Source organism: Nodosilinea sp. E11 (genome assembly GCF_032813545.1).
Lineage (GTDB): Bacteria > Cyanobacteriota > Cyanobacteriia > Phormidesmidales > Phormidesmidaceae > Nodosilinea.
The window spans coordinates 1-57,671 of record NZ_CP136520.1 but is presented as its reverse complement, the minus strand read 5'-3'; the positions used below and the strand labels follow the sequence as shown (position 1 = coordinate 57,671).

The 57,671-nt window shown below is 59.1% G+C and carries 48 protein-coding genes and 2 pseudogenes (1 of these 50 running past the window's edge); 7 read left to right on the top strand and 43 right to left on the bottom strand.

From position 1 onward, the window contains the following. From rppB to RRF56_RS02930, 8 genes and pseudogenes are all read right to left on the bottom strand, one after another. Positions 1 to 765, bottom strand: the 5' portion of a protein-coding gene (gene rppB / locus RRF56_RS02955) for a two-component system sensor histidine kinase RppB (protein WP_317036141.1). The gene continues 639 nt to the left of window position 1, outside the view; the window shows 765 of its 1,404 coding nt (coding positions 1-765); its start codon is at positions 763 to 765; its stop codon lies off the left edge, out of view. Further along, a complete protein-coding gene (gene rppA, locus RRF56_RS02950; RefSeq protein WP_410510700.1) occupies positions 752 to 1,441 on the bottom strand; it encodes a two-component system response regulator RppA in 690 nt (229 codons plus the stop codon). The genes rppB and rppA overlap by 14 nt, the downstream gene beginning before the upstream one ends. 336 nt (positions 1,442 to 1,777) lie before the next feature. Then, positions 1,778 to 2,023: a CopG family transcriptional regulator gene (locus tag RRF56_RS02945; RefSeq protein WP_317036139.1), complete on the bottom strand. Its 246-nt coding sequence runs from the start codon at positions 2,021 to 2,023 to the stop codon at positions 1,778 to 1,780. Next, positions 2,020 to 2,448, bottom strand: a pseudogene (locus RRF56_RS26300) (putative toxin-antitoxin system toxin component, PIN family). Before RRF56_RS26300 ends, RRF56_RS02945 begins: the two are co-directional and overlap by 4 nt. 151 nt (positions 2,449 to 2,599) lie before the next feature. After that, positions 2,600 to 3,031: a GNAT family N-acetyltransferase gene (locus RRF56_RS02940; RefSeq protein ID WP_317036138.1), complete on the bottom strand. Its 432-nt coding sequence runs from the start codon at positions 3,029 to 3,031 to the stop codon at positions 2,600 to 2,602. A 299-nt stretch (positions 3,032 to 3,330) separates the two neighbouring features. Next, a complete protein-coding gene (locus RRF56_RS26295) occupies positions 3,331 to 3,612 on the bottom strand; it encodes a toll/interleukin-1 receptor domain-containing protein (RefSeq protein ID WP_410510524.1) in 282 nt (93 codons plus the stop codon). Then, complete coding sequence (locus RRF56_RS02935; RefSeq protein WP_317036137.1) at positions 3,609 to 4,160, bottom strand: hypothetical protein; 552 nt, start codon at positions 4,158 to 4,160, stop codon at positions 3,609 to 3,611. The genes RRF56_RS26295 and RRF56_RS02935 overlap by 4 nt, the downstream gene beginning before the upstream one ends. 239 nt (positions 4,161 to 4,399) lie before the next feature. Further along, a complete protein-coding gene (locus tag RRF56_RS02930) occupies positions 4,400 to 5,158 on the bottom strand; it encodes an abortive infection family protein (RefSeq protein ID WP_317036136.1) in 759 nt (252 codons plus the stop codon). 463 nt (positions 5,159 to 5,621) lie between these two features. Here RRF56_RS02930 and RRF56_RS02925 point away from each other — a divergent pair, with 463 nt between their 5' ends. Beyond that, the gene (locus RRF56_RS02925; RefSeq protein ID WP_317036135.1) at positions 5,622 to 6,584 is read left to right on the top strand and encodes an integron integrase; all 963 of its coding nucleotides are present in this window, start codon (positions 5,622 to 5,624) and stop codon (positions 6,582 to 6,584) included. A 21-nt stretch (positions 6,585 to 6,605) separates the two neighbouring features. On the opposite strand, the gene RRF56_RS02920 is transcribed toward RRF56_RS02925, so the two are convergent. From RRF56_RS02920 to RRF56_RS02870, 11 genes are all read right to left on the bottom strand, one after another. Then, positions 6,606 to 6,773: a hypothetical protein gene (locus tag RRF56_RS02920; RefSeq protein WP_317036134.1), complete on the bottom strand. Its 168-nt coding sequence runs from the start codon at positions 6,771 to 6,773 to the stop codon at positions 6,606 to 6,608. 13 nt (positions 6,774 to 6,786) lie between these two features. Next, entirely contained in the window at positions 6,787 to 8,490 is a 1,704-nt protein-coding gene (locus tag RRF56_RS02915; protein ID WP_317036133.1) for a protein adenylyltransferase SelO, read from the bottom strand. A 94-nt stretch (positions 8,491 to 8,584) separates the two neighbouring features. Continuing rightward, positions 8,585 to 10,099: a cysteine--tRNA ligase gene (cysS, locus tag RRF56_RS02910; protein WP_317036132.1), complete on the bottom strand. Its 1,515-nt coding sequence runs from the start codon at positions 10,097 to 10,099 to the stop codon at positions 8,585 to 8,587. 188 nt (positions 10,100 to 10,287) lie between these two features. Continuing rightward, on the bottom strand, positions 10,288 to 11,295 hold the full coding sequence (locus RRF56_RS02905) for a GTP-binding protein (RefSeq protein ID WP_317036131.1): 1,008 nt from the start codon (positions 11,293 to 11,295) through the stop codon (positions 10,288 to 10,290). Positions 11,296 to 11,435: 140 nt separating this feature from the next. Continuing rightward, positions 11,436 to 12,455 carry a GTP-binding protein gene (locus tag RRF56_RS02900; RefSeq protein WP_317036130.1) on the bottom strand — a complete coding sequence of 340 codons (1,020 nt, stop codon included), beginning with the start codon at positions 12,453 to 12,455 and terminating at the stop codon, positions 11,436 to 11,438. A gap of 162 nt (positions 12,456 to 12,617) precedes the next feature. Then, complete coding sequence (locus RRF56_RS02895; RefSeq protein WP_317036129.1) at positions 12,618 to 13,322, bottom strand: class I SAM-dependent methyltransferase; 705 nt, start codon at positions 13,320 to 13,322, stop codon at positions 12,618 to 12,620. Positions 13,323 to 13,522: 200 nt separating this feature from the next. Then, entirely contained in the window at positions 13,523 to 14,263 is a 741-nt protein-coding gene (locus RRF56_RS02890; RefSeq protein WP_317036128.1) for a hypothetical protein, read from the bottom strand. A 185-nt stretch (positions 14,264 to 14,448) separates the two neighbouring features. Next, positions 14,449 to 15,261: a metallophosphoesterase family protein gene (locus RRF56_RS02885; RefSeq protein WP_317036127.1), complete on the bottom strand. Its 813-nt coding sequence runs from the start codon at positions 15,259 to 15,261 to the stop codon at positions 14,449 to 14,451. Next, positions 15,258 to 16,028, bottom strand: coding sequence for a GTP-binding protein (locus tag RRF56_RS02880; protein ID WP_317036126.1), 771 nt, complete (start codon positions 16,026 to 16,028; stop codon positions 15,258 to 15,260). Before RRF56_RS02880 ends, RRF56_RS02885 begins: the two co-directional genes overlap by 4 nt. Positions 16,029 to 16,430: 402 nt before the next feature. Beyond that, the gene (folE, locus tag RRF56_RS02875; protein WP_410510523.1) at positions 16,431 to 17,081 is read right to left on the bottom strand and encodes a GTP cyclohydrolase I FolE; all 651 of its coding nucleotides are present in this window, start codon (positions 17,079 to 17,081) and stop codon (positions 16,431 to 16,433) included. 255 nt (positions 17,082 to 17,336) lie between these two features. Then, the gene (locus RRF56_RS02870; RefSeq protein ID WP_317036125.1) at positions 17,337 to 18,167 is read right to left on the bottom strand and encodes a metal ABC transporter permease; all 831 of its coding nucleotides are present in this window, start codon (positions 18,165 to 18,167) and stop codon (positions 17,337 to 17,339) included. A gap of 83 nt (positions 18,168 to 18,250) precedes the next feature. On the opposite strand from RRF56_RS02870, the gene RRF56_RS02865 reads away from it, so the two are divergent. Beyond that, positions 18,251 to 18,658, top strand: a complete 408-nt coding sequence (locus tag RRF56_RS02865) for a four helix bundle protein (protein ID WP_317036124.1) — start codon at positions 18,251 to 18,253, stop codon at positions 18,656 to 18,658. A gap of 296 nt (positions 18,659 to 18,954) precedes the next feature. Here RRF56_RS02865 and RRF56_RS02860 read toward each other — a convergent pair whose 3' ends face one another. The 3 genes from RRF56_RS02860 to hemB form a co-directional block, all read right to left on the bottom strand. Beyond that, positions 18,955 to 19,719 carry a metal ABC transporter ATP-binding protein gene (locus tag RRF56_RS02860; protein WP_317036123.1) on the bottom strand — a complete coding sequence of 255 codons (765 nt, stop codon included), beginning with the start codon at positions 19,717 to 19,719 and terminating at the stop codon, positions 18,955 to 18,957. A 10-nt stretch (positions 19,720 to 19,729) separates the two neighbouring features. Next, positions 19,730 to 20,866 (bottom strand): metal ABC transporter solute-binding protein, Zn/Mn family, encoded by a 1,137-nt coding sequence (locus tag RRF56_RS02855; protein WP_317036122.1) that lies wholly within the window; start codon positions 20,864 to 20,866, stop codon positions 19,730 to 19,732. Positions 20,867 to 21,162: 296 nt separating this feature from the next. Next, a complete protein-coding gene (gene hemB, locus RRF56_RS02850; RefSeq protein WP_317036121.1) occupies positions 21,163 to 22,236 on the bottom strand; it encodes a porphobilinogen synthase in 1,074 nt (357 codons plus the stop codon). Between the two features lie 54 nt (positions 22,237 to 22,290). On the opposite strand from hemB, the gene RRF56_RS02845 reads away from it, so the two are divergent. Next, the gene (locus RRF56_RS02845; RefSeq protein WP_317036120.1) at positions 22,291 to 22,722 is read left to right on the top strand and encodes a Fur family transcriptional regulator; all 432 of its coding nucleotides are present in this window, start codon (positions 22,291 to 22,293) and stop codon (positions 22,720 to 22,722) included. On the opposite strand, the gene RRF56_RS02840 is transcribed toward RRF56_RS02845, so the two are convergent. Continuing rightward, positions 22,633 to 23,268, bottom strand: coding sequence for an alpha/beta fold hydrolase (locus RRF56_RS02840; protein ID WP_317036119.1), 636 nt, complete (start codon positions 23,266 to 23,268; stop codon positions 22,633 to 22,635). The genes RRF56_RS02845 and RRF56_RS02840 overlap by 90 nt on opposite strands. Before the next feature lie 188 nt (positions 23,269 to 23,456). Between RRF56_RS02840 and RRF56_RS02835 the strand changes: the two genes are divergently transcribed. After that, positions 23,457 to 24,704 carry a SidA/IucD/PvdA family monooxygenase gene (locus RRF56_RS02835; RefSeq protein ID WP_317036118.1) on the top strand — a complete coding sequence of 416 codons (1,248 nt, stop codon included), beginning with the start codon at positions 23,457 to 23,459 and terminating at the stop codon, positions 24,702 to 24,704. Positions 24,705 to 24,927: 223 nt separating this feature from the next. On the opposite strand, the gene RRF56_RS02830 is transcribed toward RRF56_RS02835, so the two are convergent. The 20 genes from RRF56_RS02830 to RRF56_RS02735 all read right to left on the bottom strand — a co-directional run bounded on the left by RRF56_RS02830 (position 24,928) and on the right by RRF56_RS02735 (position 54,013). Continuing rightward, entirely contained in the window at positions 24,928 to 31,419 is a 6,492-nt protein-coding gene (locus tag RRF56_RS02830) for a hypothetical protein (protein ID WP_317036117.1), read from the bottom strand. A 2-nt stretch (positions 31,420 to 31,421) separates the two neighbouring features. Further along, positions 31,422 to 34,661, bottom strand: a complete 3,240-nt coding sequence (locus RRF56_RS02825) for a hypothetical protein (protein ID WP_317036116.1) — start codon at positions 34,659 to 34,661, stop codon at positions 31,422 to 31,424. Then, positions 34,658 to 36,259, bottom strand: coding sequence for a hypothetical protein (locus RRF56_RS02820; RefSeq protein ID WP_317036115.1), 1,602 nt, complete (start codon positions 36,257 to 36,259; stop codon positions 34,658 to 34,660). The genes RRF56_RS02825 and RRF56_RS02820 overlap by 4 nt, the downstream gene beginning before the upstream one ends. Next, positions 36,256 to 37,161: a hypothetical protein gene (locus tag RRF56_RS02815; RefSeq protein ID WP_317036114.1), complete on the bottom strand. Its 906-nt coding sequence runs from the start codon at positions 37,159 to 37,161 to the stop codon at positions 36,256 to 36,258. Before RRF56_RS02815 ends, RRF56_RS02820 begins: the two co-directional genes overlap by 4 nt. A gap of 5 nt (positions 37,162 to 37,166) precedes the next feature. Beyond that, entirely contained in the window at positions 37,167 to 38,897 is a 1,731-nt protein-coding gene (locus tag RRF56_RS02810) for a hypothetical protein (RefSeq protein WP_317036113.1), read from the bottom strand. Between the two features lie 3 nt (positions 38,898 to 38,900). Continuing rightward, on the bottom strand, positions 38,901 to 39,857 hold the full coding sequence (locus RRF56_RS02805; protein ID WP_317036112.1) for a hypothetical protein: 957 nt from the start codon (positions 39,855 to 39,857) through the stop codon (positions 38,901 to 38,903). A 104-nt stretch (positions 39,858 to 39,961) separates the two neighbouring features. Continuing rightward, a complete protein-coding gene (locus RRF56_RS02800) occupies positions 39,962 to 40,468 on the bottom strand; it encodes a hypothetical protein (RefSeq protein WP_317036111.1) in 507 nt (168 codons plus the stop codon). A gap of 19 nt (positions 40,469 to 40,487) precedes the next feature. Then, positions 40,488 to 41,819 carry a hypothetical protein gene (locus RRF56_RS02795; RefSeq protein WP_317036110.1) on the bottom strand — a complete coding sequence of 444 codons (1,332 nt, stop codon included), beginning with the start codon at positions 41,817 to 41,819 and terminating at the stop codon, positions 40,488 to 40,490. Then, entirely contained in the window at positions 41,819 to 43,555 is a 1,737-nt protein-coding gene (locus RRF56_RS02790; protein ID WP_317036109.1) for a baseplate J/gp47 family protein, read from the bottom strand. Before RRF56_RS02790 ends, RRF56_RS02795 begins: the two co-directional genes overlap by 1 nt. Further along, positions 43,552 to 44,019, bottom strand: a complete 468-nt coding sequence (locus RRF56_RS02785) for a hypothetical protein (protein WP_317036108.1) — start codon at positions 44,017 to 44,019, stop codon at positions 43,552 to 43,554. Before RRF56_RS02785 ends, RRF56_RS02790 begins: the two co-directional genes overlap by 4 nt. A 157-nt stretch (positions 44,020 to 44,176) precedes the next feature. Next, the gene (locus tag RRF56_RS02780) at positions 44,177 to 44,575 is read right to left on the bottom strand and encodes a PAAR domain-containing protein (protein ID WP_317036107.1); all 399 of its coding nucleotides are present in this window, start codon (positions 44,573 to 44,575) and stop codon (positions 44,177 to 44,179) included. Then, positions 44,575 to 45,240 (bottom strand): phage baseplate assembly protein V, encoded by a 666-nt coding sequence (locus tag RRF56_RS02775; RefSeq protein ID WP_317036106.1) that lies wholly within the window; start codon positions 45,238 to 45,240, stop codon positions 44,575 to 44,577. The genes RRF56_RS02780 and RRF56_RS02775 overlap by 1 nt, the downstream gene beginning before the upstream one ends. Then, a complete protein-coding gene (locus RRF56_RS02770; RefSeq protein ID WP_317036105.1) occupies positions 45,240 to 46,265 on the bottom strand; it encodes a contractile injection system protein, VgrG/Pvc8 family in 1,026 nt (341 codons plus the stop codon). Before RRF56_RS02770 ends, RRF56_RS02775 begins: the two co-directional genes overlap by 1 nt. Next, positions 46,262 to 46,927 carry a hypothetical protein gene (locus RRF56_RS02765; RefSeq protein ID WP_317036104.1) on the bottom strand — a complete coding sequence of 222 codons (666 nt, stop codon included), beginning with the start codon at positions 46,925 to 46,927 and terminating at the stop codon, positions 46,262 to 46,264. The genes RRF56_RS02770 and RRF56_RS02765 overlap by 4 nt, the downstream gene beginning before the upstream one ends. Then, positions 46,924 to 48,222, bottom strand: a complete 1,299-nt coding sequence (locus tag RRF56_RS02760) for a hypothetical protein (RefSeq protein WP_317036103.1) — start codon at positions 48,220 to 48,222, stop codon at positions 46,924 to 46,926. Before RRF56_RS02760 ends, RRF56_RS02765 begins: the two co-directional genes overlap by 4 nt. Beyond that, on the bottom strand, positions 48,222 to 48,605 hold the full coding sequence (locus tag RRF56_RS02755) for a hypothetical protein (RefSeq protein WP_317036102.1): 384 nt from the start codon (positions 48,603 to 48,605) through the stop codon (positions 48,222 to 48,224). The genes RRF56_RS02760 and RRF56_RS02755 overlap by 1 nt, the downstream gene beginning before the upstream one ends. A 48-nt stretch (positions 48,606 to 48,653) precedes the next feature. Next, complete coding sequence (locus RRF56_RS02750; RefSeq protein ID WP_317036101.1) at positions 48,654 to 50,348, bottom strand: phage tail sheath C-terminal domain-containing protein; 1,695 nt, start codon at positions 50,346 to 50,348, stop codon at positions 48,654 to 48,656. A 2,176-nt stretch (positions 50,349 to 52,524) separates the two neighbouring features. Then, positions 52,525 to 52,956 (bottom strand): IS630 family transposase, encoded by a 432-nt coding sequence (locus RRF56_RS02745; protein ID WP_317036098.1) that lies wholly within the window; start codon positions 52,954 to 52,956, stop codon positions 52,525 to 52,527. A 118-nt stretch (positions 52,957 to 53,074) separates the two neighbouring features. Beyond that, entirely contained in the window at positions 53,075 to 53,584 is a 510-nt protein-coding gene (locus RRF56_RS02740) for a winged helix-turn-helix domain-containing protein (RefSeq protein ID WP_317033461.1), read from the bottom strand. A gap of 222 nt (positions 53,585 to 53,806) precedes the next feature. Continuing rightward, positions 53,807 to 54,013: a hypothetical protein gene (locus RRF56_RS02735; protein ID WP_317036099.1), complete on the bottom strand. Its 207-nt coding sequence runs from the start codon at positions 54,011 to 54,013 to the stop codon at positions 53,807 to 53,809. A 954-nt stretch (positions 54,014 to 54,967) separates the two neighbouring features. Between RRF56_RS02735 and RRF56_RS02730 the strand changes: the two genes are divergently transcribed. The 3 genes and pseudogenes from RRF56_RS02730 to RRF56_RS02720 all read left to right on the top strand — a co-directional run. Then, a complete protein-coding gene (locus RRF56_RS02730; RefSeq protein ID WP_317033369.1) occupies positions 54,968 to 56,584 on the top strand; it encodes a Mu transposase C-terminal domain-containing protein in 1,617 nt (538 codons plus the stop codon). Between the two features lie 42 nt (positions 56,585 to 56,626). Further along, complete coding sequence (locus tag RRF56_RS02725) at positions 56,627 to 57,454, top strand: TniB family NTP-binding protein (RefSeq protein ID WP_317033368.1); 828 nt, start codon at positions 56,627 to 56,629, stop codon at positions 57,452 to 57,454. Further along, positions 57,454 to 57,671: pseudogene (locus RRF56_RS02720) on the top strand (hypothetical protein); the annotation flags it as partial. The gene RRF56_RS02725 and the pseudogene RRF56_RS02720, both read left to right, overlap by 1 nt.

The following is a 57,671-nucleotide window of genomic DNA, read 5'->3' as shown; positions in this document are numbered from 1 at the left end:
GTTGGCCGACTCGGCGGAGAGGCGAATTGCCGTTAAGGGAGTGCGCAGCTCGTGGGCCGCATCGGCGGTGAACTGCTGAATTTGCCGGTAAGCTCGGTAGGCGGGGCGAATGGCGAGGCCCGCCACCCACCAACTCACCGCCCACACTAGCCCCAGGGCCAGGGGTAGCCCCAGCAGCAAGGCCCACCGTACCCAGCTCAGGTGCTGGTCTAGAATTTCTAGGGAACTGCCCACTTGAAGGTAGCCCCAGGGTATGCCGGCAGCATTTTTAAGCGGCAGCGACATCTGGCGGTAGGTGACGCCATCGGCTTTGTGTAGCGTGTGGAGGCCCGCTTCGGTGGGGTGAATGACCCGGTCTGGAGGATCCCCGGCGATCGCCACCATCTCCCCCGACAAATTTAGCAGCCGCAGGTAGTAGCCCTGCTGGTGCAGCAAACCCATCACGTGGCGATCGGGTATAGCAGGGCAGTCTGTCATATCCGTACACAGGTCAGGCAAGATTTGCAAGACCAACGGCGTGAGCTGCCCAGGTTGATGGAGGGAGGGTTCGAGGCTGTCGTGGAGGGTGCTGGCGATGGTCTCCAGGCGGTGGTCGATCTCGCGGCGGTGGTCTTGGGCCACCGCCCAGTAAAAGCCGATAGCGGTGGCGGTCAAAATCACCCCCATGGTGCTGGCGTAGAGGGCGGTGAGCCGCCAGCGGGTGAGCCAGAAGGGACGGGCGTAGGGCTGGGTCTTTTGGGGGAACAGTGACTTAAAGGGCAGCATTGAACCGATAGCCCATACCGTAGACGGTCTCGATCAGCCCGTCGCAGCCGTGGTCGGCCAGCTTTTTGCGCAGCAGCCGGATCTGGGCCGCCACCACGTTGCTCATGGGGTCGGCTTGCAGCGACCATACCCGGTTCATCAACTGCTCCCGCGACAAAATTTGGTTGGGGTGTTGCATAAAGTATTCCAACAGCTGAAACTCTTTGGTGGTCAGGGGTAGGGGCTGCTGGGCCGAGTCGGCCACCGCCACGGTGGAAGTGCCGTAGTCGAGCCTCAGGCCCCCGATCTGGAGTTGGGTAGGCTGAAAGGCGGGCGATCGCCGCTGCAGCGCCCGCAGTCGAGCCAGCAGTTCTTCCAAGCCGAAGGGTTTGACCAAGTAGTCGTCGGCCCCGGCGTCTAACCCTTCTACCTTATCTTGCAGCCGATCTTTGGCGGTGAGCAGCAAAACCGGCAGGGGGGTGCCCTGCGATCGCAGCTTTCGGCACAACTCCACGCCGGTCAGCCCCGGCAGCAGCCAATCGAAAACGCCCAGGGTATAGCTTTGGGCCGCATCGCCCAGCAGGTGCCAGGCTTCATCGCCATTCTGCACCCAATCGACCACGTACTTCTCGCGCCTCAGGTCGCGCTGGATGGCGGCTCCCAGGTCAAGTTCGTCTTCAACTAGCAATATGCGCATGGCGGGGTCAGGGCTCTCGATTGGCATTTTATAATTGCCCTAGCCCCTTTGGGGCAGCGACCCCTATAGCTTTGCTGGCGGCACAAGCTGCTGAACAAAGTCGTAAGCGGCTAGGCACGCAAACTGCATGAGCGATAGCACTGAAAGTCTGATTGAAAGCGCTTTATAGAAATCGCTTTATAGAAATCGCCATATAATTTAGGCGCTGAACCGCTTAGCTAGGGGAAATTTGTTTGCCAGAAATTGCCTAAGTCACATAACGTTCCGCTTTACCCGCCGTAGATAACCTCTCGATCCAAGGGAATAACCTCGCGGCGGTCGGGTGCAAACGGGTTGTTATGCTGGCGGCAACTGGTCGTACAACTCTGGCTCAACATCAGCAACTTTGGCTAACACAGCCTCATATTTTGCTCGATCACCTCGGCTGGCGCGCTCCTGTAAATACCCTTCAGTCGTTAATGCTGAAATTTTCTCGGCAACTGCTAGGGCTATAAACTGGTCGAGCGAAACCCCGTCTTGTGCTGCAAGGCTCTGCAAGCTTTTATATAAGGAGTCAGGTAGCTGGATGCTTAACGTGCTCATGACAGTCCTCCAATGGACTTTAGGAAGTTTGCCGGGGTGACGGCACTAACCCCAAACCGCTCAATGCCTGCAAAGTCGCGGATGTTGTATGTCACTACGCTATCACACCCCGCTTTAACCGCTAGTTCTAGCACCATGTCATCCTTTGGATCGGGCAAGAAAGGTCGCTAGAGGAAGAAAATTTGGTGATGGGTAGCAACGGAACAGTGAAAATCCAGGAAATCTTGTACGTCTGAGGCATTAATGGCCAAATTTGGCAGTTCTCGCAATAAGACCTCTTCGTACTCCAGAACTAGGGGTACAGAAAGATTGATCTTGAACTGCTCGTTCCCAACCAACCCTAATAGACGAAAAGCGCTCCCGTTCCTAGATCGCAGCCCAGCAACAACGACATTGGTGTCGATCACAATTTGGGGGATGGGCATTGGCAGTAGCACCGGGGCGGTTATTAGTAACCCACTAATGTTACCGCCTACCCAGATCCTGGCCTAGGTAGTTTTTTATACCTAGAGCCATCTTTCTCGAATTGCCCCCACCACAGAGTAGTCGGCATAACGATGAGGTGAGCGATCGCGTTTAGCGGTCCGTCTCGACTGCCTTGTTAGCCAAATCACAACGGTAGCGGACATCTGTGACCTGCAAGTAATATCCACGAACCAAAGGGCTCACTTTTTCGGCACCGTCCAACCGAAAACCAACTGCTTCATAAAAGCTTCGAGCAGATGGCAAAGCCGTCCAAAGCGTTGCCTCACTAAAGCCTCGCTTCTCAAGCCCACGCAAGGCAGTGCCAATCAGCTTTCGGCCAATACCGACCCGCTGCTGATCGGGAGAAACGTAGAGTGCGTATATCTCTCCCGTAGCCTTTTGGAGCCCTTCATTATCATGTGTAGTACCCGCGCTCACAAAACCGACGACCTGTTTATCAAGCTCGGCGACAAAAACGTCGACTTCATCGCTTGCCAAAATCTTGCGCCACCTTTCCTGGCGTTCGGCATTTGCTTGAGGCATGGAAAGCTCCGACAAAATCGACGCTGGCACAAGCCCTCTGTACGCTGTCTGTTTTGAGGCGACGTGTACTGCAGAAATGACTTCAGCGTCTGACACCACGGCTTTTCTTATTAGAGCACTACCATTCATAAAAATTTCCAGTTGCCGCGAACATAAGGCTAACGTTTCGGGTCAGCGGTTGCCAGAGCATTTGCATCCCACCCAAGCGGCTTCTGTCAATCCGCTGCACCCGAATTGTTAGCCAGCGTATTGTTGATTAAAAATCTCTTCGTCTACAGCTCCATTCTTTGAAGAACAACTTAACACGCTTCAAGGGGTACGCGAATAACATGAATAGACTTGCACCATAATTGTGCTAGTAAGAGTTCAAATTGTACCCAACGGGATAACCAAGTGTGCGGAGAACTAACAACCAAAACTAAATTTGCCGCTCTAATTGCTGATGCTATCTGAGGTGCTAACGGCTCAGTCAAGTTTAAGTTTTGATAGTCTATCCACACCTGATGTCCCTGCTCACTTAATTGCCTAGCAATATGTCGTGCAAAAACTGAATCTGCCCAAGAATAGCTGATGAAGATCACACTTGTTCTAAACCTGCTGAATGATTGGAGTTATCCAAAAAATGACCAGACTTTTTATCTTCGCTATCTGTATCATCTTTAATAACTACATCCCCTGGAACAAAAGTTAAAGATTCAGCAATACTCCAAGTCTTATCAGGGTTTTGAATCTCACTGGTTACTTGAACAACACAACCTCCAGGAACTTTCATTGCTTTAGTACTTTTTATGAAAAAACGGCCTTTAGAAACTCCCTGCGCTTTGAATAAAAGTTGAAGCCTATCTGGTCTTCCTGCTGTCTCTACTTTATCTCCTAGATCGGCTGTTTTTTCTACAACATTGCTAGATGAGAGTTCTAGTACCCCAACTTTAAAGGAAGCTCCTTTTTTAAGCTGCTCTCGCAAAACATCAAGAAGTTCGATAACTTGCCTTCGGAAAAGCAAAAATATCAGTAGCCAGAAAATTGACCAAACCAAAGACTGAAAGAGAGGAACATAGTCTTTGAGCGTAGCCGAAGTGTTTTGTACGGAAGGTGTGACGCTAGGTGGTGTCGTAAGAATAGTCTGCATGAAAAGCTGGGTCGGTATTGCTCTGTTTGATACAGATTATATGTTGCTAAAGCTTGGACTCAACTTTTTTTGTACCATGCCTTTAAATAAAGTCCCAGTTTAAGCTCCTCCAAGCTTGAAATAGCCATCTATCCGAGATTTGGCGGGCTAACGGCTCGGGTCAGCGGTTGCCGACACGTTTGCAACTCGACAAGCGGCTTCGGTCAATCCGCTGCACCCAAATTGTTGGGCGGCTGCCGCTACACTACAAACTTTGAATCGAGATAATGTAGTAGTGAGCGTGTTACGTTGATTACTAGCATTGCTTCCTCCTTGTTTAACAAATCGTCATTTGGATGCGCTACACTCGCATTATTTCTTATTGGATTCAATGCATCCATGATATTTGCAGATGCTTGGAGAATACGTTCGATGTCTTGTGAACGTGTACCTAGATTTTGAAGAGCAGGGTGATGTTGGCGAAGCAATTTGAATAGCTTGGTCATACTGTCATCTTTAGCATACGTAATATTTTCAGCATCACAAGCAGCACGCAAATAGCCATGTAAGGCAGTATGAATTCGATCAACTCCGCTTACTGCATCACTAGATTGAATTAAGGCTTCTACATCCCCAATTGCACGTTCAACAATTACACTATTAATTCTTAAATCAGGACTTAGGACTGGTGATGAGGCTTCTAATCTCTTGCTGATCTCTAGCAACTCGTCATGCAGTTGTTTGGTTCTTGTGTCTGGGCAATTTTGTGTATCTAGTGGAAATCTTTCTAAAACACCGCGTACAATTTTTGCTTGCACTTGTGGTGATGCTTCACTCAAAATGGCAATAAATCTCTCCCGTGTAGTTCCCTCATATTTATAAGGATCTATATCCTCCTCACAATACTCCGGATAAAAGTCAGCATGGGTTCGATAGCTAAAATCACCAAGATAACCACCAGATACACCAATATATCGGTTAACAATTTTCATTATTTCTAAATTTGTTAAGCCAGCCATAAGTTAACTTTGAATCTGGAGAATTAGCTCTATATTGTAAAGCTATTTTTTAGCTAAGGATTTTCTGGCTACTGCCACAACCGGGATATAAAGCAGCCCAACTACTGCTTATACTGACTTTCCTTCCTAGATTCCGTCTAACACCCCATAGCAGAGTAGCTAGCCAGAATCAGAGTTGCATATCACCTCCTCTGGGGGGAGTTACACCGAAATCTGTCAGGCTATCTGCCCAAATTCGGGAGTTATACCGAAATCTGTCAGGCTATCTGCCCAAACTAGGGTGTTATGCCGAATCAAGTTGTGATAATTACCCTTATGGAGGTGTTTAGCCAGAATTTATTCTGCATAATAGGCTTACTGAGGGGGGATATGCCGATAGCTTCAGCAAATCTTCATGGTTAGCACGCAGGCCAAGGATGTAGCATTTGGTACATTAATACTACCAATATCTACCTTCCTCGCCATGGAATCCCGACCCAGAAAGCTACTTGACCAAGTTCGCGATGCAATTCGTCTAAAGCATTATTCCTATCGAACTGAGCAAAGCTATGTCGGATGGATTCGTAGGTACATTCTCTTCCATAACAAGCAGCATCCAAAAGATATGGGCGGGGCAGAGGTCGAAGCATTTTTGACCCATCTAGCTGTAGAAGGGCATGTATCGGCTTCAACTCAGAATCAGGCTTTCAGCGCCCTGTTGTTTTTGTATCGAAATGTACTTAATCAAGACCTGGGGGCATTGGACGCTGTACGGGCGAAACGCTCGAATTATCTGCCTACAGTGCTGACTAAAGGTGAAGTTCGCTCTGTTTTAAAGAACATTTCGGGGGTTCACGGGCTGGTGATCAGGGTTTTGTATGGCAGCGGTTTGAGGCTCAGTGAAGGGCTGAGTTTGCGAATCAAGGATATTGATTTTGCTCAGCGGCAGATTGTAGCCCGTGACACCAAGGGGAACGAAAGTCGGGTAACCATGCTGCCCGATAGTTTGATTGAGCCATTGCAAGAACACTTTCGTAAAGTAAAGCACTTACACGAGTTGGATCTAGGCCAGGGCTATGGCTCGGTCTATCTGCCCTTTGCCCTAGAGCGTAAACACCCCCATGCTGATCGCGCCTGGATATGGCAGTTTGTATTCCCTTCGACAGGACGTTCGCGTGACCCTCGCAGTGGCATCATTCGCCGTCACCATCTGCATGAGAGTGGAGTACAGAAAACACTAAAGCAAGCTGTCCGTGCGTCAGGCATTGCTAAGCGGATCGGGTGCCATACGTTTCGCCATAGTTTTGCCACCCACTTGCTCGAAGATGGCTACGATATCCGCACGGTGCAAGAGCTGCTGGGCCACAAAGATGTCAAAACCACGATGATCTATACCCATGTGCTCAATCGGGGCGGTCGGGGAGTGAGAAGCCCGTTGGATAGTTAAGTCGTTTGCTCTGTCAGTGATTTACTGTCGGTGCCAGTGCACGTCGCTATCCGGTTGATCAACCACCATGATGCCCACTGCCGCCGGGCGATCGCGAATCTGATCTGCTGTGGCAAAGTCCCGGTGTTGCCGGGCCACCTGGCGCTGTTGAATCAGGTCTGCGATGGTCAAAGACCGGCCTGCGGCCATCGCCGCGTAGTCATCAAGATGAACAGCTATAGTGCGACACGCCACCAACATCAGAAAACGCGCTAGGTCTTAGGCGATAGTATTTATCTTCTATTTCTTGTGATTGCTCATCATATGGAGAGCTAAATACTGCTTGCAACTCTTTAACTAACGTGTAGTTACCCTGCATGGCCTGTTGGTAAGCGGGGACGATCAACCACTCTCGCCATGTGTATTTCGGGTTAGTCTGTTTCATATTTGCTGATATCTCAGCCAAATTGCCATCGTTAATGACGAGGTCGCTCCAGCTTTTTAGCCAAGATTGCCATTGTTCATCGAGTTGTTGTGACGTTTTACCATAGAAGCTCTTTTTCAATGGTGAGATATCGCCTGGTATATGGGATAACTCGCGGAAGAAAATGGTGTAATCTACCTCTGAGGCAGTCATTAACTGCATTAATGTCTTAAATAGCTCTGGGTTAAATTCAGTCAGGCCAAGTTTGGCCGCCCACATTTTTTGGATTTGTTGTTGCATGGCTTCTGCAAAGCCACGGCCTACGTGGTCGAACTGTTCTAAAGCATCAGTATTTTCTGCCAGCAAAGGTCTCACAGCTTTCCAAAACATATAATAATTTGCTTCTGCTGCGATGGGCTGATTGAAGAATGCAAAATGTTCGCCGCCGCCCGTCCAGGGTTGAAACCGAGGGTCAAAAATTTCACAAAACCCAAAGGGTCCATAGTCGAGGGTAAAGCCACCAGCGGCGCAGTTATCACTATTAAAATTACCCTGACAGTAACCAACCCGTAGCCAATTGGCCACCAGGGTCGTAAGACGTTGGCGAAATAACTTAGCCAACTCAACCAATTGATCTGCAAAACCAAGGGTTTGATCAATATCGCTTTTGTATTCTCGCTCAATTAAATGCGCCACAATCATGCGCAACTCTTCTAATGCTTTTGGATGAGCATTACTGCGAGCGCGGCGGGCAAATAACTCTAGCTGACCAACGCGCAAAAAGGAGGGGGCAACGCGAGTTGAAATGGCCACAGGATTCTCCACCAAAACATCAGGTTCGGTGGAGCAGGAGTCTTGAGAATACCAAGGCCGGGTAACGGTCTCAGATTTAGAAACATACAGGGTCAAAGAGCGCGATGTTGGCACACCTAAAGCCTGCATATAGTCTTGCGCTAGAAACTCACGCACACTTGACCGGAGTACTGCGCGCCCGTCGGCACCACGGCAATAAGGCGTTGGGCCACCACCTTTCAATTGCATTTCCCAACGCTGGCCATTAATGATTCCTTCAAATACAGATATTGCCCTACCATCGCCATAACCATTGCCCGTGCCGAAGGGACAATTTTGGATATATTCGGTGCCATAAATCGACAGGGCATAACCCGTCGCCCAGCCAACCTGACGCATCGGCTCATGGGCCGCAGAGAGATCACCAGAAAATACATGGCAAAATTTTTCGTCAAGCGCTAGCTCATCGCTCAACCCAAGTTCCTTAAAAAAAGTGCTGCTATGGGCTACATATTCTGGTTCTGCCAGCGGCGTAGGTGTCACAGGTACGAAATGACCAGAGAAAACCTGGCGGGCACGGTGATCGTCGCCATCGACCGTGGCGTCAGGGTCGGCATTTAAGGTGTCCATCAGAGAATAATCTGCCAATCGCACAAATTCATCGAAGGTCGTTACGCAGTGCTCAGGAGATGGTTTAGATGGATATGACATTGTTGTTAGCGCCGGTATTGTCGGGAAAGATTCATGTTTAATTGGGGACTTTGCAGATGCTAACATATTAAATGTGGAGCGTTTCCTTGCAAACCTATGGGCAATAGTTCGGCTCACTATCGTTGATTTGCTGCCGATGCCAACGGACTTCTCCATCCAGTTGATCAACCACCGCAATCCCCATTGCCGCCAGGCGATCGCGAATCTGATCTGCCGTGGCAAAGTCCTGCTGTTGTCGGGCGACCTGGCGCTGTTGGATCAGCTCTGCAATCGCATCGTTATCTAAACCCACAGCTGTTGCGTCGGCATTGCCGTCTGTAGCGATCTCTAGCCCCAACACCTGGGCCAGGTGCACCAGGGTTTGCCACTGCTGCCAGAGCAGATCAAGGCTGGCTTGGGTCTGCCCCTCATGCACCAGACGATTTCCTTCCCGCTGTAACCCTTTGGCTAGCTCAAACAGCACCGCCAGAGCCCCCGGTGTATTCAGGTCATCATCCATGGCCGTTTGAAACCGTTCGACCCATGGGTCAGCCAGGCCGGGTTGTCGAGGGGCTGACTGGATGGCAGCGGCGGTCCAGCCCATCTGGGTACCGTGGCGATCGCCAAACAGGAGCCCAGCTTTCAAGGTTTGCCAGCTATTGATTAAGGCTGCGATCGCAGCCTTGGTAAAATCTAGCGGCTTGCGGTAGTGCCCTTGCAGCACAAACAGCCGCACCACCATCGGGTCTACCGGCTGCGGGTACTCCGCCCAGCCCCCATCCAGCAGGTCGCGAATCGTGGTGAAATTGCCCAGGGATTTCGACATCTTCTCCCCGTTCACCGTCACCATGCCGTTGTGCAGCCAGTAGTTGGCCAGGGGTTTGCCGCTGGCTGCCTGCGACTGGGCAATCTCATTCTCGTGGTGGGGAAACACCAGATCGCCGCCGCCGCCGTGGATATCGATGGTAGCCCCCAACCGCGCCCGAATCATCGCCGAGCACTCAATGTGCCAGCCCGGTCGCCCCGGCCCCCAGGGCGAGTCCCAGGCGGGTTCGCCGGGTTTGGCCCCCTTCCACAGGGCAAAGTCAGCTGGGTCGGCCTTGGCCGTAGCCGCCAGATCGCGACCGCTGGCCCCGGCCTGTAGGGCAGACTGCGATCGCCCCGAGAGCTGACCATAGTCGGCGAACTGCCCCACCCGATAATAGACATCCCCTTCGGCAGCGTAGGCATAGCCCTTCTCCTCTAGCTGGCCAATCAGCTCGTGAATCGCCCCAATGTGCTCCGTCACCCGGGGGTAGTCATCGGCATCGAGCACATTCAGCCGACGCATATCTTCGAAATAGCGCTGAATATAGCGCTCAGACACCGCTGCCATCGTCGTGCCCTCAGCCGTGGCCTGGTTGAGAATCTTGTCGTCAATATCAGTAAAGTTCTGCACGTAGCGAACGGTGTAACCTCGCCAGCTTAAGTATCGCCGCAGCACATCCCACCCCAGATAAGACCGAGCATGGCCCAGGTGGCAATCGTCGTAAACCGTCACCCCGCAGCAGTACATCGTCACCTGACCGGGGGTGATGGGGATAAAGGGTTGCTGACGCCGGGTGATGGTGTTGGTGAGGGTGAAGGGCATTGGGGGTAGGCGGGTGGATGGGTAGGCGGGTGGATGGGTGGATGGGTGGATGGGTAGGCGGGTGGATGGGTAGGCGGGTGGATGGGTGGATGGGTGGATGGGTAGGCGGGTGGATGGGTGGATGGGTAGGAGGCTTTACCTGCAACCTGACACCTAGCACCTGACACCTGACACCTGCTACCTGACTCCTACGCCCCCTCTGCTATACAGTCCTTCAGCTTTGCTTCCATCGCTTTGATATCAAGGCTGCGGCCAATGCAGACCAGCTGATTGCTGGGGGTACTCTGCCACTGGTCGTCTTGGAGCTGGTAGCGTCGGCCCGTGAGCTGAAAGAAGTGTCGGGCGGGGCTTTCTTTAAACCAGAGCACGCCTTTCATCCGAAAGAGTTCGGCGGGTAGTTGCAGGTCGAGAAGCTGCTGAAATTTCTTTAGGGAAAAGGGCTGTTCAGCACGAAAGGACATCGACACAAAACCGTCGTTATCGAGATGGTCGGAGTGGTGATGGTGGTGCTCGTGGTCATGGTCATGGTCATGGGCGGCTTTTTCGGCATCGGCCTGGGCCACTGCTTGGTATAGCCCCTGCTCTCCGGCTTTCACATCAATAATCAGCGGCAGGGGCACCTGACCATGTTGGCTACGGAGAATTTTGACATCCTCGCGTAGGGTGCGCAGGTGCTGTTCCACTGACTCTAGGCGTTCTGGCGCAACCAAGTCGGTCTTGTTGAGCAGCAGAATGTCGCCGTAGGCCACCTGACTCATAGCCGCTTGACTTTGGAACAGATCGGGTTCAAAGCTTTCGGCATCGATCATGGTCAGAATGGAATCGAGCCGGGTCAGATCCCGCAGTTCGGTGCCGAGGAAGGTCAGGGTGATGGGCAGGGGGTCGGCAACGCCAGTGGTTTCGACCACCAGGTAGTCGATCCGGTCTCGCTTCTCCAGCACCCGGTACACCGCCTGCATCAGGTCGTCGTTGATCGTGCAGCAGATACAGCCGTTGGTCAGCTCCACCATGTCTTGCTCAACGGTGACCAAAAACTGGCTGTCGATATTGATATCGCCAAATTCATTCACCAGCACCGCAACGCGGAAGGCATCGAAGTTTTGCAAAATGTGGTTCAGCAAGGTGGTTTTGCCGCTGCCCAAGAAGCCGGTGATGATGGTGACAGGGAGGCGGGTGTCGGGGGTGTTGGGTTGCATGGGATGTGGAGGGGTGAAGGGTGAAGGGTGAAGGGTGGAGGGTGGAGGGTAGAGGGGTGGAGGGTGGAGGGGTGGAGGGATAGGGGGGATGGGGGACGGTTAGCGGTAAACGGTGCAAGGCGCTAACCGCTAACCCTGTTTTACAGACAGAGAGAGCGACTGCCGGTTAGGCAGTTGATGAGCTGCTGGTGAATCTGGAGGGGGTTGAGCTGACGACCAATAAAGACCAACTGGTTTTGGGGTGTGCCAGTCCAGGGTTCGGGGCTGAGGTCAAACCGTTTGCCGCTGAGCTGAAAGATGTGTCGCAGGTCTTCGCCCTCAAACCAGAGGATGCCTTTGGCGCGAAACACCTCGGCGGGTAACTGGGCCATGAGAAAGTGCTCAAAGCGATCTACGTTAAAGGGGCGATCGCTCCTGAAGGGAATCGACATAAAGCCATCGGTGCCCAGGTGTCCGTTGGGTTGGGGCTCTGGGGTAGCGCTGACTATGGCGGGGGGCAGAGTTGGAGCTAGCCCTACATCTAGCAGGGCAGAAAGGGGCAGTTGGTCGGCCTGTTCGGTGAGCGAGCAGCGCAGCACCCGTGCCTGGTCTTTAAAGCCCTGAATGTAGGTCTCTAGCCAGGTCAGCTTGACCTCGGGGGTGAGGTCGGCCTTGTTGAGCAGAATAATGTCGCCGTAGGTGAGCTGGCTAGTGGCGGCGGCACTGTCGAAGTGGTCGTCGGTAAAGGTTTCGGCATCGACAACGGTGATGACAGAATCTAGGTGGGTGAGCCGTTTTAGCTCGGTGCCCACAAAGGTCAGCATGATCGGTAGGGGGTCGGCTAGGCCGGTGGTTTCGACCACCAGGTAATCGATGCGATCGGACAGCTCCAGCACCCGGTACACGGCGTCGATCAGGTCATCGTTGATGGTGCAGCAGATGCAGCCGTTGCTCAGCTCTACCATGGTCTCGTCGATGGAAACTAAAAGCTGGCTGTCGATATTGATATCGCCAAACTCGTTGACCAAGACCGCCACCTTGAGGTTTTGCCGGTTGGTCAGAATGTGGTTGAGCAGGGTGGTTTTGCCACTGCCCAAAAAGCCCGTGATCAGGGTCACGGGCAGACCCCGCTTAGGAATTACTGGGTCTGCCACCGATGAGGGCTGAGGAAGGTAGGGCATCGCCGTATCACTCATAGAATGATAATCGTTATCATGATAGTGCAAAATGGAGCTGCACCCCCCATAGCTGGCTGTTGGTCAGGTCAGTTGTCCTAATTCGCTTGAAAATAGTTTCCGAATGGTGGGCACTGCCCACCCCGCAACTCAACTGATTGGCAGCCTTCACTCAGGTCGTCGATGGGCATACCAAGCTCGAGCCAAAAGGCTTTGGTAAAACAAGACTGGCAGCTCAAAGCTGCCCTCCGTCATGATTGATGCAACGTTTTCTGGTGATAATAAAGCGACATCGCGACCGTAGGAGGCGCGGAATTTTTCAACTTCTGCTTCTGGCATGTCAGCATATCGCAGCATTCGCAGCCAAACTTCAAGCAGGCTTTGATACTCGGCAGTCGCCATATCAGCCGTCAAATCAGCACTCACTAAATACCCGCCAGGCTGAAGCCGGGTCGCAATTTGCTGGAAGAAGCGGCTGCGCTCATCGGATTGCATAAAGAAATGAGACACCAAAAGACAGGTTGCTGCCTGGAAAGGCTCTGTGGCAGGAAGTGAGTCAAGATAGCCCTGATGAAACGTACAGCGCGAAGCAATACCGATCGCTTCAGTTTTGTGGCGACAGATATCGAGCATTGGTGCGGCAGGCTCGACCGCAGTAAACCGCCATTGTGGAAAGGCTTGAGCAAGATAAATCAGTTCTGCCCCGGTGCCTACTCCTACACAGAGAATGTTGGCATCGGCGGGAAGTTCTGACAGGATGATGCGAATCTGTAGATGCAGGGCCTCGCGAATTGGCGCTAGGGCATCAAACTGTTGATCGTAGGATGAAGCGCGTTCTTGATCGAAAACAATGGCCGATTCTGGGCTTTTCATAATGAAATAAACTGGTAATTGTGTATTCTCTAACGTTCTAAAAGCCGATGCCTATTGAGGGTAGTCCGTAGTACAGTCTGGCGTTAATCAGCTCACCTTTCCTGAAACCTAGAACCTGAAACCCGGCACCTGCAACCCGAAGCAAATCAGCTAAATTTACACCGCAGCCTGTAGTCGCTGAGCGCCAAATTCAGCATTTTTCATTTTTTTGACCTAGCAGCACCAAACCCCCTGGCCGGGCTGGATTGAACCGATTTAAAGCTCACTTGGTCTGTGCCAGGGTTGTAGAGTACGTAGGACGGTGATCCCCCTGCCCGCCCCACGTTGCCCACCCCCACGACCCGGCGGGGCGACTTCTCTTGTTCCTGGGGGGCAGCGGTTTGGTCAAGGGTGGTCACCGTAGAGCGCAGAGCACCGGGTTCTACCCAGCCCTCAAAGGCTAGGCCCGATCGCCCGCAGAACAGCGTATTGGCATCGGCCCGAATCAGGCGATCGCACAGAGTAATCGGCGGTGTCTCTGGCGTCAGCTCATCGCCATAGCTCACGGTACTGCCATGAATGAGCAAACAGTCCAGCTCATGAAAGCCAAAGTCCAAATCCGCCAACCACAGCACTGTCTCCCGCGACACCGCCTCCCACAGGTCTTTCACCGCCCCCAAGCCATAGCGATCTACCAACTCTGGCGCATCGGGCAGGCCGCGAATGCCGTGCAGGCTAAAGCACTGCTCCTCCCACCAGCCTGTGCAGACTTGGGGCATGGGTTCTCCTGGCTGGGGCGATCGCACCCGCCGCACCAGCGCCTCGCTATCCCCCTGCAATCCCACCAGATCGCCCAAAATAAACAGATCCGTCACCGGCTGCCGCTGCCGCCGAATGTCTGCCAGCACTGCCTCATAGGCCGGTAGATTGCCTTCGATTCCGCTGAGAATGGCCCATTGCATGGTTGAACTCCTGGTTGTCGGGTGGTGAAGAGGTGGGGAGGTGTGGAGGTGAAGAGGTGAAGAGGTGAAGAGGTGGGGAGGTGAAGAGGTGGGGAATCAACCAAAACTACCTCATCACCCATCACCCATCACCCATCACCCATCACCCATCACCCATCACCCATCACCCATCACCCATCACCTCTTCACCTTTCACAAACGTGCCCCGCATCCTCTGCCCGCTCGGCGAACTCCATGCCGCGCGCTAGTCGCCAGGCAAAGATGGGTGGCAGGCCTTGCTCGATGATGGCGGCGCAGGTTTTTTGGTAGTCGTAGGGCACTTCGCGCAGGGTGACCTGGGTGCTGTCGGTGTCGTAGAGGACGTAGGTGGCGTTGGGTCTACCGTGGCGGGGTTCGCCGACGGACCCGGCGTTGATAATGCGCTTCAGGGGGGCGGTGAACTGGTGCTGGGTTTCGTCTTGTCCTGGTTGGTGTACCTTGACGGACAGGGTGCCGTTCTCCAGTTCCCGCAGGTAGGGGATGTGGGTGTGGCCGCAAAAGAGTACATCGGCTTCGGCGGTGAGGACTCGTTCTAGAGCAGCAAAGCCATCCATGGTGGGCAATAGGTACTCGTGCTGGCTGTTGGGGCTGCCGTGGACGAAGCAGAGATTATCCTGGCGCAGGGTCATGGGTAGGCTGGCCAGGTACTCGCGCACTTCGGGGTGAATCGCCTGATTGGTCCACTCGTGGGCCAGGTGGCCCCGTTTTTCGGCCAGTTGGGAGGGGTAGCTGCAATCGCAGGCGTTTAGTCCCTCAACGATGTCTTCATCCCAGCAGCCCTGGCAGGTGGGGATATCGAGCGATCGCACCAGCTCCACCACCGCATTGGGATGGGGGCCGTAGCCGACCAGATCGCCCAGGCAGTAGATCTGGTCGGCCTTGTGGGTATCAATATCCGAGAGCACTGCGTTTAGCGCCTCATAGTTGCCGTGGATGCAGGAGATAACAGCGAGTTTCATACAAAAAGCGCCTCCTCGGCGGGGTCTAATGCTTGGTAATGCTGGTGGTACTGGGCCAGGGCCGCATCTGACAGGCAACCGTCGAGCAGGGTTTGGGCGATCGCCTCTCGCTCCAGCCCCCAGCCCACCACTTCAATGCCGCTATAGCGACTGGGTCGCCCCTCCAGCCAGGGCGGAATGTTCAACTCGGTATATTCCATCCCCAACAGCCCCTCAACAAAATCGACGTGAAAAGCGCGACCATTGGGCAGTTCAAAAATGCCCTTCATGCGACACACCTGGCCGTAGGCTCCGCCCGTCAGCTCAATTAACAGCGCGTCCAGGCTGGGCGGGTCAAACACCTGCCCAGTCAGGGGCGTACACCAAATCTCGGGCAGCCGCCCATTGGCCGGAGCGGCCACGGCATTGCCCACTACAATGCGATCGGCCCAGGTGTGCCAGTCAGACTCAGCCAGGGCAGGGGGCAGCACCGCCACTCGCTCACAACCCAGCCCCGCCAAAAACGGCGATCCCAAATCGAGATGAAAGCCCCACTCAAAGTACACCGTGGCCTGCTCTGGCAAATCAGCCAGCACCGCCTTCAGTTGCGCCTCGCTCACCACCTGCACCCAGGGAAACCGATAGCCAACCTGCGCTAAATCCACCGAGATCTCCCCCAGCCCAGGACACACGTAGAACTGAGGCATGGACTGATCCGTGAAGAACTGGCTAATCCAGGTAGTCTTGCCGCTGCCAGAGGGGCCGGAGATGGCGATGAAGTGGGGCATGGGGGGAGGGGAGAAGGTGAAGAGGTGAAGAGGTGGGGAAGTGAAGAGTGAAGAGGTGGGGGAGTGATGAGGTGAAGAGGTGGGGGAGTGAAGAGTGAAGAGGTGGGGACGTGAAGAGTGAAGAGGTGGGGGAGTGATGAGGTAAAGAGGTGGGGAAGTGAAGAAGTGAAGAAGTGAAGAAGTGAAGAGGTGGGGGAGTGAAGAGGTGGGGAAGTGATGAGGCAACCAAAAATTACTCCTTCACCCTTTACCCCTTCACCCTTCACCCTTCACCCTTCACCCTTCACCCTTCACCCTTCACCCTTCACCCTTCACCCTTCACCCTTCACCCTTCACCCTTCACCCTTCACCCTTCACCCTTCACCCTTCACCCTTCACCCTTCACCCTTCACCCTTCACCCCCTAGTGAAACGCCGGACTGTGCCGAATCAGGCTCATAAACTCCTGACGGGTGCGGGCGTCGTCGGCAAAGACGCCTTTCATGGCGCTGGTCACCGTCCAGGAGCCGGGTTTTTGCACGCCGCGCATGACCATGCACATGTGGGTGGCTTCGACCACGACCGCGACACCCTGGGGTTGTAGTAGGCCCTGGAGGGCGTCAGCGATCTGGGCGGTGAGGCGTTCTTGCACTTGCAGGCGGCGGGCGTACATTTCACAGATGCGGGCGACTTTGGAGAGGCCGATCACCTTACCGTTGGGGATGTAGGCGACGTGGGCACGGCCCAAAATCGGCAGAATGTGGTGCTCGCAGGAGCTAAACAGATCGATGTCGCGCACCAGCACCATTTCGTTGGTGTTTTCGTGGAAGATGGCTCCGTTCAGCAGCTCGTCGAGGGATTGGTTGTAGCCGGAGGTGAGGAATTTGAGCGCTTTAACCACCCGTTTGGGGGTGTCGAGTAACCCTTCGCGATCGGGGTCTTCGCCTAGGCCGATCAGCAGCGTGCGTACGGCCTGACGCATTTCGGCATCAGAAACGCGAGGTTGAGCTTGGGTGGACAGGGCAGCGATCGCCTGGTCGGCGGAGATATTCTTGGAAGGAAGTTGGGCGGTCATAGTTTTAACTGCGGCAATAAACAACAAAGAAGAGCAAGGTTTCAGGTGCAAGGTTTCAGGTGCAAGGTGCAAGGTTTTAGGTTGGTCTTAGACCATGAGCCCTGCACCAGGAACCCTGTTGCTCGCACCTCGGAAAATAGTTCGATCGGATAGTTGATCGGTCATTTTAGAAATGTCCTTTAAGGGATTAATGGACTGGGCAATGGAGAGGTTTCGGGTTTCGGTTTTTTTGGCACCTAACACCCAACACCCTCCCTAAACCGCCGACAATTTAGTTCTCGGCAACACAATCGCTACCAGGAAAATCGCTAGCTGCGCTGTCACGATCGCAGGCCCCGACGGCAGATTAAACCCTGCTGAAAACACCATGCCCAGCACAGCCCCGAGCGCCCCCAGCATTGCCGACAAAATGACGTAGCCGGTGAAGGTGCGGCTGAGCAGGCGGGCGGCACAGGCCGGAATCACCACAAAGGCGCTGATCAGCAGTACGCCGATCGCCTTGATCGAGGTGCCTACCACCAGGGCCAGCAGCACAATAAACGCCGAGCGATGGGCCGAGGCCGAGATGCCCCGAGCGATCGCCAGCGGTTCGTGCAGGGTGAGCAGGATCTGCGATCGCAACGTCAGCCCCACAAACACTACGCACACCAGCAGCAGCCCCGCACTCACCCACAAGTCACCCTGCCGCACCGCCAAAATATCGCCAAACAAAATGCTGTTTATGCCCCCCTTGTACTGCCCCACAAAGGTCAACAAAATCACCCCAATCGCCAGCGACGACGAGTAGACAATATTCAGCAGCGCATCGGTCCACAGCCGGGTGTGCTCTAGCAGGTAGGTCACCCCCAGAGCAAACAGCACCGCAAAGGGCAGCAGCACCGACGATGGACTCATCCCCAACAGCAGGCCCAGACTGATACCCAGCAGCGCCGAGTGACCCAGGGCATCGCTAAAAAACGACAGCTGCCGCAGAATCGTAAAACTGCCCAACAGCCCCCCCATCAGGCCCATCAGAATGCCGCCCATCAGCGCCCGCTGCATGAAGGGGAGTTGGAAGAGTTCGAGTGTGGGGGTGAGGGAGGGCATGGGAGTGAAGGGTAAAGGGTGAAGAGTGAAGGAATGGAGGGGTGGGTATTTTAGGGGGATGTTATGTCAGGGGGGCTTGGGTTATGGGTAGAGGGTTGGTGAGAAATCATGAGGATTGGGAGGTTTATCAAATTGCTTTTGAGGCAGCGATGGAAATTTTTGAGTTGACGAAGCAGTTTCCTAAGGAAGAACGTTATTCTTTGACTGATCAAATGCGAAGGTCATCGCGATCCGTATGTGCAAATTTGGCGGAGGCATGGCGCAAACGTTTATATAAGGCAGCTTTTATTGCCAAACTCAGTGACTCTGCTGCCGAAGCCGCAGAAACTCAAACATGGCTAGCCTTTTCCAAACGCTGCCATTATCTCGATCAAGCAACAGAACAAAGAATGAAACAAACATATGATCAAGTCCTTGGGCGATTAGTAAGTCTGATTAATAATGCGGACAGGTGGGTAGTGAAGGGTGGAGGAGTAAAGGGTGAAGGGTGAAGGAGTAAAGGAGTAAAGGGTGAAGGGTGAAGGAGTAAAGGGTGAAGGGTGATGGAGTAAAGGGTAAAGGGTGGAGGAGTAAAGGGTGAAGGGTGGAGGAGTAAAGGGTGGAGGAGTAAGGGGTGAAGGGTGGAGGAGTAAGGGGTGAAGGGTGGAGGAGTAAAGGGTGAAGGGTGAAGGGTGATTTTTTGGTTGCTTCTTCACTCCTCACTCCTCACTCCTCACTCTTCACCCTTCACCTCCCCACCTCTTCACTCTTCACCTCTTCACCCTTCACCTCCCCACCTCTTCACCCCTCAGTGCTGATGTCGATACCGCACAAACTCCGACCCATACACCGAAACCAAGTTGTCGGGTGACAGCGCATAGCCTGGGGTGCCCTGGCAGCGGAGGGAGCGGTTGAGGCAGAGGACGCGATCGCAGTGTTTTCTGACCATGTCGAGGTCGTGGGAGATTTGCAGAATGGCCCAGCCCTGCTCTTGTTTGAGCTGGTAGAGGAGTTGGTAAAACTCGGATTCGCCGAGGACGTCTAGACCGGCGGGGGCTTCGTCGAGGATCAGCAGGCGGCGGGGGCGCACCAGGCAGTAGGCGAGTAAGGCTCGCTTTATTTCGCCGCCGGAGAGGCGGGCGATGGGCTGGGGGCCGAGGTGCAGGGCATCGACTTCGGCCAGGGCGCGGTCAACCGCCAGGCGGCGCGGTTGGCGGTTGGCCCAGGGCAGCTGTGGCCCCAGGGTGTCCCAGCCGAGGGCGACCAGTTCATTGACGGTGATCGGGATACGGCGGTCGAACAGAAAATTTTGGGGTAGGTAGGCGATCTGCTGACGCACCTTTCCGGGCAACACACCTCTGGGGCTGAGGGCGTGGCCCATGAGCCCAACCTCTCCCGATTGCCGGGGCAGAACACCTAAGATGGCCTGAATTAGCGTGCTCTTCCCCGCCCCGTTGGGGCCAACGATGGCGGTGTCGGTGCCTGCTTCGAGGGTAAAGGAGACATCCTGCACGGCGGCGTAGGTGTCGCGGTACACCGTCAGCCCCTCAACGGCCAAAACTGCTGTGCTCAAAGTGTTCCTCCTAAAACCGCAGGCCCACGGCTTGGGGCACGGCTACAGCCAGCGGGTTTGACCACAGCGGTAGCCAAGACTGTTGAGTAGATGCCTCAAAGGATGCCGCTAGGTTGGCGGCATTTTGGCGCATGGTAGTGAGGTAGTAGTCGGGCATCACCGACTCAGGACCGCCCACTTCAATGGGGTTAAACATCCCCACTTGAACGCCCATATCTTTGGCGATCGCCGCAAAGGCATCTTCCCCAGCCGAGGGTTCCGTCAGAATCGTTTTTAGGTTTGACGCCTCGACGGTATCCATTACCCGCTTCACATCTTCAGGGGCCGGGCTGACTGTAGGCACATCCACCAAGAACTCGGCATCTAGGTCATAGCTCTCGGCAAAGTAGGGGGCAAAGTCGTGAAACGCCACAAAGGTCTGTCCCGCAAAGGGTGCCAGCTTGTCAGAAATCTCCGCATCTAGCGCCTCTAGCTCCGCAATAAAGGCCGCTGCATTGGCGGTGTAAATTCCCTTGCCCTCGGGGTCAACGGCAATCATGCCGTCACGAATGTTTTCCACCTGCTGAATGGCCCGCTTGGGGTCAAGCCAGATGTGGGGATTGTATTCGCCGTGGTGGTGATGCCCGGCATGGTCGTGGCCGTGGCCGTGGCTGTGGTCATGGTCATGGTCATGGTCGTGGTCATGGTCGTGGCTGTGGTCATGGTCATCAGCCTTACCTTGACTGTGGCCCTCCACCGCTTCATTCGACAGCACCGCGATCCCCTCGCTAGAGTCGATCATTACCAGGTCTGGGTTCTCCGCATTGGCGATCAGGTCATCCAAAAAGAACTCCATCTCCAGGCCGTTTTTCACCAGCACATCGGCATTCACTAACGCTTGCACATCGGCAGGGCTCGCCTGAAAATCGTGGGGGTCCATATGGGTCGGCATCAAGGGGATCACCTCGGCGCGATCGCCCACCACCGCATTCGTAAACTGCGTAATCGGCAAAATCGTCGTCATCACCGTCAAGTCCGTTGCGATCGCACCATCAGGCGATTCGGTGCCAGCCGTGTCTGTCGGTTCTGGCGCACAACCACCCAGGACAACGGCCACAGAAGACGCCAGCAGTAAGGCCGTTCGGCGGAAGGGGAAGAGTAGGGGCATGGAGGATCTCCTTGCTTGTGAAGAGTGAAGGGTGAAGGGTGAAGAGGTGGGGGAGTGAAGGGTGAAGAGGTGGGGGAGTGAAGGGTGAAGGCGTGAAGGGTGAAGAGGTGGGGGAGTGATGAGGTGAAGAGGTGGGGAAGTGAAGAGGTGGGGAGTGAAGAGTGAAGAGGTGGGGAGTGAAGGCGTGAAGAGGTGGGGAGTGATGAGCATGAAGAATCACCCCTTCACCCCTTCACGCCTTCACGCCTTCACGCCTTCACGCCTTCACGCCTTCACCCCTTCACCCCTTCACCCCTTCACCCCTTCACCCCTTCACTCCCCAAAACCCTCGCCACATCCTTAGCGAAGTAGGTCAAAATCACATCCGCTCCGGCTCGCTTAATGCTGGTCAGGGTTTCGAGCATCACGGCCTGTTCATCGATCCAGCCCTGGGCGGCGGCGGCTTTGACCATGGCGTATTCGCCGCTGACGTTGTAGGCGGCGACGGGTAGGTTCGTGTGCTGCTTGATGCGGTGGATCACATCCAGGTAGGCCAGGGCGGGTTTGACCATGACAATGTCGGCCCCTTCGGTGATGTCGAGATCGACTTCTTTCAGGGCTTCGGCGGTGTTGGCGGGGTCCATTTGGTAGGTCTTTTTGTCGCCAAATTTGGGGGCGCTTTCTAGGGCATCGCGGAAGGGGCCGTAGTAGGCAGAGGCGTACTTGGCGGAGTAGGCGAGAATGCCGACGTTGATCCAGCCCTCGGCGTCGAGGGCCTGACGAATGGCTCCGATGCGGCCATCCATCATGTCGGAGGGGGCAACCATGTCGGCTCCAGCTTCGGCGTGGGCCAGGGCTTGCTTGACCAGCACCGCCACGGTTTCGTCGTTGAGAATTTCGCCATTTTCTACAATGCCGTCGTGGCCCATACTGCTGTAGGGGTCGAGGGCGACGTCGGTAATCACCAGCAGTTGGGGAAAGGCCTGCTTGATGGCGCGCACAGCTTGGGGAATTAGCCCGGTGGGGTTGTAGCTTTCGGTGCCCGCGTTGTCTTTTTGGTGGTCAGGAATTAACGGGAAAAGGGCGATCGCCCCAATCCCCAGCCCCACAACCTCCTGAAGTTCCTCCAGCAGTAGATCGAGGGAATAGCGAAAGCAGCCCGGCATCGAGGCCACCTCTTGCCGCTGGCCGCTGCCCTCCATCACAAACAGGGGATAGATCAAGTCATCAACCGTCAAACGAGTTTCGCGCACCATGCGGCGTAGCCCCTCGGTGCGGCGCAGACGACGGGGGCGATGCACCAGAGGCAATTCCGGTACGTTGATCGCAGGTTGGTCGGTGGCCACATCAGGGTTGTTCACCGCAGGCGCGGGCGAGGGAGACAGAACCATGGTTTTGCAATATGATAATGATTATCATTCCTGAGTATCCTATCTCATCTTGCTATGGATCGCGACCCCTCCGCCGAAAAAATCTGTGCAGCGGTCTCAGCGGTGACCCATACTTCTCCCCTAACCGCTGGTCAGCAGGCCGTCTTGGCGGCCCTGCGCCAGCAGCCCCAACCGCTCTCGGCCCAGGCGCTCCACGGGGCCATGTGCACCCAGCGTCCGATTGGTCTGGCTACGGTCTATCGGGCGCTGGATGCGCTGAAATTGCTCGGGCTGGTGCAGCATCGGGTAACGCTGACCGGAGAAACCCTCTACAGCGCTGTGGAGCATGACCACCACTACCTCACCTGCTTGCAGTGCGGCGTTTCGGTGCCGGTCGAAACCTGTCCGGTGCAGGGGTTAGCGGCGCAGCTCCAGGGAACCAGCTCGTTTCGGATTTACTACCACACGCTGGAATTTTTTGGGGTCTGCGGGAGTTGTGAGGGGTGAGAAGGCGGGGTGGGTATTGAGAGCATAGAGCCCCTGGCCCAGCAGCGGCGTCCACACCAGCCAGCGCAGCAGGGTGTAAATCCGTCGCCGTTCGCCCATGGCCGTGGGTAACGGGCCGCGCCAGGTGGGGGCGACCAGCGCGATCGCCTTCAACCCCACCACATCCCCTTGTGCCGCCAGCTCCAGGGCATAACCCGCACTGTGGCCACAGGCTACCACCCCCGCCGCCTCCGGCACCACATCCCGCACAAAATCGTTGAGCATAGCCTGGTAGATCGCCGGTCGACTGCAACCAGCCGGTCGCGCCGACTCGCCAAACCCCACCCAGTCGAGGGTGATCACCCGGTAGCGTTGGGCCAACCCCTGCGCCAACCCATCCAACTCCGCCCGCGTCGAAATACTGCTAAAGGCGGGCAGCAGCAGCAGGGTTTGCCCTTCACCCTGCACATCGTAGGCGAGCGCCACCTCCCGCCCTTGCCATCGCCAGGGGTAATACCGAGTCTCCGACCCAACACCAGTCGATAGTTCTCTCTGCACCTCAGCCATAGCCAGTTTCACCCCCGAACGACCATCATGTCCACAAACTATTGATAATGATTATCATTGTAAACTGAGCATCAGTATTTAAATGCTAGACACCTGATTAAACCCACCCCTACCCCTGCTAAGAGGGGATGATCCAATACTCCATAACCCTTCACCCTACCCATCCACTCATCCACCCATCCATCCCCATGCCCCCCTCCACCGACATTGCCATTATCGGCACTGGCCCCCAGGCGCTTACCCTAGTCACCCACTTGCTTCAGAAAAAAGCTACTATGCGCGATCGCGTTGTGGTGATCGACCCAGCCGGGGAGTGGCTGCACCAGTGGCACCATCAGTTTGCGGCCTTTGAAATTCCTCATCTGCGATCGCCCGCCGTTCACCACCCCGACCCCCATCCTTCGGCGCTGCGCACCTTTGCCGAAGGGCGGCCCGACGAGCTGTTTCCACCCTATGCTCTGCCCAGTACGGCCCTGTTTGGCGACTTTTGTCAGTCGGTGATTCAGCGGTGGGATCTGGCCCATCGCGTCATGGCCGGGACGGTGCAGCACCTGGAGCTGTGTCAGGTGTTGGGGCGGCAGCGGTTTCGGCTGGGGTTGGCGGATGGACGGCAGCTTTTGGCCCGGCGGGTGGTGCTGGCGATCGCGGGCGGCACACCTCAAATTCCAGCCTGGGCGAGGCAGATACCCCAAAACTATCCGAGCGAGCGCTTGCGCCACTCCAGCCAAATTGACCTGCGAGGGCTCTCACTGGCGGGCGATCGCATTTTGATTGTGGGCAGCGGCTTGACCAGTGGCCACCTGGCCCTGGGAGCAGCCAATCGTGGTGCCCAGGTGATCATGATGGCGCGGCGGCAGTTCTACGCCAAGCTGTTTGATGCCGAACCGGGCTGGCTCGGCCCAAAATATCTCAAAGGCTTTCACGCCGAACCCAGTTGGCCACAGCGCTGGCAGATGATCCAGCAGGCTCGCAACGGCGGCTCTGTCACTCCAGCTATGCTGCTGAAACTGCGGCGGCTGGAACGCCAGGGCAAAATCACCTTCTACGAACAGTGCGAGGTGCAGCAGGCCGAGTGGAAAGGACAAGCTTGGCGGGTGCACTGTAGCACCGGGGCCGAGCACGACTGCCTCACCCACCTGCCCATCGACCGCATTTGGCTGGCCACCGGCAGCCAGCTCAATGTCGAGCACTGGCCCCTGCTGGCGGATGTGCAGGCTACTCATCCAATTGAAGTGGTCAACGGCCTGCCGGTACTGGATGAGCACCTGCGCTGGCCGGGGTGCAACCTGTTTGTAATGGGTGGAGCTGCTGCTCTGCGACTGGGGCCAGTGGCACGAAACTTGTTTGGCGGCAGGTTAGCGAGCGATCGCATCGTTCCGGCCCTGGTTAAACCAAGCCTTGGGCGATCGAGAGCCGCCGTTTCGCTAACGGCATAGCCAAGGGAAACTGGGTGTCATACTATAGCCATAGTCACTTGGGTTAGGACATCTAGAAATCTTGAAAACGTTCGAACGTTCTTAGAGAAATTGTCTTAGCCAGACTGGCTATAGCTATACTTGGCATTTGATAGAGGCAGGTGCTTTCGAGGCTGCCGCACAGGATTGCCATTGCCGTGAAAGGCACTTGACCTCTTGGGCGTAAGAGAGTTTCGGATTGGTTCTAGGCCGTCACTTCGATTGTGCGGCGGGCTTTGCGGTTGGGGTTTGTGGCATCGGTGACGATGATCTGACGGGTGCCTAGGGGGGCCGTAGGCGCGATCGCCAGGGTGACCGTAGCCCCCGCGACGGTGGGCGTGATGCCATTGTCATTGGGTAAAAGGGTAACGGTTGCCGCTGCATTGACAGGGCCGCCGCCGATCGCCTCGCAGGTGAGGGCCAGGCTGGCTCCCCGGGCGACTTGATAGCCCGTGGCATTCATCAAGCGGAAGTGGGGTTCGAGGGTGAGGCTGGTGGTGAGGGTGGCGGTGGTGCCGTCTCGCCCGACCTGCACAGTAAAGGGCAGTTGGGCGGTCTCTTCGGGCGGGCCATCGGCTGATAGGCTCACCTTAAAAATGCCGCCATCGGCGATGAAGCCCTGCAAGGGGGCAGGCACCGTCTCGGCGGTGATGGTGGGGGTAGGATGGGTCACCGACGGGGGAGCGCCGCCGGGATAGCTGACTGTACCCAGGGTCAGCGGCGTGAGGATGGCGGTGGGCACCAGCACAAACACCTCATCGCCAGGATGGCGGTTGGTGGTGACGGTGCTGCTAGCCGCCAGGTCAATGGCGCTGCGAATGGGGAGAGTATTGGTGACGGCGATCGCAAATCGCCGGACAGAAATCAACAAATCGCTGGGCAGGTGAACCCCGTGGTGATTCAATCCACCGGCGTCAAAGCGGGTGCTGTCGGTGTCAAACCGATACACCCGCGCTACATCCACTAATTCATCCGCCGTTGTGTTTTGGGCCTGCGCCACGATGACGTCATCGCCGTCAAGCCGGAGGTTGGCCCCGGTGGTGGGGCTGATCAGCAGGGGGGTATAGCGGCGATCGCTATTGGGGGTAGTGACGACCGTGGCTCGCTGGGTTTGCACCAGGGTAATCGGGTCGGGTCCGTTCTCCACAACGACCTGACCGGCCACCTCGACGGTGACATCGGCCACGGTGCGGTTATAGAACAGTGTTTGTTTGTCTTCATCCTGGGCGGCGCGGGCATCCTCGGCCCCTGGAATGTTGGGTGGCGTTGCCGTATTTTCTTGGACGGTGATGCGGTGGTCGCCGGGGCGGGTAAAGGCGACGTACATGCCCTGGCAGCGCTCTAGCAGGGGCGTGGTCGGAATCCAGCCGCGATCGCCCGGAGCGATGCTGCGATCGGGGTCGGCCACACCGGGCGACACGTTTGTCGGGTCGGCATTGTCTTTGCGGTAAAACCCATCGGCCACTGCATTGCCCGGCTGAGTCGTCGTTGCATCGCCGGCGATCGCCCCTCGGTTGGGGTTATCGGTGGTGGTTTCGGCGGTGACAAAGGGCATCAGCCGCACCCGATCCTGCATCGCGATGCCGGGTATATCCTGGCGATTGCCTTGTAGCACGGTGCCTTCACGGTTCACGATGAAGTACCAGTAGCGGGCAATATCGCCCACAAAGGCGACCTCGCCGCGCAGGCGGCCCAGGGGGCTGTAGAGGTCGCCGCTCTCCTGGGATGACTCCTGCTCCATCATCGAAAGGTGGCCATTGCCGTTTTGGTTAAAGGCGTTGTCCCACCAAAAATAGCCGGGCACCAGGGGCGACCAGGCTTTGGTGCCAAACAGGTATTTGCCAATGCGCCCCAGCACGTCTAAGAAGGAGCCGCGCTCGGGGCGAGTGCGGAAGTAGAGTTGACCGTAGGGGTCAAAGATCCACCGCATCCAGTCCATCCCGGCTTCGCGGATCAGCACGCTGTCGGTGTTGCCCATCGGGTCATCTTCGCCCACCTTGGCAATGCGAAACTCCCGGTCTTCACCCAGGTCAAACAGCACGGTGTCTTGTAGTTCGACGGTGCCGTCCGCATTCACCGCTGTGACTACCGTGCGTTTGGAGATGTTGCGCGTGGTGACCGTTACCCGATCGAGGGTCTGGAGCGATAGAGATGACCCATTGACCGCCTCAATGCGAATGGCGGCGGGTCGGGCCGGGTCGGGCACCGTGGCCGGGTAGTAGTCGTGCCAATCCCAGGCGGAGTCGGGCGTGTGGGTCGAATAGGGGGCCACCTGCACGGTGCCGGTATAGGGAATGGGCGATCGCAGGGTCAGAGTATTGCTCTCCACCCGTTCCACGGCGCGCACCACAGACCCATTCTCGGCCTGGACGATGACTCGCGAGGCCGGGCGTACCGCGTTTCCCCCCGCATCGGTGGTGAGCCGCAGGGTCAACCCATCGGGGTCGGCGGTGGCGGGGAACACATCGCCTCGCCCGCCGATGGTGCGCCCCAGGGCGTAAAACAGTTTGCCGACGCCCAGCAAAATGCCCGAATAGGTGCTGCCCACAAAAAAGTTGAGCAGGCCCCCGTGGGTGAGAAACAGCAGCGCATCGAGGGGCCAATCGACCACGCTCTGCGAGCGGCGCACATTGACGGCTCCGTTGGGCAGCTCGGCCCGGCTGCGGGTAATGCGAAACCGCTGGCCATCGCGATCGCCCAGCTTGAGCGTGACGGGGCGGCTGCCGTTGGTGATTTGGACGTCGTCGTCTTTGGCAAAGGCAATGCCGCGAAAGTCAGGAATGTGCAGGTAGCGGTTGTCGCCCTCTTCCACAATCTCGCCCGGCACGTAGGCCGAAAAGTCTGGCAGCGCCACACCGGAGGCCAGGTCGTAGATCAGCTCCACGGCCCAGACCGGAAAATAGCCCAGCAGCAGCGGCCCCCACAGCGCACTCTGGAGCGTGTGGTTGAGTTCGTGATCGACCAGGCTTTGGTGGCGATCGACCTCCCAGTTTTCAGGGTCTTGGGGAATGCGGACGGTACCGGGGCTGAGCTGCCCCGCTGCGGTGCGATCGCCCTCGGTAGCGCGGCGAAAGGGCACCACCAGCACCAGCTCATTGCCCGTGGGCAGCGCATCCACCGTATCTTGAGTATTGATGCCGCCAAACTCGCGGGCCACCAGGCTGGCCGCGCCATCTTGGGTAAAGGTGGTGGCATAGCGGGTGTGCGTCACCACCGGAATCTGGACGCTGATCGGGCCTGCCATTGTTGGTGCCGTGGCCAGAGCCAGCTCTAGAATGCGATTCCCATTCCCGTCGATGCGCAGGGGCCACACCGTCTCGCCATCGACTAGGGCAAAATTATTGCCAGCCGTAAGCACATCCGGTTGCCAGACCTGAAATTTGAACTGGTTCGTGGTGACAGTACCGCCGCTGACGGTGCCAATGGGTTCTCCACGAATGCCCAGGTGGGCGTTGCCGGATAGGGCCGCTGCTCCTCCGGGCTGCACCGCAGCGGTAGGGGCCAGCCGCTGCACCGTCAGCCCCGGAATCACCCCTGTGGGGGGAATGTCGGGCGGTGGCGGTGGAGTCGTCGCGGTGGGGGTAGGAGTTTGTAGGTCTAAGTCTCCGGTCAGCGTCAGGGTGGTGCCTTCGACGGCGCTGATGCGATATTGCCGGGGCCGAACGGCTCCCGTCCAGGCGATCTGCACCAGTTCCCCGGCGCGAAAGACGGGCATGTGAACCCGCTTGTCTTCAACCCGGGGCGGCGTAACCGACGTATCGGTGACCGTGACACGGGGCTGAACGGCCACCGTCAACGCAGACTGACGGTTGGCTTGATAGGCAGCACTGTCGGCGATCAGGGGCACGATGCGCAGGGCCGGGTTGCCCGCCGGGTCGCGCACCGTGAGGGGGCGATCGCAGGTCACCGTCAGCATCACCTGGCGCACCAGCCCCCACTCTCGGCTGGCGCCGTTGACCAGCAGCACGGGCTGAGCCGGGCGAGGCTGGTTGGGCAGGGCGGCGGCGGTGGGCGTGACGACGAGGCTCAAGGTGGAGCCAGCGACGGCCATGCCGTTGATTGGCGTGCCCGTGGTGGCGACCGCCCCAATGGCTGTGGCCGCAACCCGCTGAATCATTAGCGCTTCGCCGTTGAGGGGGCGGGGCGGGGTGAGGGCGATCGCCACCTCCCGGTCGATGGAGAGCACGGTCAGGGCTGCGCCGCCAAAGGTAAAGCGCTGCACCTGGTAGGGGTTGGCCGGGTTGCCGGGCAGGTTGCCATCCAGCACCAGGCCATCGTAGACCCGGCTGGCGACGGCGCGCACCGCCGGATTGGCGGCATTGTCTTCAACCCAGAGAAAGCCGGTGGCGGGAGCGGTGCGCACGGCCTGGGGTTGGTAGGTCAAGGTTGTGCCCGCCTCTGGGGCGGCGGTGCGTTGGCCCAGTGCTGCGCCGCGCACCAGGGGTTGCCAGGTGACACTGCTGCCAAGGCCCAAACGGGTGAGGTCGCGATCGACCTGGCGTACGGTGCCCCCAGGGTTGGCGGTGACGCGCACCGCCAGGGTATTGCCGGAGCCGGTCACGGCGATCGCATCTCCGACATTGGGGGGCGTGACGCTGGCAAAATCGAGGCTCTGGGCTGCGGTGAGGTTGGCCGCCTGGGCGGTGCCGCTGAGCTGGGCGATCGCCACGGTCAGGGGTGGGGCAAAGGTGGCGGGCAAGGCGGCATCCAGCGTGACCTGGGCCTCTAAGCGGTCAATCACCAGCGCTGCCTCATCGGTGGTTTGGGTAATGCGCAGCGGGTCGCCAGCGGCGTAGGCGGCGGTCGTGCCCACCGCATTCAAAAGGGTCGGGGAGACGCTGCCCACGCCAGTATCGGTGGCCTGGGGCGCGCCCAACCGCCGCAGGGTGACGGGGTTCACCAGGGTGGGACTGTCGCGATCGAGGCGGAGGCGGGTTTGCCCCGAGGCTTCGGTCACGGCGATCGCCTCCACAATTTGCCGCTCGGTGCCGCTGTCTTGCAGCAGCCCAAACTCGTTGATCACAAAGCCCAGCCCGGTGCCATTCAGCAGCGCCACGATGCGAGTGTCGCTGGTGCCGACCCCCAGCCCGTCTGACACCTCCAGTTCGCGCACGGTGCCGGCCTGGGGGCCGCTGAGAGTCTCGCGAACCCGGTTAAAGTGCAGCCCCCCGCGCGGAAAGTGGGGCACCAGGGAGCCGGGAACCACGGCCTCAGCGGTGCCGCCCGATCGCGACCAGTTGAGCAGGCGCATGTCGGTGTTGGCCCTGCCACTGATGGTTTCTGGGGGAATATTGCCCGGTAGGGCGGTGCCTCGCAGCAGAAAAGACGACCCATTGCTGGGTTCCACCTTCAACAGGGTGCCGTAGAGGGTGGGGCGAAAGTCGGTGTCGGGGGCAAAGACGCGCACCCGCGTCAGCGGTTCAAAGGCCAGGCGGCGGTTGGCCCAGATGATGTGCTGAAACGTCCAGGCGCGCTCGCCCCCTTGCTGAAAGGTGCCAACAAACCCGTCGCGACGCACCCCAAACGACCCCAGGCGATCGCTGCTGCCCAGCCCGTCGGAGTCGATAAACCGGCTGCCCCAGTCGGTGACCAAGGGCGGCACAATCAGCCCCACCGACATGATGAAATTCAGCCAAAAGTCCATCCCCAGCCAGCTCACCAGGTTGTTTTGCAGCGACCAGGTGAGGTCACTCAAAATCAGCGGAATCGAGATTTCTCCGGTGGGGTCGGCCCGCCCGATCGGGTCGTGCTGACAGAGGGTGTAGGGGCCACTGGCCACCGCCTCGACGGTGAGGGGGCCAGTATATCCGTCGGCGCGGCGGGGGTCGGTGGGGCGACCATGCCAGGGGTCGGGGGCGGTGAAGCACCCAGTCAGGGGGTCAAGGCTGCGCGATCGCAAGTACACCCTGCCCTGCCAGACACCGCCGCCATAGAGCCCCGGCACCCCGGCATGGTGCAGCAAATTTTCGCCAAAGGCGTCGCGGGGGATGGCGGTGACGCGATCGCGCCGAATTTCGCGCACGGGGGTGCCCGAGGGGTCGAGGGAAAAGGCGGCGCTGAGCGGCTCGCCCGGTGGGCCATCGATGCGCCCCAGACAGGCAAAGCCATTCCAGAGGTAGGTGGTCTGAACGCGCCCCTGGGGGTCTTTGACCACCCAGAGTCGACCCAGGTGGTCGCGGTGCCAGTGGGTGGGTGGGGGCGTGGTACCGATGCGATCGCCCCCGCCGTCGTAGGCCAGGGTTTGCACCGCATCGGCCTGCCGCAGGCGCACCGGGCGACCCTGGGCATCGTAGGTCAGGTGCCGCGTCCCCGCTGGGCTGGCGATCGCCACCAGCTGGTCGCTGGCGTAGGCATAGAACCAGTTGCCCTGGTCGCTGAGGCAGGCGGTGACCCGCTGCTGCCCATCGCGCCGCACCTCGACGCCGTCGATCCACACCGGGCGTCCGGCCTCGTCCCAGCGGTAGGTCTCCGTCCAGCGCTGGTGGGCGGTCTGCCCGTGGCGCAGCAGCCCGCTGGGCAGCATCACCTCAGAGAATGTGACTAGCCCATCACCTAGTATGCGGCGATCGCCCGCCTGCTCTAGGTAGGGGGTGCCGTTGCAGTGCAGGCGCAGCAGCTGCCCGGTTTCCCCATCGCGCTCATAGACCAGCAGCCCATCGCTACCGGGAATCGGAAAGGTCTGGATGTCGCGGGTCATGGCTACACCTCCACGGTTACAGATGCGCTGGCGCTACCGCTGGCATAGCGCAGCGCCGCCAACAGGTTGATCAGCTCCCGGCGAATGGCTTCGACCGCTTCCTCAAAGGATTCCACCAGGCGTGGCCCCAGCGCTTCGACGGCATCGAGCAGCGCCGTGGGGTTGAGGGCATTGAGGCGATCGCCGATCGCCGTCAGCGAGGCCCCCACGCCCGCCAGAGCCTGGGTGGGCAGAGCGGCCTCCAGCTGGTCGAGAATGTCGTCTAAAAAGGAGAGATCCCCCAGCAGGGCGGCGGGGTTGAGCGATCGCACCGAGGCAATCACGCTATCCAGCACCGCCTTCAGCTCCTGGGCAAAGATGGCGGGGTCGTAGGCGGCGAGGGTAGCGCGCAGGGCGGCGTGAACTTCTCCCAGCTCCGCCACCAGCCGACGGGGGTTCAGCACATCCAGCTCGTCGCGCAGCACCGACACCACCGCTAGAAAGCGCTGCGCCTGGGCACCGGGGTTGATGGTTTCAATCAGCGATTGAATGCGCTGCACCAGCCGGGGCAGCTCGGCATTGAGGGTGGGCAAAACCTGGGAGGCTCGCCGCAGGGCGGAGGCCACCAGGTCATCCATCTCCAGGGCGATCGGCTCCGGGTCGAGGGCGGCCAGCAGGCTGTCGAGACTGCCGCCTAGGCTGGTCAGGCGGCAGCGTTCCAGAGCGGTGGCGGCGGTTTCTATCGATGCTCCCAGCGACCCTCCGGCGATCGCCGCCAGGCTGCCCACCTGCCCTTTGGTTTGCTGCACCTCGGCGGCGAGGGCGCTGCGCAAGGCCCCTGGCCCCACCTGGGCGATCGCCCCCAGCGCCCCTTCGACGTTAAAACTGCCGCCCGCCAGGTTGGCCTGCACCGCCAGCTGAGCCCGCAACTGGGCGGGGCCAACGGGAATCAGCAGATCATCCAGGCCGCGCTGTAGACTGGCCTCCAGATCCCACAGGCGGGCCTGAAGCTGGCGCAGGTCGCGGGCCAGCCCGCCGCTGAGGCCATCGATTTGGCGCAGCACCTCCCCCGCCGGGCCTGCTGTCAGAGCCGTTAGCGCCTCCCGCAATTTGTTGGGCAGGTAGCCAAACATGCGCACCACATCCCCTGCCCGCAGGTCTTCGGGCAGGTCTGGGGCGGGGGGAGTAGCGGCGGGGTTAACCGGGGGCGCATCGAGGGAGACGCTGCCCTCGGGAGCCAGCTGTTGAATCGGGCTTACCACCGTGCGCGACAGGGTTTCGCCCACGTTGCCGATGGCGTCGCTGGTGCTCTGCACCACGGTTTCGGGAGAGGGCAGCGATAGGTTGCCCAGCAGATCGTCGTAGGCCTGCACCACCGGCTGAAGCAACATTCCCGGCTCCACGGCATCGATCGCATCCAGCACCGCCTGGAAGGGCTGACGGATGTCAGCGATGACTGGGGTGGGGTCGAGGTCTTCTAGAAACGAAACCGCCTCATCCAGATAGCCCGTCACGCCCGCCAGCAAGCTAGACGGGTCAAAGCTGCGAATTTGCTCAAAGGCAGCCTGGATCTCGGCTTCGATGGACTCGATCAGATTGGCGGGAATCAGGTTGGCGATCGCATCTCGCGCCGCCTGCAAGCCCTCTGAAATGCCGTTGCGCACCTCATCGGGCAGGTTGAACTGACCCACCGCATCGCGCACGGGTTGAAACACCACCTCAAAGTCGATGCCTTCGAGAAACTCGATCAGCTGCTGTACGACGGCGCGCAGGGGCTCCGGCAGCGCCGCCCCGCTCAGCAGCTCCTCCGCGCTCTCGCGCAGCTCGACAATGCTGGTGATAATTTGGTCGGTGGCCGCCTCGATGTCTAACCCGTTGATGGCGGCGGTCACCTGGTCGATCACCGCTTTAAACTGGGTCAGGGCATCGGCCACCCGCTGCAAAATGGCCTGGGCGTCTGCCGCCAGGCTGTTGACGGCGTCGCCGATGGTTTGCAGGGCGGTGGTGACCCCACCCAGGGCGCTGCGAATGGTCGATTCCACCTCCTCCAGCCCGCCGCGCATCTCGGCACCCAGATCCACCGTTTCGATGGTGGTGCGAATCTGTTGCAGCAGGCCCTTGGCCTCGCGGGCATAGCGGTCGAGATCGAGGTCTTGAATGGCCTGGGCGGCGCTGTGGATAAAGCGGCTCACCTCCGCCCGCAGCGATCGCAGGGGCAGCTCCCGCAGCAGACTGCGCACCCACGCCTCCAGCTGATGCACCTGCTCCTCCAGCGGCCCCACAACGTGAGACTGGATCAGTGCTTCCAGGTATTGCACCCACTGCCCCAGCCCGCTGCTCAACTGCTCGGGCGTCAGGGTATTGAGAAAGTTACGCGCCAGCACTAGCTGTTCGCGCCACTGATCCATAAATTCTAAAATGCCCTGCTCGGCACTGCGCAGGGTGCCGCTGATCTGGTCGAGGGGCCGCAGCACCAGGTTCAAATCAATGCGGTTGATCTGCTGGTAGACCGATTGCAGGTCACGGCGCAGCACCGTCAGCGTGTTTTCGCGCACCCGCGCCAGCAGCGCCAGCCCCGCCTCCACCTGGCGACGATCGCCCGCTTCGGCGGCCAGGGCGATCGCATTCAGGGCATCGACCACGCCAGCAGTGCGGCCAGTGGGCAGCGCAATGCTCTGCGCGGCGGCAAAAATGCCGTCTAGGTTCTGGCGCACCTGCACCAGCCCGGCTTTGGGGAAGGGCAGCAGAATCTCGATCGCCAGCTCAGCCAGCGCTGTCGGATCCGTCGGCATGCCCCGTTCCACCGTATCGATCAGGTAGCGAAACTGCCCCAGGGCATCGCCCCCCGCCTGCACGTAGCCCTGACTGCCCGCCTTCAGCAGGCTGAGGGTGCCGCTGAGCGATAGCCCCAAACTCCGCCCCAAAATGGCGGGGTCGCGGTCGATGCCCTCAAACAAGCTAAGAATCAGCGTGGTGCCGTCGCGCACCGCTTCCACGTACTGGCCAATGGGTACGCCATCGATGTTGAGCGGCTCTAGGAGCGTGGCGATCGCCGCCATCAGCGGTTGCAGCAGCGCCGTGGGGTTGTCCGCCGCCGTTCTCAGGGTCTCAATCGCCTCTGACAGGCTGCCCAGCGCCGTTTCCCCCGCACCCCCCTGCAAGACCTGTTGGAGCTGGGGGCTATTGATCGACACCGTGATGTCAGCGCGGGCGTTGACAATGGCCGAGAGATCAAGGCTTTGCAGGTCTTCTAAGAGCGTCATCGAGGGTACCTCAAGACCAGGTCAGACACATCAAGGGTGAGAAACAGATGGCTGCTGAAGCGCGGCGGCTGTTGGGCAAAGGCCGCCACTGGCCAGCTAAAGCCGGGGAGATGCTGGTCGGTTTTGGCAATATTGAGCAGCCGTTGACCGTTGAGCAGGAGGGGGCGATTGCCCGGCTGGGCATCTCGCACCGCCAGCTTCACCAGCGGCACCGGGCGCTGCACCCAGAAAAACCGCCCCTGGTTGGCCCGCACCGAAATGCCCACCGGCACGGTGGGGGCGGGCAGGGTTGGGTCATCGAGCCAGGGCAGGTCAACCCACACCAGGGCAAGGTCGCGGCTGGCCCCCAGCTGACGCACCCCCGGTCGGGCCAACACAATTCCCGGTGACCCCGACGACATATCTACCAGCGAGACGGAGATCTCGCAGGCCACCGGAGCCCGACCGATCAGGCCAACTTTTACCGGTGCCAGGGTTGGGGCTGTTGACGGGTGGAGTACCGCCGGGGGCAGCGATCGCACCACCGGGTCTGCGGCTACGACTACGCCTGCGATCGCCTCACTGGCGCTGGGCATGTCGTCGGCAACGGTCTCTAGCAGGCGGATGCCCTCGTAGTGAAGGGTTAGATCTGCGATCGCCAGACCCGGTACTTCGGCGGCAAGGGACGTTTTCAGCCGCTTGGGGTCGAGGGGGAGGGGGTGAGATTCTCCTCGTAGGGCCACGGTGGTGACGCCGGGGAACTCTCGCACCAGGGCACCCTGAATGGCGGAGGTGCCAAAGCGCACTCGGCTGGGGGTATCTCCCTTGAGCAAAAAGGTGACGCTGGGGGACTGGTTGGCCTTGAGCCGCTGTTCTAGGGCGATGGTCAGGGGAGCCGTGAGATCGATCTCGGCCACGGGGGCATCGAGCGGGAATTCGTTGGCAAAGGCCCAGATTGCGGTGCCCTCGGGGTCGAGCAGTTGTAGATTCTTCGGCAAAATTTTTGCCCAGCCCGTCACCTCCCCCAGCCGCATCTCCCGTTCTTGAAAGTCTTGAGGGGCGGCATTTTTGACGAGGGTAAGGCGCAGTCGACTGGCGGCCATCGTGCCCGGCAGGGTCAAGGTGCGGTTGCTAAAGCTGGCCCCGGTAAAGAGCGCCGGAATTGCCCCTCGCGGCCCCACAGCGGGTACGGCGTAGAGCACTAGCCAGCCCCCCGCCGGGTTGGGCATTGACACCAGCAGCCGCGCCCCATCCCCCAGTTGGGCGGCTCCGGTGACGTCGACCCAGGTACCCCCATCGTCTTTGTACTGCAAGCCCTTCAGGTTCAGGCTGGTGATGCGTTTGCTCTGGGGAATCGAGATCTCAAACCCGTTCCCCGCCGCTCGGCTAGACAGAATCCCAAGGGATTGGGTCAACGCCGCTGAGCCAACCTGCACCGTGGCCGACGCCACCACCGCTCGGCTCGCGCCGGGGACGGGTGCCCAGTTGACGGCGATCGCCTGGCCTGCGGCGGGCAGGTCGATGGCGGGCAAGAGCAGCGACGTCACCCGCTCTGCCAAATCATCAATGCCGACAACGACCCGTCGGTCTTGCTGCCCCAGTTGAAAATCAGCTCTCATGTTGCCCTCACCACCAGGGGAAACCGCCCCAGCTCAACGCCCACCTGCCCGGCCCCATCCTCTAACCCCACGACCAGTTCATCCCTCGTGGCCTCGGCGGGGGGCGCATAGCGAATCGTGGCCAGGCCCTCGGCCACCGTCACCAGCCGCACTCCAGCCACCCCATCACTGCCGCCTGTGAGGCTGCCCGCACCGGGGCGACCGCCCGCCCCCGCCAGGGTCATGGCCAGCCGATCAAAGGGCAAGGCGGCGGCGGGTTCGCTGGCGCGCAGCTGCAACCCCTGGGCAAACCCCACCTGTAGGGCCAGATCCACCGGGTCACCGCCCGCCACCAGGCGGGGGTTAGCGGGCGCGATCGCCAGGGGCAGTGCCACACCGCGCACCCGAATTTCGCCAATCTCTCGCCCGGCTTCGCCCACCACGCCCACCGGCCAAAACCAGCCCGTCGCCCTGAGGGTGAGCGTCACGGGGGCAGGGCCCGGGCCGGGGCCGGGGGGCACCGTTGACGCTTCAAGCCATTGCAGCTGCTGAATCAAGAACCCCGGATCGGTGCCCCCCCGCAGCGCGGTGCCATCCTGAAAATCTGGATTGTTTAGGGCGTAGAGGGCGGCATCGAGCCCCTGCATCTGTTGCGATCGCCCCTGGTTGTTGGCCGCAAAGATTGCGATCGCCACTTCGCACTGCAACCGCAGGATGCGCCGAAAATCGTCTGAACCGGGCACGATCTCGGGCCGCACGCTGCCAAACTCAGGCTCGACGGGCTCTGCCTGGCGCACGCCCACCAAGAGTCGAGGGTTCGCGCTGCCCCCACTGCCGGGGGTGACCTCAACCCGCCCCCCAAAGGGAGCCGCCAATCGCCCCCCGAGCACCTCCGCTAGCCGCAGTTCAAACTCACGAATCATGGCGGCTACAGTTCCCTCATGCGTTCTGTCACTGCCCGATCGACCAGGTTAGGCAGGTTGACGGTGCTGCGCTCCAGCTCCCGGGTCACCACCGCGGGAATGCGGGTGTTGACCAACTGGTTGACCTGGGTGGTCATCGTTTGTGAAAACTGGGTCTGAAACGTATTGAGGTCGGTGCGCGTCACAAAGGTCTGCCGTACCTCAGTCTGCAAGGCCCCCAATTCGGCCTTGGTCGCCCCCGTCTGTTGAAACTCCGTCCGCAAAGCCCCCAGATCCTCGCGAGTGACAAAGGCTGATCGGAACTGGGGCGTCAGGGCGGCCAGCTCGTTCTGCACTACGCCGCGCAGGTCACCCCGCACCTCGCTGAGGGCGGCGCGGCTCTCGACCACGGCAGACTCCCGGGCGATCGCCCCCAGTTCTGAGCGCAGCTCGTCGCGCAGGGGCGCGATCGCCTCACCCACCTGCACCCTGGTCTGCTCGCTCAACTGCCCAAACCGACCCTCAATCCGGCTATCCAGCCCCTGCAAGCGGGTGTCAAACTGGCCAAGGCGGCTGTCGAGGCCGCCCAGGCGAGTGGTTTGTTCGCGCAACTGGGTCTGAAGCTGGGTAAACTGCTGAGCCAGCCCCGCCAGGTTGCTCTGAAGCTGGCCGAGCCGGTCAGGCAACTGGCGATCGAGGGCGGCGGCGACCAGCCCCTCGGCCTGTTGCCCCAGGGTTTGGGCCAGGCGGCCTTCCACGGCGGTGAAGCGCTGGTCGAGGCCCGTTTGAAAGCCCTCCAGCTGGCTTTGCAGATTGGCATTGACCTCAGCCCGAATGCTCCCCAAGACCGATTCACTAATGCTTGGCAGGGAACCGGCGATCGCCTGGGATACCAGCCCATCCACCTGGGCCAGCCGATTGGCCACATCGGTCTGGAGCTCTTGCCGCAGCTGGCCGGTAGAAACCCGCAGATCGTTAGCCAGCGAGGCGGTTAGCTGAGCCCGCAGATCTCCCACCTGGGCGTCGCTGATGCGGCCGGGGCGGCTATTAAAGGCAGCATCTAGCTCTGCCTCGGTGACCAGGGTGTTGGTCAGTTCGGTCAGGCGCTGTTCTAGGCGGGTGGCATCTAAGAAGTCTCCCGTCGGGGTGCGCAGCCGTTCCCGAAACGACTCCAGGCTGTTGATGCGGTTGGTGACGGTCTCAAAATCGACCGGCTGCCCGTTGACGGTGAGACTGTCGCTCAGCTCTAGCACCCGCTGCACATTGGTTCGCATGCCGCTCAGGTCTTCCCGCAGGGTGAGAATGTCGTCGCGGGTGTTGGGCAACCCCTCAAACTGGCGGCGCACCACGGTTAGGTCAGACTCGCGTTGCAGGTCACGGCTGACCAGGCTGTTGATCTGGTTACGGAAGGTTTGTAGGTCGTCTTTTAAATCGGTCACTTGGGTGGGGACGCGGTTAATGCGGCGCTCTAGCTCCGAGAGCTTGGCCGTTGAGCCCGGATCGCTGAGTGGCCCCTTTTCGAGCAGGGTGCGCAGCCGTGGGTCGAGCCAGGCCAGTTTGACCTGGTCGGGGTGCTCGTGGGGCGGCACCGCGTCGGGGGCGGCCTCGGCCAGCACGGCCCGCGCCACCTCGATCACCACGCCTACCAGCGCATTCCAATCCTGCGCCTGGATCAGCTCACCCCGCTGCCGCTGGGCCAGGGGCGTGAGCCGCGAAATCAGGGCTTGTAAGCGTTCTAACTCGGCAACGGTTGGCATGGCTTATCCTCTCAAACCCTGGAAGTTAAACAATGTGGCTCCGCTGGCCGCCCCGGCTCGCTGGTAGACCTGGAGTTCTGAGTCGGCGCGAATCTGGGTACCCGCCTGGGAAAACTGCTGCGCCTTGGTGGTCAGCTGTTTCACCGACTCCTGACTGAGGAAGGTATCGGCGTTGTCGCCCTGGGACACCGCCATCTGCTGCACCTCGGTCAAGATTAGGTTGCTGGCGATCGCCAGCTTGCCGGTAAACACCGACGGGTCGGCCCGCACGGCATCCTTGAGATCTTGCACCCGGCCCCTGAGGCGATCGCGAATGGCCGGGGTAGCGCCGCCCAGGTCGAGCACATCGTTCACGGTTTTGTCGAGGTTGGCGGTTTCTAGCTCGCGACGAATCTCCAGCAGGCTTTTGCCAAAGGCTTCGGCAAAGCGCCGCAGGTTGCCCTGCACCTCGTCGATTTTTTCGGCAATTTCGGGATGGTCGTGGCCCTTGGGGGCCACCAGCTGGGTCAGTTCGCCGATCGCCCCGGCCAGATCGCTGACGGCGGCCACCATCACATTCCAGTCTGCCGCCCGAATGGCTTCCCCTGGGCTTTTGCCGCCCACGGGCTCCAGCCGTCGCCGCACATCGGCGGCCACCTGCTGCACCGGAGCCAGATCGGCATCGGGGATGTCGCGAATGGGCGTATCTCGAAACAGCTCCTGGGGTACCGGAATCGTAATTCGCGTCGGCGTCGGCTGGGGAAACAGGCGAATCAGCCGTCGATCAATCGGCTGGATCAAGTTGGGGTGACGCACCTCGACCTCGTAGGGGCCGGGGTCGAGGTCGCGCACCAGTAAACTGCCGTCTAAGAAGGGCGATCGCTCCACAACGGTGCCGGTCGCCTGATTGACCAGGCGCACCGTGGCGTCTCGGTTGGCGGCGGCGTAGCCCTGGAGTTGGATGCTAAAGCTGCTTTTCATAGGGGTGGGTGAGGGGGTGAAGGGGTGAGGGGTGAGGGGGTGAAGGGGTGAGGGGGTGAAGGGTGGGGGCCGTTGAACTTATCTACCTGCCCACCCATTCACCCTTAGAGCAACCACTGCAAGTCTCCGTAGGGGAAGCTGACTTCCCAGAAGAGGGTGAGTTCGTGGTCGTCGTTTTTGACCAGCGGGGCAAAGATGACCCGGTTGTAGAGAATGGCACTGTCGTCCTGGCGGGAGAGCAGCCCGGCTTCGCGGATGGTGCCGACGGCGGCGGCGGGAGGCAGGGTACTGCGGATCCGGACGCGCACTACCCGCCGGGTTTCGTCGAGCTGGGGGGCGGCGAAGGCGTCGGGAGGGAGGGCAATTTCGGTGGGCGACTCAAGCGGAGGAACGTCCCCCACAGCGACATTGGTCAATTGGGGGGTGTCAAAGGTGCCGGTTTCGGGGCTGTCGCTGGTGCCGACGCCCATGTGGGTAATGGGGGCACCGCGTCCGGCCATCAGGTTGGCGATCAGCTCAGCCCCCCCTTGCATGACGGAGTTGTATTCCTCCCGAACCGCTAGGATGCAGCCCTGAGGATTGGTCAATTCAAGTCGCAATTTGGCGCGCATGGCGGGTCTTTTCCCTCCCTCAGCGAAATGTAGAATCGTCAAATTCGGTCACGCTAAACAGGCCGCCCACCTCCAGCAGCTGATCGCTGCCGGTTGGCCCGATCTCTTGAATCTGAATGGGCGACACCCCGGTCATATAGTCCGCCTGGGCCTGGATTTCGCTAAACACCTGGAACTCCACATGGGCGGCTACTCCGGCGGGTTTGAGTTTGGCCACCCCCTGGTTGAGGGAGGCGTGCAGTTCGTCATAGCTGGCGATCGCCGCTTGCACCGCGCCCGGTGGGTGGGCAAGGGCGGCGGCGGGTAACTGCACCGAGAAGCGGGCGGGTTGGGTCTCAATCCAGGTGGCCTGGAGCGCGATCGCGGGCTCCTGGTAGAACAGCGCCTGGTCAAAGTTGACCTGGTCATAGAGCCCCTGGTGCAGCAGCAGGTCGGGCAGCGAGAACAGGAAGCGATCGAGGCCGCGCTGGTCGTAGTGGGCCACGGGCAGAAACCAGAGGGTGTTGGCCCCAGAGCGGAGGGTGAGGGCGATCGGGTCGCGGAGCTGTTCGGGCGTCCAGGGCACCCCCGGCTGGAGGTTGGCAATCGACCGGAGTTGGGCCGTGACATCGCGCTTTTCTAGCTCGGCGGTGACGCTGCCGTCGGGGTTGGGGCGCAGCCAGAGGCGCTGGCCAGGGGGTACTTCGCCCAAAAAGAGCAGCCCCTCCCCCGTGGTGACATTCACCACCAGGGGCACATGCTCAGGGCCATCGGCCAGCCCCGTGAGCAACAGCCCCAGGCGGCTGTCATCCAGCCCGTCGTTGACGAGCTCAAACGACTGCAACGGCTGTAGCCCACCGGCCAAAGGAATGCGCTCATACTGCCGTTTGGGCGGCGTATCGACAATAGCTGGCCCCAGGCGGTGGACTTGCCGCCCCAGGGCCAGCGGATCGGGGGGCGGGGTGATGTCATCGCCGTAGATGGCGGTGCTCACCTGCCAGCGATTGATCGGCGGAATGGCGCGAATGCCCACGGCGGCCTGGTAGCGACGCACATAGTCGGCGACAAAGTTGGCGATCGCCCGCTGGGTCACTGACCCATCCTGCAATCGCGCATTCCGCAGGGCATGAACCCAGGCGCGAAATTCCCCCAGGTCTTGCCAGGGTTCTGGCGCAAGGTCGAGCACTGCCGCCAGTTTCCCCGCTTCCTCCAGGGTGAGCGCCGCATCAAACCAGTGGGCGCGCTGTACCTCCAGGGCCTCCTCATCCAAAATGTCCAGCTCTACGGCGGGGACGGCGAGCATGTCCTCCACCAGTTCGCCGTTGCGGTAGAGCAGCGGCAGTCGATTGACCATGGCCTTGAGGTGTGTCATCAGACCTGGCCCTCCCGCACATCAATTTCAATCGCGTCGATCTGTAGGGTTTCCACCGGGGCGGGGCGATATTCACCAACGCCGTCACGCAGCTGTAGGAAGCGGCGATCGGCGGTTTCTAAGGTGATCGTGGCCTCATGGCGAATCAGGGCAAAGCGGCTCTCGTCTCGAATGGTGGCAGCCAGCCCGTCTACGGTCAGCGGCGCATTGGCATTGCGCCCCTGCACGTGGCTGGTCACCGCAGCGTTGATGGCGGTGGTGGCATTGGCAACCGTCACGCCGGGCAGCAAATGCACAGGCAGCACAATGCTGACGGTGGTGGTGGTGGCCGCTGTCGCCGCCGCCGCCCGCTCGTACTTAATCGTCTGAATTTGAATGCGATCGCTGGTCACCTCCAGCACCTCACCACTGCCCAGGGTGAGGTCGTCTACCGCCGTGCCGCCCTCGGGCACCAGGCGAAGGGTGGCGTCGACAATGCGGGCGTCGCTCAGGGCGATCGCTAGCAGCTGAGCGCGGCGAATTTGCCCCCCCGGAGCAATCTGGCTGAAGTAGCCCAGCAGGCGCTGCTTCAGGGTTTCGACCACGCTGGTTTGCTCTGCGGCGGGCAGACTACTGCCTGCCAGCACCAGTTTTTCGACCCGCACATCCAGCCGTTTCGAGGTGGCGCGCCCGACCAAAACCCGAACACCCGCTGGCTTGAGGTCTTCGAGTCGCTGACGCACTTCCTCCCGTTTGGCGGGAGTATCTTCGCTGTAGGCTACCTCAACGCGAATTTCTCCAGGGCGGAGGGTGGGGTCAGTGTCCGGATCGGCGATCGCCACGTCTTTGATGCCCTCCAGCGACTTCAGGCCAAACCTGATCGCATCCAGGGTGCCGCGCACAGCGCCGGTCAGGGCGCTGCGGGTGCGGCGGCGCAGGTCATCATCGGTTTCAGGCACGCTGAGGCGGTGAGCGGGTTGCCCATTGGTCACCCCAACGATGCCCGCAATCAGCACCTCTGGCCGGTTGAGTTCCCCGGTCTCAACGGGCTCCGTTCCCTGGTTTTCGCCCCCCGCCAGCACGTCTCGACTCGTCTCCCCCGGCTCCAGCGTCAGGCTATCGAGGGTCAGGTATCGGGCTCCCGAGGCGCTGACCACCGCCGTGCCCGCCGGAATGGTGATCCGGCCCACCGTCCCCTCTTGGCGAGAAAATCGCAGTCGCACCACGGGGTTGCCCGTCGGCAGGCGAGTCACCCCCACCAGCGCCACCACCCGATCGAGGGCGTTGCCCTCTGCCGTTTCTAAAAACGCAGATTTGTAGACCAACTCCAGGTTCAGTTCGCTGACCGCCAGTTCGCGGCCAAAGGTCTCCATTAGGGTGCGTGCCACCGACCCCACGTTGAGATCGGTTACCGGCACCGGATCGGTTTGCATCGGGTAGTAGTTGACCGTTAGCGGCGTACCGGCAATGGGGCGACGTCCCTCTGGTCGAAACCGGATGGCATCCTTCTCGGTTTCGCGGCCCGTGGTAGAAATCAGCTCAAAATCGGCGGGTGTAAAGCGGTAGGCGATCTGCTGATCGGGTAGCCGCCCGGCCACCTGGCCCTGCAGGTGAGAAATGCGCCGCACCGGACGACGGTTGAGCAAAATTGGGTCGTCGCCCCCGGGCATGGTCAGACTTTCGCGCACCGTTCCCCCGGTGAGAACAGTCAGCAGATCCCGCACAATGTCGGGGTAGAGTCGGGGTGAATAGCTCATACGCCCACCTCCAGCGAGAGCACCAGCGGGTCGCCCTCTAGCACCGGCTGCACCGCCAGGGTAAAGACAAAGGAGTCCAGGGTTTCGGCCTCGGGGTCAAAGGTGAGTTCCACCGCTTTGTCTTGTACGCGCGGCTCTTGGGCCACCACCTCCAGCACGTAGGCGCGGCAAAGATTGCGCAGGGCAGGGGTTTTGCGTTCGCCGATCAGCTCGTGCAGCCGCGACCCGTAGCTGCCATGGCCCAGCTCGGCCAGAGCACCCACCGGGGTCAACAATCGCAGCAGCAGCGCCTGGGCCAAATTCTCGCGATCGCCCAAGGTCTTCAGATCAAACGCCTCCCTCGCGCCGCCCACCAGCTTGCCGCGAATGGGCCGCCGCTCGGTCACCAAATCCAGCGCGGCGGCATCGTGGGCCACCAGGTTGGGCACCACCGCTAAGTCAATTCCCAGAACGCTCTGCGTCATACAACCCCATCGAAATTTGAAGTTTGAGTTTCAAGTTTTGAATTTTGAATTTTCATCACAGCCCCATCCCCCCATCCCCCCATCCCCCATCCACCCCTCACCCCTCACCCCTCCACCCCTCACCCTTCACCCTTCACCCCTCCACCCCTCCACCCCTTCACCCCCAAAACACCGTCCCCACCGCCACAATCTGACCCACCGGCACATCCGCCGGATCGTTGCAGGTCTTGACCGGGTCGCCGTTGCGGGCGGCGGCTTTGCCCCCGATCTGCACCGTCAGGCTGCCCATAAAGACCGTGCCCTGATTGGCCGGTGGTTGCTGAAAGGAGGTGCCGGGTGGGGTGGGAATGTGAGCGGGCTGGTTGGTGGCGGTAGAGCCTTCCACCGCCGCTGGCTGGCCGTTAATTTTGACGGTGTTGATCAAGCCGCCATCCAGCTTTCCCACAAAGGGATGGGGCAGGGGGGTGGGGACGGGGCCACCGGGAGTGGGCACCAGCACGATGTGGGTATCCACCGCTGTAACCAGATGATTGGCGATCGCCGCAGGCATTCCCATCAGTTCACCTCTACCTTGGCGCCACGAAGTTTGACATTGCCCGAGCCGCTGATCTCCACGTTGGTGCCCTCTAGCACCAGGTCTCCGGCCGCTTTGACGACAATATTGCCGTCCTGTTTAAGGGTGATTTTCGACCCTCCCGCCGCAACCTCAGCTCTTCCACCGCCAGAGCTTTGCAGGCTGAGCTGCACCTCCCCCACGGTGACCTGCACCTTGTCTTTGAGAATCTCCAGGGTGACGTTGTCGGGCAGCTCACAGCGAATCGACGGGGTGTCGCCTTTGACCTCGAGCTTGAGTTTGGGGCTGCTGTCCCCCGAGGGCAGGTGCAGCACCAGTTGGCCGTTGTCATGCACGGGTGGATTTTGATCGGGGTGGTACAGCCGCCCCACCACCACCGGAGCGTTAACGTCACCGTCGAGAAACAGCACCACCACCAGGTCATCGACGGCGGGCATGGCGGCGAAACCCAGCGCCCCCACGGCGATCGGCACCCTGGGCAACACCAGCCCCGAGTCGCGCAGCTCTACAGTCACCCCATGGTCAGGGGATGGAGCGCCCTCTGCGGCGGCCAACTGGCTGACTACTCGACCCACCGCCGCTACGCCGCGAGCATTGGCTTCATAGCGGGCAATGCGGGCAATGCTGTCGTACAGTGCCGTGCTCATCACAGACCTCCCAGGGCAGAGAGGGCCGAGCCCAGTAGCCCATCTAGCAGACCCGCTGGGGCCACGGTCACCCCTTCAAAGGTGGTAGAGCCGCCGTGCAATGGGTCTAGCCAATGCTGCACCCGCGTCAACAGCCAGGCCCCAGAGGCCAATCCATCTGGTAGGTCTTGCACCTCCAGCACGGTGCCGGGACGCAGGGCGGGCAGCAGAAAGGTGTGGGCCGTCACCTGCTGCGTTAATCGCGCCGCCTGCTGGGTGGCCGCTTGGGAGGCACGCTGGGCCACCTGGGGCGATCGCAGCAGCGCCACCGAGCGCCGCACCGTTTGCCGCCCAGCGGCGGGAGCATTGTCGGGCACCCCCTTGAGACTATGGCGCAGCGCGTTGGGGGCGTCAGCCGAGCCAGCGGGGCCATGGCCAATCAGGGCCAACTGCTGCGCGGGGGCCGCCCGTTCCTCGACGGAGTAAGCCAAGAGTTCGCGCCCGTAGCGCAGGGCCAGCTCCGGTTGGCTCACCGCCGCCGATACAACGGTGAGCGCATTGTTGGCGTCAAACTGGGCGATCGCACCCCCTAGCTCGGCCAGCAGGGCAATGTGTTCGGCGGCGGTGCGGCCCTGGTGGGCGACGTAGGCGGCGAGGGGCACCTCCAGCTCAACCCGACCCACCGAGAGATTGACCTCACCCGCTAGGGCTTGAATAATCTGCTTCGCGCTCTGCCGCTCGTAGGTCGCCGCCGGACGAAATTGGGCCAGCGTGGCCCCGCCATCGACCCCCACCACCACCGTAGACCACAGCCCCCGCTGCACCCGTTGCACTGTCCCCGTCAGCACCAATTCCTCGCCTTCACCGCCCTCCAGGCTTAGCTCAACCGCATCTCCTGGCACCGCAGTCAGCTCGACGGTGGGCGGCAGGGTGACCTGAAACCGCCCTACCCCAGGCAGGTTATTCAATTCCACCTGCACCTGGGCCACTTGCGTCGTGTAGCGCAGGTTGCCCAGGGTGACGGTAATCGCAGGCGATAAGCTCATGGGGAAAACAGGGATGAAAGGGTTTGGGCCGCGTCGGTAAAACTGGAGGCAATCTGCCCCACATTGCCGACCACGTTATCCATCGGGGCCAGGACTCCATTGAGCGATAGGCCATCGAGGTTGGCCAGGGCGTTGAGCTGGTCAATGGCGGCCAGCGCTTGATCGACGGCTCCGGCCACTTCGCCCGCCAGGTCGGCCAGGTCGCCCAAAATATCGGTGTCAAAACCCAGATCGCCCAGCCCAAAGTCGTCTAAGCCACCAAAGCCAGAGACCTGGGCCGGGGGCGGCAGGGGTGGGCTTTCTGCCAGCGACAGTTGGCATTGGTACAGTTGGGGCAGACCGGCCACCTCCTGGGCGCGAAACCCGGTGATCACCACCTTTTGCAAGTCCAGTGCTGAGGCTATATCTGCCGCAAAGGTCAATTCTGCTCCGGTGGCAGCGGCCTGTTGGAGGGTTTCGAGCTGGGTTTTGGCCTCGGGGCCAGTCAACACACTGGCGATTTGAATCTGGTGAGAGGGCCGTCCGGCGCGCTGCTGCAACGTGCCGGGCAGACTCACAATGCGCGTCGGCACAAAGCCAGCATCCAGGGTGTGCTCAATGTGCTGAATCGCATCGAGGGAAATGTCCCCCAGCAGCGGAATCGGTCGAGTCGTTTCGGTCATCGTGGAATCCCCCTGAGGTCAGCTTCGTGGTGGAGGAGGGCGGCGAGGGTGTCGGCGAGGTCGGGGTGGGGGGTGGGGGGTGGGGGGTGGATGAGTGAGGGGTGAAGGGGTGAAGGGTGATGGGGTGAGGGGTGAAGGGGTGAAGGGGGGGATGGGTGGATGAGTGGAGACGGGGGTGCGGGCGGGGCGGGCGATCGCCCATTCCACGGCTGAATGGGTTCGGGTGCCATCTTGTGCAGCGGTTCAGGAGGTGGCGCGATGGTCTGCTCGGCTGTTTGCTCAACGGTGAGGAGGGGAGGGGAGGAGGGGGGCAGAGCCGTTGGCCAAGACGATAGAGACCGGGTTGAAAAGCGCTGTCTTTTTGGCAATGTTGCGGTTGGCTGATCGGCCTGCTCTGCTAATGGAGCGGATTTGGTTTGGGGAGGGCGGTCTGGTTGAACGTTGACCCTGGGTTGAAATTGAGGCGGGTGGAGAGCACGCGTCGTTTCGACGTTGGGTGGTTTGGTTTGCAGGCTGAAACGGTGGAGAGCCACTCTGGCGTGATTTGATTGAGCGGTGGGTTTGACGGTGGGTTGGTACTCGTGGTCTTTGTACTCGTGGTTAAAGGGGGCGATCGCCTGCGCCCGAGTTTCGACCATCGCCTGCTCCACCGTATTCTCAGACCGATCGCTGCAAAGGGAATCTCGCCAGTGCGATCGCGACTCCTGCCAACCCTCCGTTTCGGCCGACCCCTTCCCTCGGCGGAGCAAATTGTTGGCCAACTGTTCACGAATGTAGTCCAGGTCGCTCTCTTCCGGAGACAGCAAGACCAGACGCTTCCAGCCGGTGTCAGAGGCGGCGGGGGCAGACAGCGATGCTTCCAATGAAAGGGCCAGCTGATCGACCTCAAGGGCGATCGCCTCGGCCAGCTGTTGGGGGCTCCACCCGGTCTCTCGGGCGACCAGCATCACGGTGCGATCAAACTGAGGAGCGCTCTCCCACAGCCCACCGGCCAGCGCCAGGGCAATCACATCGAGAACACAGGCATCCATCGGTTCAGGATCTTTGGTTCGGAAGCTGGTGGTGCCCAGCGATCGCAACCCTGCCCACAGGGTTGGTTTCGGTTGGGGCGAGGCCATCGCCTCCCACACCAGCCGATTGCGTTCGCCCAGGGTGAGCGGTCGCACCACCGGCCCGGTTTCACCCCCAACCTGTAGTTGGCCCTGGGGGCCTGCCGGGGCGATCGCCACCGTCATCGTCCCCAGGCGAGCCAGGCCTTGCAGGGGTTCTAGCGAAACCAGGGCAGAGGTCAGCATCAGCCCAGTTCCTCCCGCACTCGGGTGGCGGTGAAGCTATAGATGGCCTCACCGTGCCCCCCTACCCCCAGATTGAAGCTCTTTTCGAGCAAAAAGCACTCATCAAAGGTCACCGCCATCTGGGTGCCCCCCTGTTTGAGCTGAGCAGTAATTTGAAAGGGCGTGTCTCCGGTGAGACTGTCGAGTTTGGCATTGGTGGAGGCGACCATCAGCCGCCCTTCCACCGATTGCGGCCCCGAAACCAGACCAATGCGCTCTGCACTGCCCAGAGCGTAGATATTTTGGCGCACCTGCTGACGACGATAATCAATCGTCCGCAGCCCCTCAATGGGCTCTCCATCCACCAGGGCTGAACTTTCGTTAGCAGCAAAAATTGTGGGCATAGCCTCCTCCTAAAGAGCACGGTTGATTCTGTTTTGCCGAACAAGATGCTAATTTTTGACGCGAATCGTGGCGTAGATATAGTCGATCGCCCGTACAGGACGCACCGCCACGTCAATGCGCACAATGCCCTGGGCAAAGTCTTGCTGCGTAGAATAGACATCGACCACAAACGCCGGATCGCTGCCATCGGTCGAGGGCACCAGTGCCCCGGCCCGTTCCATGCGAGTAAACACCGCCACAATCTGCTGCTTTAAGGCCATGCGCGCGTCTTCGGTGTTGAGCCGACCGATGAAGTTTTCGGACATGGCCTTGGTCTCGCGAATGGCCTGATCGGCTACGCGCGTCACCGAAATTTGATCGCCCGTGGTGTCGATGCCCCGCAGGGCAATCACCCCCCGTCCGGTGCGCTGCTGCACCACCAACAGGTTGATGGCCGTGCCCAACAGCTGGTTGAGCTGGCTCTCGCGATAACTGGCGGGTTCTAGATCAAACAGCGGCACCGACTTAAACGTAGGCGACTCCTGAGGGTTGAGCCGCCCGATTACCCCGGCCACCGCGCCCTCGGCCCCCGCCGGCGACACCAAGACAAAGCGTCGATTTCGCCCGGCGGCGGCGTGATCTTTGATTTTATTGACGTCTTTTTGTTCGTCCGCTGTCACCGAGCCAAAGGCAATGCGGGGAGCGCCATTTTCTGACAGGGCCACCGCATGGGCCACCAGCGCCTGGTGAATTTGACGCACCTCTGTATTCGATCGTCCCGGTTCAATCGCGGCGGCTACCAGGTCAATGCGAGGGTCGTCTGCCAGCAGGTCGATGGCATCGCGGTACTGATCTACCGTGGGCGAGGTGCCGTTGGCAAAGGCTTGCAGGCTGGTGGTGGCCGTAGGCAGGCGATCGCTGGCCGAGGCCGAGAGGGCCGGGCGCACCCGCACCAGACGGCTCTGGGCCAGCAACACGTAGGGCAAATACTGATCACTGTCGGGGTTCATCCCCAGCCCGCTAAAGTCTTCCTGCAAGCCACCCTGAAACACCCGCAGCCGAATCTCATTGGTGCCCGAGACCGTCAGCTGCACACTCAACCCATCGGGGTCTGCCTCATCGCTGGGCAGCAGCTGAAATAGGGTCTGTGCACCTCCCTGGCGGGGCACATCTAGGGGGGCACCATTGGCGGCAAAGGTATAGGTATTTGCCGTGGGCTGAGCTGCTTCAAACCCCGGATCAAGCGCCACCACATAGCGAGAAGACCGATTGAGCGTGTCGAACAAATCATCGGATTGTCCCGGGGCGATTTGCAGATCGCTAAACGTCTCTACCAGTTTTCCGTCAATCAGCAGGCGCAGGGTAATTCGCACCAGATTTCCCGATGCGTCGGCAATACCACGTACCTCAGCCCGCAGTCGGTTGCCCCAAGCGCCATTTGAGCGACACCGGAGCTGTACCGCAGGCTGGCTGCTGGCATTGAGCAGCACTAGATCGGCTGGGCTGCCACCTACCACAGGCGCAATCACCGCCTCACTCACGCCGTTTGCCAGCGCATGAACCACCTCTGGCATGCTGACCAGCGTTCCTGGCCCCAATAACTGCCGCACTTCGGTAACCTTAGTGACGCCCACCAGCCCTCCTCCAGCAGGGATGCGATCGACAATGCCCACAATCCCTAAAATGCCAGCGGTGGCCGGTGGAGCAGGCAAAACATCAAAACGAGCCTCAACTCGTACACCTGGAACAACCAGGGTAGCCATAGCGCCTCCTAAAAAATAACGGATCGGCGAAATTTCTTTGACTCAGAGCTTCTATTAATTGGCGGCGAATTGAGATCAACTGTTGCGATACTCAGCTCAATTCGCTCTACCCCAAATGCAGAGAGTTAATTAAGAAGAAAACAAAAACCCATTGAGGTAATAGAGCCTAATAACTCTACACCGATTTCAGCTCACCATCTGTAATTTGCCATAGGCAAAGTCTACTGCTGAATTTGGGATCTGGCTGACCTAACTCTGGTCAAATCTAATTTAGACCTATTCAGCGTGTAGACAAGATGTCTGCAAGCTGAAAATCATAGTTCATGCAGGGCTGCTATAGCGGCTTTCTAAGAAATGAGGCGCACCCAGATTGCGAAGCTATTCAGAGCAAGAGACTTAAGCCTTTGCCTTTGCTTCTAAAGGATTGAGACCCGCTATAGTCAGAAAAATCTACAGGCAGAAAATCACAGATACCTGAGAAAACAACTTAACTTGTAGATGACTTTTTCCAGGAGCTTTAACCATAGCCTGGCCAGACTTAAATTAATGCCGTGCTTTGAACAAGTGTAGAATAAATTGATGTTTCTTAATTAAAGCCTAAGCTCAGAATTGAGTAAATCGCTATAAGCAAGGCTGATGGTAGCGCTCAAAGGGTTGAAATTCAAGCTCCTCCATCATGCCCTCAAATTTAGCTTGTCTTAATCGCTAAGAGCTACAGGCCAACGAAAGCACGACGGCAATCTAGACGGTACTGAGGGCTCCCCTGGCAGCGGATCGCGCTTTGTCCACCACCGAGAGTACGAGTTTTTGCCATTGAGGAAAACACGCCCCGCCTGAATTGCGGATTTAATCGCTTTTGTGTAGCGAGGGAAATAGACCGAATTGATACTGCTAGTGGGATAGGCCCTCTCCAAAAGCGATTGCTTGTAGGGGCTACCAGCGGCCTAACTCCTATATAGCAGTCAAGCTGCAATAAAAATGCAATAGCTATTGGGAATAAAGTTTAGGAAGCTGCATTAGAGTCTACAAAGACTGTGGGGTAAGGGTTTGGCGGATTATAAGTTCTACTTTATGTTGTCCCCTGTTAAGAGATAGTGACATAGGCAGATGTATTCATAGCGATATAGGCAAAGGCAATACGGTGAGCGATCGCATTCCTTGCGGGCTGAAAGTGTTGAAAAGTGATTGATAAGATTTCTTATATTCTCACAGAATACGAAATTGTATATATGGAATACAGATATAGTAGCAGTTAAAAAGATAGAAATCTTTTATAGGAGTCGGGGATCATGGCGAACGCCAGGTTGAGGTGTTGCAACTTCAAAAGTATTATTGCGAGCAGGGTCTCGAGGGGCTGAAACGACAACCGCGCCGGGACGAAGGCGCGTTGCGAGTGGACGCCACCTGGCGTGAGCTTATCGTTGAGAGCTACCGCAACGGGAACCGAGGGATGCGTAAAACGAGCCGTGCCCAAATCGCCAAACTCCAGTTATCGGCCATGCTGGGACAGCGATCCTATGTCGTCTCCTATTGGGAAAGCCCATCTCGCCAGCGGCGACCGACCCCCGGTTCTCTTCATCAGCTATCCCAGATGAGTGGTGTTGCGATCGCCCGCCTCCAGGGGATGTGGTCACCCTCCGACACCCGATTGCATTGGCCCACACGGTTGTGTCCTGCCTGCTACGCCGAAGCCCCTTGGCACAGGCTGACCTGGCAACTAAACGACCAACCCAATTGCGAAATCCATCAGCGGCGGCGCAGCCGTCCTGGAGAGACATCTCTATTAGCCCAATGCCCCCGCTGTCATCATGCGTTGCCACTGCCGAGCCATTGGGTGAGTGGCCAGTGTGCTCATTGCCAACTCCCGTTCGCGCAGATGCGGTTTTAGCGAGCGGCTACTCACCGGGTCTAGGGTTGAGGTGTCAACTTAATTGACCAGCTAACTTCGCGTCCAGCCACCGGTTCGTGGGTTTGTTGGAACTGCTGCTTCAGCTGCTTCAAGCGTTGCTCCTGTTCGGTGATGTCGCTCGGGTAGTTCCATTGGCCCGGAGTGAGCCGACGAAAGATGACCGCTGACTCCCGCTGGAATTGGGATGCCTCTTGAGTCGCACAGGCATCAAAGAAAGCCGGTTTTATACTAAATCCGAGTCATATACCCCCGAAACGATTAGGCTTGTCATGCGGGCCACCAATGATAGTTAGTTAGGGCCTTAATCTCGGATTGCATCGACAGCAGAGTGCGGCAGCGGGCCTCAAGGACATCTTCGAGATCACTGAGGGCGTCAAAGCAGCGATTGACTAAGGGCTCATCGGCGAGTCGCCAGAGCCGTTCTGCCGGCTGTAACTCGGGTGAGTAAGGCGGCAAGACCTCTAGATGGATGCCGTCGGGTATCACCAGGTCTTTGCAGGTGTGCCATCCGGCCCCATCGATGACCAACAAAATCCGCTTGTGAGGGCCAGCCCCGACTTGATCTGCAAAGGTGGCTAGGGCTTGGTTAAACCAATCGCTATTCACCCGAGGCAGAATCAGCCACTCGGTATCGCCGGTCGTGGGATGAACAAACCCGTAGAGGTACGTCCACTCATAGCGTGGGTCAACCAGGGCCAACGGTCATTGCCCGACTTTGGCCCACACCTTGCGAATAATCGGTTTCAATCCCAAGCGATGCTCATCAAACGACCACGCTTCGACCAGCGCGTCAGGATATTGCTGTTCTAGTTCAGCCTTACGCTCCGGGAGTTTTTTTAAACGCCTCTTGGGCTTCCGGATCACCTTTGCGATGCCGAGGACGAGGCACTTGCAGCGATTGCTCCAAGCGCTTGAGATAGTCCCACCCTCGCTGGGGCCAGACCTTCGTTACCCCAGTGACCTCAGCGATGACGCGCGCCACCTTGGGCCCACTCCAGACCCCGTCATCGTCCGGGGGCGATTGCAATCGAGCTTCCAAGGCTTCGAGCTGCTTGGGGTTGAGCAGACTCCGTGACTGTTGCGGTCGCTGGTCTTTGCGGCGATTGCGCAGCCCATCAGCGCCATCACGGTTGTAATCTTTCACGACAACTCGGGCGTAGTCGTAGTGAAAGCCCACAGCTTTAGCGGCATCAGTCAGCGTCGTTTGTGTGTGAACCAGCCACAGCAGATGCCAACGTCGAGACTCGACCGGGTCAACGCTAGCTCGATAACGCGCTTTAAGCTCGTCGGCTGAAAAATGAGGTTCGAGATGGAGGGGTCTAGGCATTCCTCAACCCTACACTATTTCGGGGGTATACAAGTCGGATTTGGTATTAGAGCTTCAATTTGGGTTTCGAGTTGAGCTAACTGAATCCGGAGCGCCACCATTTGATCAATTACATCGCTAGGCTCAGCCGTGGTTCTGGTCATTGATGGCCTAAAGAATTTTGTCGCTCATCATGATAGGAGTGATGCCGTATCCCTCATGCCAGACTGGCTACCAAAGGGTCTACTGAGCGTACCTGGCAGCCAACTGTGACGACGAACAACCAGAGCATCGGTGTAGTAGACCAACGCCAGCGCGATCGCCAATCTCTTGAGTAATGGCCCCCGTAACGCTGTGCAGGGCCATAGGTAGGGTTCTGCCGCTGGAGAGGGTGCGTCGAGGCGTGCGATCGCAGCGCTCAAGGATGGTGTGTGGGTGCCCTCTCTGCATTGGGGACTGGCGGTTCAGGGAATACACGTGGAAGGTTTCAGCAGGGGGTTGGAGGGGCTGCTGAGGTATTGCACATCTCTGGGGTCTAGCCCTAGGGCGAGGTGCCGTTTGATCTCGGGTTTGGGGGTGGCGATGGTCATGGAGTGTTGCTCCTGTTTGGCTGACTACACACGACGACAAGACTGCAATAAATACAGAATAGTAGTCAGGATAAAGTTTAGCGAGTTACGTTGCAGTCTAGAAGTTGTAAGCGATGATGCAGGGGTGCGATCGCACGTCTTAGGGGCTGAAAGCATTGGAATCTCGTAGAAATTGATTGATACAGATTCCTTATGTCGCCATAGAATATGAGGTTTTATATATTGAATACAGGTATAGAAATAGCATAAAGGATAGGAATATTTTATAGGAGTCGGGGATCACTGGGGATCGGCGCAGGGGTTGAAAGGGCCAAAAGCCTTTATCCATAGGGACTTTGGGGGTTTAAGAGGGTTGCGATCGCATAATGGGGATCACGGCAAAAGGTACAGAAATATAAGAAATAAAGATATAAGAATGGTTTATAGGGGTATAGAGGGTGCAGTCTAGAGTTTTTTGGAATTTGTCGCGTGCCACGATATTTGTCATCGTTGTGCCACGATAATTGTCATGGCGGCTAGAACAGTTGCCTGCTGGGGCTTCCAGCGATTTTGGGGCTGATTCAGCGCCGTGATCGGGGCCGCTGTTCGAGGTTGCGATTGCGCCTGGAGTGCTTGTCCTATAAGGGTTTGGGGATTTGATGACAAATATTGTGGCACGAATTTGATGACAAATATCGTGGCACAAAAAAGGTGCTGGTAAAGAACGGTAAAACGGTTGTGCTGCAATGCTTTGAGAGGGTTTAGAGTAGCAGAATTAAAAGTGCAGAGAATGACAAATATCGTGGCACGTGAGAAAGGTGAAAAAAGTGAACCGGTGACATTGCCGCACCTAGAGACACTGTCCTTAGACGAACGCCGCCGCCTGGAGGTCATTCAAGGCCTAGAACGCTATCGCGGTCAATCCACGTACCGAGAGGTGGAGGCTGCGGCAGCCGCCACTCTGAGCTTGAGCGTGCGCAATCTGAAGCGGTTAGTGCGTCACTATCGCGAACGGGGCATTGAGGGCTTGAAGCGCCAAGTACGCTTCGACGAAGGCAATGTGAGAGTGGACGATAGCTGGCGGGAATTCATCCTTGAGCGCTACCGCAACGGGAACCGAGGCACCCGTAAAACGAGCCGTGCCCAAATCGCCAAACAAGTCGCCAGCCACGCCGCCGCCATCGGTAGCCCCAATTATCCGAGCCGTCGCACGGTATACCGCATCCTGTCGGGTGAGATTAGGCAAGCCGAGCAAAAGCAGAAGCAACGCTCCATCGGCTGGCAGGGAGATACCCTGACGCTGACCGCAAAATCAGGGATTGAGATCGCCGTTGAATACAGCAACCAGGTATGGCAATGCGACCACACACCAGCCGATATTGTGGTCGTCGATAGCCAAGGCGACGTTTTGGGTCGACCGACCTTGACCACCGTCATCGACACCTACTCGCGATGCATCATGGGGATACACCTGGGCCTGGAACCCCCCAGTGCCGCCGTCACCGGCTTAGCCCTGCGCCACGCGATCCTGCCGAAACAGTATCAACGGGGCTACGAACCCGAAGCCCTGTGGGAGAGCTACGGCGTCCCGAAGTACCTGTACACCGACGCCGGTTCCGACTTCACCTCAGCCCACATCGATCAAGTCGCCAGCCGATTAGGCATCGTGCTGTGCCTGCGTCGCCGTCCCGCCGAAGGCGGCATCGTCGAACGGCCCTTCGGCACCCTCAACCGTGAATTCTTCTCCACCCTACCGGGCTATACCACCGCCAACGCCAAGCCCCATCTAGCGTCGATCAACGCAGACGCCTGCCTGAGCCTAGAGCAACTAGAGGGCCTGCTCATCCGCTACATCGTGGATAACTACAACCAGCAACCGGACGCCCGCGATCGCCAACACAGTCGGATAGAGCGGTGGCGCGCCGGACAGATGGCCCAAGGGAAACCCCCAGACGAACGAGAACTGGACTTACTGCTGATGCGCCAACAGCGCCGCCGCATTTACCAGGGCGGGTACCTGCGCTTTGCCAACCTGATTTATCGCGGCGAATACCTATCAGGCCATGCCGGAGCCGACGTCGTCCTCCGCTATGACCCCCGAGACATCACCACCGTCCTGGTGTACCAACCCCAGGGTACGACCGACGTCTTTTTAGCCCGTGCCCACGCCCAAAACCTCGAAACAGAACGCCTCTCGCTAGCCGAAGCCAAAGCCATCAGTCGTCGTTTGCGCGAAGCTCGCACCGAGATTACCAATCAGTCCATCCTCAGCGAGATTCAATCTCGCGTGCAATTCATTGACGAGCTGCTGTCAGCGCCCCCGCTGCCCGCCAACCACGAAGACCTACCGTCCGACGAAGCAAGCGAGCCTGAATCGTCCCCGGCCCCTAAGCCCCTACCCGCCATACGCGTCTACGACTACGAGCAACTGCGTCAATCGCACGGCCTTTAAGCGCCCTCAACATCAACCCCCCCTTCCGGAGCCTCCTATCCCATGTCTCCCTCCCCTGCTGCCGACCCCAATCCTGCGATCGCCGACGTGAATGAGCGAATTCGAGACCTGGGCCGTCGTCGCGTCCTGGAACTGCCCCAGATGTTGGAATTTCATACCTGGCTAGACGGTAAACGCTTAGCCAGACAATCCTGCCGAGTCATCGGGGAATCGCGTACCGGCAAGACCGTGAGCTGTGATACCTACCACCTCAAATCCAAAGTGACCCAGCGACCCGGTGAAGCCCCCCTGATACCAGTGATGTACTGGCACTGTCGTGAGAACCTCTCCGTGAGCAACCTGTTGGTCGGCCTGCTAGAAAGCCTTCAGTATCAAGCCACGCGAGGGCGCATCCCTGAACTCCGGGAGCGGGTCTACCACGTGCTCCGGAGTTGCCAGGTTGAGATGATCATCTTCGACGAAGCCCAACGGGTAACCGCTCAAGCGATGTCTGAAATTAGAGACATATCCGACCTCTTAGAGATTGCCGTCGTGCTAGTGGGCACCGATCGGCTCAACGCCGTCATTCAACGTGATGAACAAGTCCTCTATCGATTTCTATCGGCCTATCGCTTTTCTCGACTCAGCAGTGAAGAACTTCAGGAGATGACCGCCCTCTGGGAAGAGCATGTGCTGCAATTACCCAAACCCTCCAACCTGGCCAACCCGAAAGCCCAGAGCCTGCTGCTCCAGGCCAGCCGAGGCTATATTGGCGTCCTGAATCAAATCCTCTGTGAAGCCGCCATTCGGGCCTTGCAACGCGGTCAGCCACGCATTGAGTTGCCCTTACTGCGACAAGTGGTCAAAGAATGTTCACTGGCGATCAAGTAATGGCCGGAGACCCGTCTTCACCAGCACCAGCAGCAGCACCAGCCTCCGTTACCCCTTGGCTGTTCCAGGTCGAGCCTCATGCTGACGAGAGCTTTGGTCACTTTTTGGGGCGATTTCGTCGAGCCAATCGCCTCAGTAGTGCCCAGTTATCGGCCATGCTGGGACAGCGATCCTATGTCGTCTCCTATTGGGAAAGCCCCTCTCGCCAGCGGCGACC

Bases quoted from the DNA above. Each gene is read 5' to 3' on its own strand.
- RRF56_RS02800 (WP_317036111.1), bottom strand. From the start codon at position 40,468: ATGCGCGCCAAATTGCGACTTGAATTGACCAATCCTCAGGGCTGCATC.
- RRF56_RS02755 (WP_317036102.1), bottom strand. From the start codon at position 48,605: ATGCCCACAATTTTTGCTGCTAACGAAAGTTCAGCCCTGGTGGATGGA.
- RRF56_RS02775 (WP_317036106.1), bottom strand. From the start codon at position 45,240: ATGAGCACGGCACTGTACGACAGCATTGCCCGCATTGCCCGCTATGAA.
- RRF56_RS02805 (WP_317036112.1), bottom strand. From the start codon at position 39,857: ATGAAAAGCAGCTTTAGCATCCAACTCCAGGGCTACGCCGCCGCCAAC.
- RRF56_RS02890 (WP_317036128.1), bottom strand. From the start codon at position 14,263: ATGCAATGGGCCATTCTCAGCGGAATCGAAGGCAATCTACCGGCCTAT.
- folE (WP_410510523.1), bottom strand. From the start codon at position 17,081: ATGACCGCCCAACTTCCTTCCAAGAATATCTCCGCCGACCAGGCGATC.
- RRF56_RS02780 (WP_317036107.1), bottom strand. From the start codon at position 44,575: ATGGGAATGCCTGCGGCGATCGCCAATCATCTGGTTACAGCGGTGGAT.
- RRF56_RS02935 (WP_317036137.1), bottom strand. From the start codon at position 4,160: ATGCAGACTATTCTTACGACACCACCTAGCGTCACACCTTCCGTACAA.
- RRF56_RS02750 (WP_317036101.1), bottom strand. From the start codon at position 50,348: ATGGCTACCCTGGTTGTTCCAGGTGTACGAGTTGAGGCTCGTTTTGAT.
- RRF56_RS02810 (WP_317036113.1), bottom strand. From the start codon at position 38,897: ATGCCAACCGTTGCCGAGTTAGAACGCTTACAAGCCCTGATTTCGCGG.
- RRF56_RS02885 (WP_317036127.1), bottom strand. From the start codon at position 15,261: ATGAAACTCGCTGTTATCTCCTGCATCCACGGCAACTATGAGGCGCTA.
- RRF56_RS02945 (WP_317036139.1), bottom strand. From the start codon at position 2,023: ATGAGCACGTTAAGCATCCAGCTACCTGACTCCTTATATAAAAGCTTG.
- RRF56_RS02740 (WP_317033461.1), bottom strand. From the start codon at position 53,584: ATGCCTAGACCCCTCCATCTCGAACCTCATTTTTCAGCCGACGAGCTT.
- RRF56_RS02840 (WP_317036119.1), bottom strand. From the start codon at position 23,268: ATGGCTGAGGTGCAGAGAGAACTATCGACTGGTGTTGGGTCGGAGACT.
- RRF56_RS02930 (WP_317036136.1), bottom strand. From the start codon at position 5,158: ATGGCTGGCTTAACAAATTTAGAAATAATGAAAATTGTTAACCGATAT.
- RRF56_RS02820 (WP_317036115.1), bottom strand. From the start codon at position 36,259: ATGAGAGCTGATTTTCAACTGGGGCAGCAAGACCGACGGGTCGTTGTC.
- RRF56_RS02895 (WP_317036129.1), bottom strand. From the start codon at position 13,322: ATGAAAAGCCCAGAATCGGCCATTGTTTTCGATCAAGAACGCGCTTCA.
- RRF56_RS02900 (WP_317036130.1), bottom strand. From the start codon at position 12,455: ATGCCCTACCTTCCTCAGCCCTCATCGGTGGCAGACCCAGTAATTCCT.
- rppA (WP_410510700.1), bottom strand. From the start codon at position 1,441: ATGCGCATATTGCTAGTTGAAGACGAACTTGACCTGGGAGCCGCCATC.
- RRF56_RS02795 (WP_317036110.1), bottom strand. From the start codon at position 41,819: ATGACACACCTCAAGGCCATGGTCAATCGACTGCCGCTGCTCTACCGC.
- RRF56_RS02785 (WP_317036108.1), bottom strand. From the start codon at position 44,019: ATGACGCAGAGCGTTCTGGGAATTGACTTAGCGGTGGTGCCCAACCTG.
- RRF56_RS02865 (WP_317036124.1), top strand. From the start codon at position 18,251: ATGGGTAGAGGGTTGGTGAGAAATCATGAGGATTGGGAGGTTTATCAA.
- RRF56_RS02770 (WP_317036105.1), bottom strand. From the start codon at position 46,265: ATGAGCTTATCGCCTGCGATTACCGTCACCCTGGGCAACCTGCGCTAC.
- RRF56_RS02870 (WP_317036125.1), bottom strand. From the start codon at position 18,167: ATGCCCTCCCTCACCCCCACACTCGAACTCTTCCAACTCCCCTTCATG.
- RRF56_RS02855 (WP_317036122.1), bottom strand. From the start codon at position 20,866: ATGCCCCTACTCTTCCCCTTCCGCCGAACGGCCTTACTGCTGGCGTCT.
- cysS (WP_317036132.1), bottom strand. From the start codon at position 10,099: ATGCCCTTCACCCTCACCAACACCATCACCCGGCGTCAGCAACCCTTT.
- RRF56_RS02880 (WP_317036126.1), bottom strand. From the start codon at position 16,028: ATGCCCCACTTCATCGCCATCTCCGGCCCCTCTGGCAGCGGCAAGACT.
- RRF56_RS02765 (WP_317036104.1), bottom strand. From the start codon at position 46,927: ATGACCGAAACGACTCGACCGATTCCGCTGCTGGGGGACATTTCCCTC.
- RRF56_RS02735 (WP_317036099.1), bottom strand. From the start codon at position 54,013: ATGCAGAGAGGGCACCCACACACCATCCTTGAGCGCTGCGATCGCACG.
- RRF56_RS02830 (WP_317036117.1), bottom strand. From the start codon at position 31,419: ATGACCCGCGACATCCAGACCTTTCCGATTCCCGGTAGCGATGGGCTG.
- RRF56_RS02920 (WP_317036134.1), bottom strand. From the start codon at position 6,773: ATGGCCGCAGGCCGGTCTTTGACCATCGCAGACCTGATTCAACAGCGC.
- RRF56_RS02915 (WP_317036133.1), bottom strand. From the start codon at position 8,490: ATGTCATATCCATCTAAACCATCTCCTGAGCACTGCGTAACGACCTTC.
- RRF56_RS02790 (WP_317036109.1), bottom strand. From the start codon at position 43,555: ATGAGCTATTCACCCCGACTCTACCCCGACATTGTGCGGGATCTGCTG.
- RRF56_RS02940 (WP_317036138.1), bottom strand. From the start codon at position 3,031: ATGCCTCAAGCAAATGCCGAACGCCAGGAAAGGTGGCGCAAGATTTTG.
- RRF56_RS02725 (WP_317033368.1), top strand. From the start codon at position 56,627: ATGTCTCCCTCCCCTGCTGCCGACCCCAATCCTGCGATCGCCGACGTG.
- RRF56_RS02925 (WP_317036135.1), top strand. From the start codon at position 5,622: ATGGAATCCCGACCCAGAAAGCTACTTGACCAAGTTCGCGATGCAATT.
- RRF56_RS02905 (WP_317036131.1), bottom strand. From the start codon at position 11,295: ATGCAACCCAACACCCCCGACACCCGCCTCCCTGTCACCATCATCACC.
- RRF56_RS02845 (WP_317036120.1), top strand. From the start codon at position 22,291: ATGGATCGCGACCCCTCCGCCGAAAAAATCTGTGCAGCGGTCTCAGCG.
- RRF56_RS02825 (WP_317036116.1), bottom strand. From the start codon at position 34,661: ATGACGCTCTTAGAAGACCTGCAAAGCCTTGATCTCTCGGCCATTGTC.
- RRF56_RS02835 (WP_317036118.1), top strand. From the start codon at position 23,457: ATGCCCCCCTCCACCGACATTGCCATTATCGGCACTGGCCCCCAGGCG.
- RRF56_RS02815 (WP_317036114.1), bottom strand. From the start codon at position 37,161: ATGATTCGTGAGTTTGAACTGCGGCTAGCGGAGGTGCTCGGGGGGCGA.
- hemB (WP_317036121.1), bottom strand. From the start codon at position 22,236: ATGGTTCTGTCTCCCTCGCCCGCGCCTGCGGTGAACAACCCTGATGTG.
- RRF56_RS02760 (WP_317036103.1), bottom strand. From the start codon at position 48,222: ATGCTGACCTCTGCCCTGGTTTCGCTAGAACCCCTGCAAGGCCTGGCT.